52 protein-coding genes, 3 tRNA genes and 2 rRNA genes (1 of these 57 running past the window's edge) are annotated in these 57671 nt (G+C 57.9%); 36 read left to right on the forward strand and 21 right to left on the reverse strand.

The window, feature by feature from the left end:
- Nucleotides 1-41 precede the first annotated feature (41 nt).
- From recF to rrf (HXO69_RS00070), 14 genes are all read left to right on the forward strand, one after another.
- Nucleotides 42-1271 carry a DNA replication/repair protein RecF gene (recF, locus tag HXO69_RS00005; RefSeq protein ID WP_311448647.1) on the forward strand — a complete coding sequence of 410 codons (1230 nt, stop codon included), beginning with the start codon at nt 42-44 and terminating at the stop codon, nt 1269-1271.
- An 82-nt stretch (nt 1272-1353) separates the two neighbouring features.
- Entirely contained in the window at nt 1354-1944 is a 591-nt protein-coding gene (locus HXO69_RS00010; RefSeq protein WP_369825420.1) for a DUF721 domain-containing protein, read from the forward strand.
- Nucleotides 1945-2387: 443 nt separating this feature from the next.
- Nucleotides 2388-4418, forward strand: a complete 2031-nt coding sequence (gene gyrB / locus HXO69_RS00015) for a DNA topoisomerase (ATP-hydrolyzing) subunit B (protein WP_296544567.1) — start codon at nt 2388-2390, stop codon at nt 4416-4418.
- 79 nt (nt 4419-4497) lie between these two features.
- Complete coding sequence (gyrA, locus tag HXO69_RS00020; RefSeq protein ID WP_296544569.1) at nt 4498-7128, forward strand: DNA gyrase subunit A; 2631 nt, start codon at nt 4498-4500, stop codon at nt 7126-7128.
- Nucleotides 7128-7724, forward strand: coding sequence for a DUF3566 domain-containing protein (locus tag HXO69_RS00025; protein ID WP_005508012.1), 597 nt, complete (start codon nt 7128-7130; stop codon nt 7722-7724). Before gyrA ends, HXO69_RS00025 begins: the two co-directional genes overlap by 1 nt.
- Nucleotides 7725-7909: 185 nt before the next feature.
- Nucleotides 7910-7983: transfer RNA gene (locus HXO69_RS00030), tRNA-Ile, on the forward strand.
- A gap of 144 nt (nt 7984-8127) precedes the next feature.
- A tRNA-Ala gene (locus HXO69_RS00035) sits at nt 8128-8200 on the forward strand.
- Nucleotides 8201-8203: 3 nt separating this feature from the next.
- Nucleotides 8204-8320 (forward strand): 5S ribosomal RNA (gene rrf, locus HXO69_RS00040).
- 525 nt (nt 8321-8845) lie between these two features.
- On the forward strand, nt 8846-10072 hold the full coding sequence (locus HXO69_RS00045) for an inorganic phosphate transporter (protein WP_070604199.1): 1227 nt from the start codon (nt 8846-8848) through the stop codon (nt 10070-10072).
- A 14-nt stretch (nt 10073-10086) separates the two neighbouring features.
- Entirely contained in the window at nt 10087-10380 is a 294-nt protein-coding gene (locus tag HXO69_RS00050) for a hypothetical protein (protein ID WP_065423854.1), read from the forward strand.
- Between the two features lie 50 nt (nt 10381-10430).
- Entirely contained in the window at nt 10431-10883 is a 453-nt protein-coding gene (locus tag HXO69_RS00055) for a DUF3349 domain-containing protein (protein ID WP_070737427.1), read from the forward strand.
- A gap of 204 nt (nt 10884-11087) precedes the next feature.
- Entirely contained in the window at nt 11088-12281 is a 1194-nt protein-coding gene (locus HXO69_RS00060; protein WP_296544571.1) for an acetamidase, read from the forward strand.
- A 90-nt stretch (nt 12282-12371) separates the two neighbouring features.
- Nucleotides 12372-12444, forward strand: a tRNA-Ala gene (locus HXO69_RS00065).
- Between the two features lie 3 nt (nt 12445-12447).
- Nucleotides 12448-12564 (forward strand): 5S ribosomal RNA (gene rrf, locus HXO69_RS00070).
- 255 nt (nt 12565-12819) lie between these two features.
- On the opposite strand, the gene HXO69_RS00075 is transcribed toward rrf (HXO69_RS00070), so the two are convergent.
- Complete coding sequence (locus HXO69_RS00075) at nt 12820-13155, reverse strand: hypothetical protein (protein ID WP_049345994.1); 336 nt, start codon at nt 13153-13155, stop codon at nt 12820-12822.
- A 173-nt stretch (nt 13156-13328) separates the two neighbouring features.
- Between HXO69_RS00075 and HXO69_RS00080 the strand changes: the two genes are divergently transcribed.
- The 3 genes from HXO69_RS00080 (at nt 13329) to HXO69_RS00090 (ending at nt 15734) form a co-directional block, all read left to right on the forward strand.
- The gene (locus HXO69_RS00080; protein WP_049352247.1) at nt 13329-13856 is read left to right on the forward strand and encodes a peptidylprolyl isomerase; all 528 of its coding nucleotides are present in this window, start codon (nt 13329-13331) and stop codon (nt 13854-13856) included.
- 172 nt (nt 13857-14028) lie between these two features.
- The gene (locus HXO69_RS00085; RefSeq protein ID WP_296544573.1) at nt 14029-14856 is read left to right on the forward strand and encodes a rhomboid family intramembrane serine protease; all 828 of its coding nucleotides are present in this window, start codon (nt 14029-14031) and stop codon (nt 14854-14856) included.
- A 56-nt stretch (nt 14857-14912) separates the two neighbouring features.
- Complete coding sequence (locus tag HXO69_RS00090) at nt 14913-15734, forward strand: rhomboid family intramembrane serine protease (protein ID WP_296544574.1); 822 nt, start codon at nt 14913-14915, stop codon at nt 15732-15734.
- A gap of 343 nt (nt 15735-16077) precedes the next feature.
- On the opposite strand, the gene HXO69_RS00095 is transcribed toward HXO69_RS00090, so the two are convergent.
- The 5 genes from HXO69_RS00095 to HXO69_RS00115 all read right to left on the reverse strand — a co-directional run bounded on the left by HXO69_RS00095 (nt 16078) and on the right by HXO69_RS00115 (nt 20586).
- Nucleotides 16078-16896 carry a shikimate 5-dehydrogenase gene (locus HXO69_RS00095; protein ID WP_049326840.1) on the reverse strand — a complete coding sequence of 273 codons (819 nt, stop codon included), beginning with the start codon at nt 16894-16896 and terminating at the stop codon, nt 16078-16080.
- A 1-nt stretch (nt 16897) separates the two neighbouring features.
- Nucleotides 16898-17218 (reverse strand): glutaredoxin domain-containing protein, encoded by a 321-nt coding sequence (locus HXO69_RS00100; RefSeq protein WP_005508005.1) that lies wholly within the window; start codon nt 17216-17218, stop codon nt 16898-16900.
- A gap of 480 nt (nt 17219-17698) precedes the next feature.
- Entirely contained in the window at nt 17699-17863 is a 165-nt protein-coding gene (locus tag HXO69_RS00105; protein WP_294627303.1) for a ribosome recycling factor, read from the reverse strand.
- 433 nt (nt 17864-18296) lie between these two features.
- A complete protein-coding gene (locus HXO69_RS00110; protein WP_296544579.1) occupies nt 18297-19694 on the reverse strand; it encodes a galactokinase family protein in 1398 nt (465 codons plus the stop codon).
- Between the two features lie 289 nt (nt 19695-19983).
- Complete coding sequence (locus HXO69_RS00115) at nt 19984-20586, reverse strand: TetR/AcrR family transcriptional regulator (RefSeq protein ID WP_049350255.1); 603 nt, start codon at nt 20584-20586, stop codon at nt 19984-19986.
- Between the two features lie 292 nt (nt 20587-20878).
- Here HXO69_RS00115 and HXO69_RS00120 point away from each other — a divergent pair, with 292 nt between their 5' ends.
- From HXO69_RS00120 to HXO69_RS00135, 4 genes are all read left to right on the forward strand, one after another.
- Complete coding sequence (locus HXO69_RS00120) at nt 20879-21829, forward strand: biotin synthase (RefSeq protein ID WP_296544582.1); 951 nt, start codon at nt 20879-20881, stop codon at nt 21827-21829.
- A 249-nt stretch (nt 21830-22078) separates the two neighbouring features.
- Nucleotides 22079-23821, forward strand: a complete 1743-nt coding sequence (locus HXO69_RS00125; RefSeq protein ID WP_296544584.1) for a sodium:proton antiporter — start codon at nt 22079-22081, stop codon at nt 23819-23821.
- Nucleotides 23822-24007: 186 nt separating this feature from the next.
- On the forward strand, nt 24008-24520 hold the full coding sequence (locus HXO69_RS00130; protein ID WP_049350253.1) for a hypothetical protein: 513 nt from the start codon (nt 24008-24010) through the stop codon (nt 24518-24520).
- A gap of 11 nt (nt 24521-24531) precedes the next feature.
- Nucleotides 24532-24879: a hypothetical protein gene (locus tag HXO69_RS00135; protein WP_005507997.1), complete on the forward strand. Its 348-nt coding sequence runs from the start codon at nt 24532-24534 to the stop codon at nt 24877-24879.
- A gap of 182 nt (nt 24880-25061) precedes the next feature.
- Here HXO69_RS00135 and HXO69_RS00140 read toward each other — a convergent pair whose 3' ends face one another.
- From HXO69_RS00140 to HXO69_RS00165, 6 genes are all read right to left on the reverse strand, one after another.
- On the reverse strand, nt 25062-25586 hold the full coding sequence (locus tag HXO69_RS00140) for a hypothetical protein (protein ID WP_193389885.1): 525 nt from the start codon (nt 25584-25586) through the stop codon (nt 25062-25064).
- Between the two features lie 134 nt (nt 25587-25720).
- A complete protein-coding gene (locus HXO69_RS00145; protein WP_049352261.1) occupies nt 25721-26494 on the reverse strand; it encodes an HAD family hydrolase in 774 nt (257 codons plus the stop codon).
- Nucleotides 26495-26666: 172 nt separating this feature from the next.
- Entirely contained in the window at nt 26667-27521 is an 855-nt protein-coding gene (locus tag HXO69_RS00150) for a PTS system mannose/fructose/sorbose family transporter subunit IID (protein ID WP_296544589.1), read from the reverse strand.
- 11 nt (nt 27522-27532) lie between these two features.
- Complete coding sequence (locus HXO69_RS00155; protein WP_049360185.1) at nt 27533-28402, reverse strand: PTS mannose/fructose/sorbose transporter subunit IIC; 870 nt, start codon at nt 28400-28402, stop codon at nt 27533-27535.
- Entirely contained in the window at nt 28399-29379 is a 981-nt protein-coding gene (locus tag HXO69_RS00160; RefSeq protein WP_049345982.1) for a mannose/fructose/sorbose PTS transporter subunit IIA, read from the reverse strand. Before HXO69_RS00160 ends, HXO69_RS00155 begins: the two co-directional genes overlap by 4 nt.
- Nucleotides 29380-30155: 776 nt before the next feature.
- Complete coding sequence (locus HXO69_RS00165; protein WP_296544590.1) at nt 30156-31025, reverse strand: PRD domain-containing protein; 870 nt, start codon at nt 31023-31025, stop codon at nt 30156-30158.
- Between the two features lie 259 nt (nt 31026-31284).
- On the opposite strand from HXO69_RS00165, the gene HXO69_RS00170 reads away from it, so the two are divergent.
- The 9 genes from HXO69_RS00170 to HXO69_RS00210 all read left to right on the forward strand — a co-directional run bounded on the left by HXO69_RS00170 (nt 31285) and on the right by HXO69_RS00210 (nt 40761).
- Nucleotides 31285-32028: a response regulator transcription factor gene (locus tag HXO69_RS00170; protein WP_005504149.1), complete on the forward strand. Its 744-nt coding sequence runs from the start codon at nt 31285-31287 to the stop codon at nt 32026-32028.
- Nucleotides 32029-32121: 93 nt separating this feature from the next.
- The gene (locus tag HXO69_RS00175; protein ID WP_296544591.1) at nt 32122-33786 is read left to right on the forward strand and encodes a cell wall metabolism sensor histidine kinase WalK; all 1665 of its coding nucleotides are present in this window, start codon (nt 32122-32124) and stop codon (nt 33784-33786) included.
- Between the two features lie 282 nt (nt 33787-34068).
- Nucleotides 34069-34770, forward strand: a complete 702-nt coding sequence (locus HXO69_RS00180) for a TetR/AcrR family transcriptional regulator (RefSeq protein WP_049357527.1) — start codon at nt 34069-34071, stop codon at nt 34768-34770.
- A gap of 190 nt (nt 34771-34960) precedes the next feature.
- Nucleotides 34961-37759 carry an MMPL family transporter gene (locus HXO69_RS00185; protein ID WP_296544592.1) on the forward strand — a complete coding sequence of 933 codons (2799 nt, stop codon included), beginning with the start codon at nt 34961-34963 and terminating at the stop codon, nt 37757-37759.
- Nucleotides 37760-37904: 145 nt separating this feature from the next.
- Nucleotides 37905-38309 carry a CrcB family protein gene (locus HXO69_RS00190; RefSeq protein WP_296544593.1) on the forward strand — a complete coding sequence of 135 codons (405 nt, stop codon included), beginning with the start codon at nt 37905-37907 and terminating at the stop codon, nt 38307-38309.
- Entirely contained in the window at nt 38309-38761 is a 453-nt protein-coding gene (locus HXO69_RS00195) for a CrcB family protein (RefSeq protein ID WP_296544594.1), read from the forward strand. Before HXO69_RS00190 ends, HXO69_RS00195 begins: the two co-directional genes overlap by 1 nt.
- 224 nt (nt 38762-38985) lie before the next feature.
- Entirely contained in the window at nt 38986-39627 is a 642-nt protein-coding gene (locus HXO69_RS00200; RefSeq protein WP_296544596.1) for a VanZ family protein, read from the forward strand.
- 113 nt (nt 39628-39740) lie between these two features.
- The gene (locus HXO69_RS00205) at nt 39741-40286 is read left to right on the forward strand and encodes an ArsR family transcriptional regulator (RefSeq protein ID WP_161799639.1); all 546 of its coding nucleotides are present in this window, start codon (nt 39741-39743) and stop codon (nt 40284-40286) included.
- 40 nt (nt 40287-40326) lie between these two features.
- Nucleotides 40327-40761 (forward strand): HEPN domain-containing protein, encoded by a 435-nt coding sequence (locus tag HXO69_RS00210; RefSeq protein WP_296544599.1) that lies wholly within the window; start codon nt 40327-40329, stop codon nt 40759-40761.
- Between the two features lie 167 nt (nt 40762-40928).
- On the opposite strand, the gene HXO69_RS00215 is transcribed toward HXO69_RS00210, so the two are convergent.
- The 3 genes from HXO69_RS00215 to HXO69_RS00225 form a co-directional block, all read right to left on the reverse strand.
- Nucleotides 40929-41936, reverse strand: coding sequence for an MIP/aquaporin family protein (locus HXO69_RS00215; RefSeq protein WP_296544600.1), 1008 nt, complete (start codon nt 41934-41936; stop codon nt 40929-40931).
- 483 nt (nt 41937-42419) lie between these two features.
- Nucleotides 42420-43649, reverse strand: coding sequence for an acetylornithine deacetylase (gene argE / locus HXO69_RS00220; RefSeq protein WP_296544601.1), 1230 nt, complete (start codon nt 43647-43649; stop codon nt 42420-42422).
- A 132-nt stretch (nt 43650-43781) separates the two neighbouring features.
- Nucleotides 43782-44324 carry a flavin reductase family protein gene (locus tag HXO69_RS00225; RefSeq protein ID WP_049338626.1) on the reverse strand — a complete coding sequence of 181 codons (543 nt, stop codon included), beginning with the start codon at nt 44322-44324 and terminating at the stop codon, nt 43782-43784.
- Between the two features lie 393 nt (nt 44325-44717).
- On the opposite strand from HXO69_RS00225, the gene HXO69_RS00230 reads away from it, so the two are divergent.
- From HXO69_RS00230 to HXO69_RS00250, 5 genes are all read left to right on the forward strand, one after another.
- A complete protein-coding gene (locus tag HXO69_RS00230; protein WP_296544602.1) occupies nt 44718-46721 on the forward strand; it encodes a DUF6541 family protein in 2004 nt (667 codons plus the stop codon).
- A gap of 171 nt (nt 46722-46892) precedes the next feature.
- Nucleotides 46893-47630, forward strand: a complete 738-nt coding sequence (locus HXO69_RS00235) for a glycosyltransferase family 2 protein (protein WP_012902671.1) — start codon at nt 46893-46895, stop codon at nt 47628-47630.
- Nucleotides 47631-48008 carry a DUF2304 domain-containing protein gene (locus HXO69_RS00240; RefSeq protein ID WP_049350241.1) on the forward strand — a complete coding sequence of 126 codons (378 nt, stop codon included), beginning with the start codon at nt 47631-47633 and terminating at the stop codon, nt 48006-48008.
- A 51-nt stretch (nt 48009-48059) separates the two neighbouring features.
- Entirely contained in the window at nt 48060-48935 is an 876-nt protein-coding gene (locus tag HXO69_RS00245; protein WP_105361161.1) for a glycosyltransferase family 2 protein, read from the forward strand.
- A 117-nt stretch (nt 48936-49052) separates the two neighbouring features.
- Nucleotides 49053-50420, forward strand: coding sequence for a hypothetical protein (locus HXO69_RS00250; RefSeq protein ID WP_296544605.1), 1368 nt, complete (start codon nt 49053-49055; stop codon nt 50418-50420).
- A 60-nt stretch (nt 50421-50480) separates the two neighbouring features.
- Here HXO69_RS00250 and HXO69_RS00255 read toward each other — a convergent pair whose 3' ends face one another.
- The 6 genes from HXO69_RS00255 to HXO69_RS00280 form a co-directional block, all read right to left on the reverse strand.
- Entirely contained in the window at nt 50481-51623 is a 1143-nt protein-coding gene (locus HXO69_RS00255) for an acyltransferase (RefSeq protein ID WP_296544607.1), read from the reverse strand.
- A gap of 139 nt (nt 51624-51762) precedes the next feature.
- The gene (locus HXO69_RS00260) at nt 51763-52767 is read right to left on the reverse strand and encodes a glycosyltransferase family 2 protein (RefSeq protein WP_296544609.1); all 1005 of its coding nucleotides are present in this window, start codon (nt 52765-52767) and stop codon (nt 51763-51765) included.
- A 35-nt stretch (nt 52768-52802) separates the two neighbouring features.
- Nucleotides 52803-53783 carry a glycosyltransferase family 2 protein gene (locus tag HXO69_RS00265; RefSeq protein WP_296544611.1) on the reverse strand — a complete coding sequence of 327 codons (981 nt, stop codon included), beginning with the start codon at nt 53781-53783 and terminating at the stop codon, nt 52803-52805.
- A gap of 311 nt (nt 53784-54094) precedes the next feature.
- The gene (locus HXO69_RS00270) at nt 54095-54319 is read right to left on the reverse strand and encodes a hypothetical protein (protein ID WP_005507970.1); all 225 of its coding nucleotides are present in this window, start codon (nt 54317-54319) and stop codon (nt 54095-54097) included.
- Between the two features lie 194 nt (nt 54320-54513).
- Nucleotides 54514-55113, reverse strand: a complete 600-nt coding sequence (locus HXO69_RS00275) for a hypothetical protein (RefSeq protein WP_141744460.1) — start codon at nt 55111-55113, stop codon at nt 54514-54516.
- Between the two features lie 1030 nt (nt 55114-56143).
- On the reverse strand, nt 56144-56794 hold the full coding sequence (locus HXO69_RS00280; RefSeq protein WP_296544614.1) for a peptidoglycan amidohydrolase family protein: 651 nt from the start codon (nt 56792-56794) through the stop codon (nt 56144-56146).
- Between the two features lie 396 nt (nt 56795-57190).
- Between HXO69_RS00280 and HXO69_RS00285 the strand changes: the two genes are divergently transcribed.
- On the forward strand, nt 57191-57671 hold the beginning of the coding sequence (locus tag HXO69_RS00285; protein WP_070846644.1) for an MFS transporter. The gene runs 812 nt beyond the window's last position; the window shows 481 of its 1293 coding nt (coding positions 1-481); its start codon is at nt 57191-57193; its stop codon lies beyond the right edge, outside the window.

The following is a 57671-nucleotide window of genomic DNA, read 5'->3' on the forward strand; positions in this document are numbered from 1 at the left end:
CACCCATCCCCCAACCGAACCGCACGAAAGGAGCTGCACCGGTGTATATCGACCATATTTCGTTGTTGGATTACCGCACCTACGCTCTGCTGAGCTTGCCTCTTTCGGCGGGAGTCACGGTTTTTCTGGGCTCTAACGGTGTGGGTAAAACCAATATTGTTGAGGCGATTGACTATGCGGCGTCTCTGTCTTCGCACCGCGTGAGCCATGACGGGCCGCTGGTGCGGATGGGGGCTTCGCGCGCCTATATTCGCACCCGTACGGTGCGCGGTTCGCAGCAGACGGTGACGGAGTTTGAGATTGCTCCGGGGCAGAGTAACCGCGTGCGCATTAATCGTGCCGCGCCGGTGCGTGCCAAGGAGGCGCTGGGTATTGCCCGCACGGTGCTGTTCTCTCCGGAGGATTTGCAGCTGGTGAAGGGCGATCCGGCGGGTCGTCGCCGTTTTGTGGATGAGCTGGCGACCTCTTTGCGTCCGGTGGTTGCCGGCTACCGTAGCGAGTATGAGCGGATTTTGCGTCAGCGTAATTCGCTGCTGAAGTCCATGCAGCGTAAGGCGCGGGACGAGAACGCTTTGAGTACCCTGTCGGTGTGGGATGAGCAGCTATCGACCCTGGGTGCCCAGCTGCTTTCTGCGCGTTTTCGTCTGCTGCAGCGCTTTCTGCCGCAGCTTCGCCGCGCCTATGCGGGGTTGACGGACGGCTCAAAGGAAGTCGGTTTCAACTACGAGTCGACTGTTTTTTCGAGCATGGGCGAGCGCTCAATCGAGCACGCGGCACTGATGCGCATTGAGGACCTCAAGGAGGCTTTGATGCGTGGTTTTGCGGAGCGTCGGAGCGATGAGATTGAGCGCGGCGTGACTCTGGTGGGTCCGCATCGTGAGGATATTACTCTGCTGCTGGGCGGCATGCCGGTGAAGCATTTCGCGTCGCACGGCGAGAGCTGGTCTTTTGCTCTGGCGCTGAAGCTGGCGTCCTGGTTTGTGCATGTCGAGGATGATTCCTCAGCGGGTTCTTCGCCGATTCTGATTCTTGATGATGTGTTTGCGGAGCTGGATTCTGCGCGCCGCCACCGCCTGGGCGCGATGGTTGCTGATGCGGAGCAGGTGCTCATTACCTGCGCGGTGCTGAGTGATATTCCGGAGGAGCTAGGTGACTACCGCCTGGTGTCGGTGACGGCGGGTCATGCCGAGTATGTGCAGCCTGCCGTTGCTACTGCAGATAGCGAGGGGTCGACTGCATCGGCGCTCGCGGAGGGTGGCGGCGATGAGTAACCCCGCCCGCCCTCAAAACCATGTTTCACGTGAAACATTCGACGAGTTTGCGGAACCGCAAAACCCGCGCGAGGTTGATAGCGTGGGCGAGTTCTATCGCGACGAGGTGGACGCCCCCTCCGCCCTACTGACCCGTATGCGCGTGGCGGCTCAGGAACGTGGCGAAGCGCCTCTCAACGCCTTCTCTGCGAATAAAATCATGCGCGATTTCGGTGCGGTCATGTCCGGCACCGCCTCGAAGAAGAAATCACGGCGAGCGCAGGGCTGGGACCCCCGCGTGATGGGTGGCTATAGTGGCCCCGGAGAGAGCTCTCGCGACCCTAAACCCCTCGGTGGCATCGTTAGTGCCCTGATTCGCTCTCGCGGCTGGAAAGAGCCCGTGGCGGTCTCTAGCGTGCTGGCGCGTTGGGCTGAGCTTGTGGGCCCCGAAATCGCCGCGCATACCCGCCCGATCAGCTTCGAAAACTCCATCGTTGAAGTCCAGTGCGACTCTACCGCCTGGACCACGCAGCTGCGTCTGATGCATGGGCACCTTATCGAACTTTTCCGCAGGGAACTGGGCGAGGGTGTCGTAGCTCAGGTCCGCGTGTTGGGCCCGAATAACGGTCGCTGGAGTCAGCGAGGCTATCGGCGCGCCACCGGCATGCGCGGTGTGCGCGATACCTACGGGTAGGCGCATCGCGTCGCTGCGTCGCATTGCCACGGCGGGAAACTGAGACATTGGGGGCGTTGTATGAAACGTGCCCCTTTTCTGCACCTCATGATTTTCTGCACGCTATGAAAGCTTTAGAATCGCCGGCAACCTCCACGAAGTGGTGAACCGTACCCCCTATCTCAAAAGGGGGTTGAAACACTCTAAACCGCCTTTGCGGGCTTTTGAGCGGGTGGTGGCGCCCAAAAAAGCTCAATATGTGACGTATGTAGATGGTTTTATGCTCTCTTGCTCGGTAAAATAAAAGAGACAATGCGTAAAGTGTGCCCACCTATGGGCACCACCGGCAACGCGGGTTGTGCAGGCGCTATCTGGTGCCCTTCGTGAGGCGTTCTAGGCTCCCCTCTGGGCTGCCCGCAGTTCTTCTTCGCCGGTTGCATCATCTACTCAAGGAGTTCTGCCTCGTGGCATCTGAACAGAATGCATCTGAACAGCAGCATGAATACGGTGCATCCGATATTACCGTGCTGGAAGGTCTGGAAGCGGTTCGCAAGCGCCCCGGCATGTACATTGGCTCGACCACTGAGCGCGGTCTGCACCACCTGGTCTACGAGGTTGTAGATAACTCGGTCGATGAGGCGCTCGCCGGCTACGCCTCCGAAATTGACGTGACCATTCAGGCTGACGGCTCCGTCCGCGTGAAGGACGACGGCCGCGGTATCCCCGTGGATGAGCACCCCACCGAGCACAAGTCCACCGTTGAGGTTGTCATGACCGTGCTGCACGCTGGCGGTAAGTTCGGCGGCGGCGGCTACTCGGTCTCCGGTGGTCTGCACGGCGTGGGTATCTCCGTGGTGAACGCGCTGTCTACCCGCGTGATTACCGAGGTGCACCGCCAGGGCTACGCATGGCATATTTCCTTCTCGAACGGTGGCGTGCCGGACGGCCCTCTGCGTCGCGGCGAGCCCTCCGATAAGACCGGCACGATTCAGACGTTCTACCCGGACCCGGAGATTTTTGAGACCGTCGAGTTCGACTTTGAGACTCTGCGCGCTCGCTTCCAGCAGATGGCGTTCCTGAACAAGGGCCTGACCATCACCCTGACCGATGAGCGCGAGAAGTTCACCGGTGACGAGGTTGCTGAAGAGGAGAAGGAAAACGTCCTCAACCGCGTGCGTGCGAACGCTGACGGTTTCACGACCGTTACTTACCGTTACGACAACGGCCTGTTTGACTACGTACACTTCCTCAACGCTGGCGCGAAGACCATCGTGAACGAGGAGATCGTCTCCTTTGAGTCCGAAGACACTGAGCGCAACATGAGCCTGGAAGTGGCGATGCAGTGGACCGGCGCCTATAAGGAGTCCGTCTACTCCTACGCGAACACGATTAACACCCACGAGGGCGGTACTCACGAAGAGGGTTTCCGTGCCGCTCTGACCTCGCTGGTGAACCGTTACGCGCGTGAGAACAAGCTGTTGCGCGATAAGGACGATAACCTCACCGGCGAAGACGTGCGTGAGGGTCTGACCGCGGTGATTTCGATTAAGATTTCCGAGCCTCAGTTCGAGGGTCAGACCAAGACCAAGCTGGGTAACTCGGAGGCTAAGTCCTTCACCCAGCGTGAGGTGAACGATCACCTCGGCGACTGGTTCGGTCGTAACCCCGCGGTGGCGAAGGACATTGTGCGTCGCGCAATCACCGCCGCTCAGGCGCGTATTGCAGCCCGTAAGGCACGCGAGACGACCCGCCGTAAGGGCCTGCTGGAGACCAGCTCGATGCCCGGTAAGCTCAAGGACTGCTCCTCGAAGGATCCGTCGATCTCTGAGATTTACCTGGTGGAGGGTGACTCCGCGGGTGGTTCGGCTGTTCAGGGTCGTGACCCGAATACTCAGGCTATTCTGCCGCTGCGCGGTAAGATCCTGAACGTTGAGCGCGCTCGTCTGGACCGTGCCCTGTCCAACGCTGAAATTCAGGCGATGATTACCGCTTTTGGTACCGGCATTGGTGATGACTTCGATATTGAGAAGGCACGCTACCACAAGATTGTTCTGATGGCGGATGCGGACGTCGACGGCCAGCACATTACGACTCTGCTGCTGACTCTGCTCTTCCGCTTTATGCGTCCGCTGATTGAGGCGGGTTATGTGTACCTGGCTCAGCCGCCGCTGTACCGCATCAAGTGGTCGAACGCTCCGCACGACTACGTGTACTCGGATGCTGAGCGTGACGAGGCTCTGGCTCGTGGCGCGGCAAAGAACCTGCGCCTGCCCAAGGACAACGGTATTCAGCGTTACAAGGGTCTGGGCGAGATGGACTACACCGAGCTGTGGGATACCACCATGGACCCGGCTCGCCGCACCCTGCTGCAGGTGAAGATGGAAGACGCAGCGGCGGCTGACCAGATCTTCTCTGTTCTGATGGGCGAGGACGTTGAGGCTCGCCGTGAGTTTATCCAGCAGAACGCAAAGGACATTCGATTCCTCGATATCTAGCCCGAAGCGGCATATATCCCGTATGGAATATGCCAAATGAGCTATATAGCCGAGCGAGTCATTGAGGAATGAGAAAGTAATGAGCGAAGAACAGCAGAATAAATCCACTGAGGTTGACGTCGTCAGCAACGGTGGCACTGAAAGCGTAGACCACCACGGTCACATTGAACAGGTGGACCTGCAGACCGAAATGCAGCGTTCCTACCTGGACTACGCAATGGCGGTTATTATTGGCCGCGCCCTGCCGGATGTGCGTGACGGCCTCAAGCCCGTGCACCGCCGCGTGATCTACGCGATGTACGACGGCGGCTACCGCCCGGACCGATCCTTCAATAAGTGTGCCCGCGTGGTTGGCGACGTGATGGGTCAGTTCCACCCCCACGGCGATAGCGCTATCTACGACACTCTGGTGCGTCTGATTCAGAGCTGGATTATGCGTTACCCGCTGGCTCTGGGTCAGGGTAACTTCGGCTCCCCCGGTAACGACGGTGCCGCAGCGCCTCGATACACCGAGACCAAGATGGCTCCCATTGCCCTTGAGATGGTGCGTGACATCAACGAAGACACCGTTGATTTCCAGCCCAACTACGACGGCAAGTCCCTGGAGCCTACCGTTTTGCCCGCGCGCATCCCGAACCTGTTGGTCAACGGTTCTTCGGGTATTGCTGTGGGTATGGCGACCAATATTCCGCCGCATAACCTGCGTGAGGTTGCCGAGGGCGTGGAGTGGTTCCTGAAGAATCCGCACGCCACCAATGAGGAGCTGCTGAGCGCGCTGATGGCGCGCATTAAGGGCCCCGATTTCCCGACCGGTGCACAGATTCTGGGCACCAAGGGCATTGAGGACGCGTACCGTACTGGCCGTGGCTCTATCACCATGCGCGCGGTGGTCAACGTGGAGGAAATCCACGGTCGTACCTGCCTGGTGGTTACCGAGCTGCCGTACCAGGCGAACCCGGATAACCTGGCGATTAAGATTGCTGAGCTCATCAAGGACGGTAAGGTCACCGGCATTGCGGATTTGCGCGATGAGACTTCGGGTCGTACCGGTCAGCGTCTGGTGATTGTGCTCAAGCGTGATGCTTCCCCGAAGGTTGTGCTGAACAACCTGTACAAGCACACCCAGCTGCAGGAGAACTTCTCCGCGAATATGCTCGCCATTGTGGATGGCGTGCCGCGTACCCTGTCCCTGGATGCGTTTGTGCGTCACTGGGTGGACCACCAGATGGACGTTATCGTTCGTCGTACCCGTTACCGTCTGCGTCAGGCGGAGGAAGAGGCGCACATCCTGCGCGGCCTGCTGAAGGCTCTGGATGCTCTGGATGAGGTTATTGCCCTGATCCGCCGCTCCCCCACCGCTGATGAGGCGCGTAGCGGCCTGATGGAGTTCCTGCAGATTGATGAGGCTCAGGCTCAGGCAATTCTGAACATGCAGCTGCGTCGTCTGGCCGCTCTGGAGCGTCAGAAGATTCAGGATCGCCACGATGAGCTGATGCGTATGATCGCTGAGTACAACGCGATTATTGCTTCGGAGACTCGCCAGCGCGAGATTATCTCTGAGGAGCTGGGCGAGATTGTGAACCGCTACGGTGATGAGCGTCGCACCCAGATCATGTACGGCTACAACGGCGATATGTCGATGGAAGACCTCATCCCCGAGGAGGAGGTCGTGGTTACGATTACTCGCGGCGGCTACATTAAGCGCACCCGTAGCGATCAGTACCGTAGCCAGCACCGTGGCGGTAAGGGCATTAAGGGTGCCTCGCTGCGCGGTGATGACGTGGTGGAGCATTTCTTTGTGACCACTACGCACAGCTGGATTCTGTTCTTCACGAACCTGGGCCGTGTGTACCGTGCGAAGGGTTACGAGCTGCAGGAAGCTGGCCGCGATGCGAAGGGCCAGCATATTGCGAACCTGCTGGAGTTCCAGGGCGGTGAGCATATTGCTCAGGTCATGGAGCTGAAGAGCTATGAGGATGCTGAGTACCTGGTGCTTGCTACTCGCGGCGGTATGGTGAAGAAGAGCCGCCTGAGCGATTACGATACGAACCGTACTGCCGGCCTGATTGCGATTAACCTGCGTGAGGGCGATGAGGTTGTTTCGGCGTTCACCGTTTCGGCGAAGGACGACATTCTGCTGGTGTCGCGTAACGGTATGTCGTTGCGTTTCCACGCTGATGATGCGTCGCTGCGCCCGATGGGTCGTTCGACCTCGGGTGTGACCGGTATGAAGTTCCGTGACGGCGATGAGCTGATTTCTGCGAATGTGGTTACTGAGGGCTCCTTCGTCTTCGTGGTCACTGAGGGCGGTTACGCGAAGCGTACGAGCGTGGATGAGTACCGCGTGCAGGGCCGTAACGGTTTCGGCATTAAGGTTGCTAAGCTAGTTGAGGATCGTGGCGCCCTGGTGGGTGGCCTCATTGTGGATGAAGAGGACGAGGTGCTGGTGGTTATGGCCAGCGGCAAGGTCGTTCGTTCGAATGTGAATGAGGTTCCTGCGAAGGGACGCGATACTATGGGTGTTATCTTTGCAAAGCCCGGTAAGGGCGATTCTATTATTGGTGTTGCACGCAACCAGGATCGTCAGCTGGATGATAGCGACGATGAAACCACTGAGAACACCGAGGCTTCGGAGTCTTCTGAGGCGCCCGGTTCGGACAACGAGGGTGAAGCGGCGGCTGCCGATCTCACCGCTACTGGAGGTAACTAATGAGCAGCACTCCCGCGAGCTCCTCTCCTGCGTCGGCACAGCGTTCGGCGTCGGCTGGTGCATCTAAGTCTTCGGGTGCGGCTAAGGCTGGCGCGCGTCGCCCGGCTCAGGCACGTTCGGGCCAGGCCCGTCCTGGCGGTACCGCTAAGCGTCCTGCCGGTAAGCGCCCTGTGAATGCTAAGCGTCCTACTGGTTCGCGCCGTCAGCTGGTGCGTCCTGCGCCGCGTTCGAAGATTCGTCGTGCGCGTTTGGTGGTTCAGAAGGTTGATACATGGTCGGTGGCTAAGCTGATCTTCTTGCTGTCTATTGCCCTGGGTATTGTGACCGTCGTGGCGTCGGTGATTCTGTGGCTGTTCCTGCAGGCTTCTGGCGCGTTTACCGGTGTGAACCAGTTGATTAGCTCGCTGGGTACCGGTTCGACCACTGTGGATATTTCGCAGATGATTTCGCTGGGTCAGGTTGCTTTGGTGACTACTATTTTTGCTGTGGTCAACACTGTGGTCTTTACTCTGCTGGGTATGATTGGCGCGATTCTGTACAACCTGGCTGCGAAGCTGGTTGGTGGCGTGACCTTGACTCTGAGCGATGAGTCCTAGTTTGTAGCTTTTTGAGCTTTGTGTGCGGGCGGTGCCCCTCTGGATGGAGGTGGTGCCGCCCGTTCTGTATGCCTAGGAACCTCGCAACAGTAAATGTGATGCAGAACATGCTTTTTCGATTTGGTGTTACCCTCAAACACCTGTATAGTTATATCTCGTTCTACGGAAGAAATTCCGCAGAAGGAGGGCGTATAGCTCAGACGGTTAGAGCGCTTCGCTGATAACGAAGAGGTCCCAAGTTCGATTCTTGGTACGCCCACTCCACACTATGAAAGGCAATAATGAAGAAATTATTGATTCTTGCTGTTCTTTCGTGTGTCACTGTGATGGTTCTGAAAAAGTACCAGAGCAATGAAGTCGTAAAGGCTTGGAAAAATAACTAAACAGTGGTTTCCGCTGAGACGGGGGCGTGGCGCAATTGGTAGCGCATCTGCTTTGCAAGCAGAGGGTTAGGGGTTCGAGTCCCCTCGCCTCCACTTTCCGGTGATTATAGCAAGAGGGAAACGCCTGGCTCCATTCCGAACCCAGAAGCTAAGACTCTTCGCGCCGATGGTACTGCACTTTTGTGGGTGTGGGAGAGTAGGTCGTTGCCGGTTTATTTTTGAAAAAGACCCCGTATCGAAAGATACGGGGTCTTTTGTTGTATTCGCTGAAGTGATGCGGAAGGATCGGCGTGAATACCTCGCGTAGCCAGTGCGCTGCGTGCGCTGTGGATTTAGATGTGGTCCTTCGTGATACTCGAACGCATGCAGCTGTAGAAAACCCACAGGGACATCCTGCACGGGTAGTTTGGTGGCTCAAATGAGGTCTGAATAATAAAGGTGTGTCACAAAAAGAAAGCTGGGAGGTTCCTGAAAGTGAACACTTGGTGAACACACTTTAGCCTCTTGATGGATATAATCGCCCCTCTCCCCCGCACTCTCATATAAGCCACATAAACCAACTTAAGCATTCTGATAGGTGCACCCTTTTTGCCGCGGAATATCGGGATTATTGCCCCTAGAATATGGTCTCTGCGGCAAAACCCTCACGGAAACCCGCTCAATACTGTGGGTTTATCTGTTATTTCGTGTTAATTCGGAATACTTTAGATTTCGCGAAAACCGACAGATAATTTTCTTGTGACTACAGAACTCATTATTCTCGTGATCGTGGTGCTTACCGCGCTCGCCTTCGACTTTACGAATGGCTTCCACGACACCGGTAACGCGATGGCAACCTCCATTGCGACCGGTGCGCTGAAGCCTAAGACCGCCGTGGCGTTGTCTGCGTCCCTGAACCTCGTTGGCGCGTTCCTCTCTGTTGAGGTGGCGCGTTCGGTCGGTAGCGGCATCGTGAACCTGGACCGTATCGATGTAACAACGGACGGCCCGGCGCTGATGCTTATCGTCTTTACCGGTCTGGTGGGCGGCATCCTCTGGAACGTTTTGACCTGGCTTCTGGGTCTGCCCTCCTCCTCGTCGCACGCTCTGTTTGGCGGCCTGATTGGTTCGGCTATTGTCGCTATCGGCTTCGACGGCGTGCAGTGGATGGGCGTTCTGTCCAAGATTATTGTTCCCGCGGTCCTCTCCCCGGTCATTGCGGCTATTGTGGCGGCAACCGGCACCTGGCTGGTCTACCGTATTGCTGCTCCGGTGGCTGACGATCGTAAGCACGGCGGCTTCCGTAAGGGACAGGTTGCAACCGCGTCCCTGATGTCTCTGGCGCACGGTACCAACGATGCGCAGAAGACCATGGGCGTGATCTTCCTGGCTCTGGTTGCTTCGGGCACCCTGAGCAACGATGACGCAATCCCCTTCTGGGTGAAGGCTAGCTGTGCGCTCGCGATTGCTCTGGGTACTTACCTGGGCGGTTGGCGCATTATCCGCACCCTCGGTAAGGGCATCGTTGAGGTGGACACCCCGCAGGGTGTTGCTGCTGATGGTGCATCCGCCGCGATTATTCTGACCTCCTCCCACTTCGGTATGGCACTGTCCACCACTCACGTGGCATCCGGTTCGATTCTGGGTAGTGGTCTGGGCCGTAAGGGTGCTGAGGTTCGCTGGTCTGTTGCTGGCCGCATGGTGGTTGCTTGGCTGATTACCCTGCCGGCTGCCGCGATTGTGGGTGCTCTGACCTGGCTGATTGGTCACGGCCTGAACGCTCTGACCGGCACCCAGTTTGTCGGCGAAATGACCGTGTTCGCTCTGCTGGTGATCTTCTGCTTCCTGATGTGGCGTCATTCCCAGAAGGACAACATTGACGCTTCGAACGTGACTGGCGACTGGGATGAAAAGGAAGGCGCTGCAGTCACCAGCGCTGACGCATCCGCAGATCAGACTCTTGCTACTGAGAAGGCAGGTTCGTAGCCGTGGAATATCTGATGGACATTGTGAACAAGGTTATTCCGGTGCTGATTGCCGGTTTGTTCTTCGGTGCGGGCCTTCCGGCGCTGTATGCGCTGGGTCTGCGTCTGCTGGCCGGTCGTACCGAGTACACTGCGGACGGCAAGCTCGTTGAAATTGAGCCTCCGGGAACGGTGGCGAAGATTGCCGCGTCCTGCATTTTTGCTATTATCGTAGCAATCGTAATCATCGGTATTCTCTGGGTCGCTAAGGACTTTATCGACCACACTTTCGGCTGGAATATCTTCGGCGTAACCGGTGGAGGCCACTAATCCCGTGAACACTAAATTGCATATGATGACTGCTTCGAAGGAGGGGCTCGATGCCTGATAAGAGCATAATCTCTCGAGTAATCGACTGGCTGAGCGTCGGGTATCCCAAGGATGTTCCGGTGCAGGACCGCGCGGCAGTGATGGCTATTTTGAAGATGCGTCTGACCGATGAGCAGCTGCAGGAAGTTGTTCGCCAGCTCATGCAGTCTCGCGCTGCTCGTGGTGAGGCGTACGTGAGTGACCAGCGCATTAACGAGTACATTCGTCGAGTGGTGGATCATACCCCGACCCCGCAGGATATTGACCGCGTCGCTAAGATTCTTGGCGCGCACGGCTTCCTGATTGCGGAGAACCACGTGAACGAGGATGCCGAGCCTACGGCTGGCGGTACCGAGTACGTGACCTACGATGATCCGACGACCGGCGAGATTCGCATCGCTGAGTTGGCTGCTGAGTCGGCTAATATTCCGGCTCCGAACGCTACTGCTGCGCAGGACGACTAAATAGCCTGCGGTGAGAGTTGAGAACTCTCATGAATCTTGTGACCTATGGGGTGGACTGAAGTCCACCCCATAGGTTTTCTTTATGCCCTCCGATGGATGTGCCGCGGGTTGCCACCCCGCGCATAGGTGCGGGCGGTATTCTAGAGGGACTCACTCCCTCAAACTAATGGCGGGCTTTGTGCTCGCCCTAAAACTGGAGAATCTGTGTCTTCTTCACCTACTCCTGAACCCGAAAACTCTCACCTTACGTCCACTCAAGAACCCTCTCAGGGCGTTTCTGAGGCGGCACCCGTCGCCGCTGAGGAATCCTCCGCTAAGGGCTCTTCAACCCGTGTAGATGCCGCTAAAGAGGCTATTGCCGAGCAGGCGCGCCGCCTCGTGGTTCCTCGCCGTTCCCTGCTTCTGACCGGTGGCGTGATTGCTGCCGCCGGGGTGCTTGCCGCGATGCCGCAGATTGCCGCCACCGGTGTGCTGGGTGAGGACGCCGCGGTGGTGGTTTCAAACGAGAAGCTGCTGGCGCGCCGTGAGCGTCTGGTTCGCGAAAACATCGATACCCGCTACCTGAAGATTGAGTCGCTGGGGCGCATCTATGTGGGTCAGGGGCGTACTGAACAGGATCTGCGTCTGGTGGGTTCTTTCTCCCTCACGGAGGCTGCACAAGCCGATTTGACGGCGGCAGCTACGGCTCTGACGAACCTGTCTGTCTACGGTTCTTTGCACCGGCTGAGCGTCACCTATGGCGGCGTGGACTCGGCGAATGACCCGCAGAACGTTGCTAACACCGCTACGGATGCGCCGGTGGGCCCGCTGCGCGTCAATGATTCGGCAACTCTGAAGGAAGAGCAGTGGCTGAAGGTGCTGACCGCTAACGCGGCGCTGGGTACTAATGCGAGCTACGCTCAGGTGAGTCTGCTGGCGGATGAGCTGCGCCTGAACGCCGTTGTGATTGATGAGAACTATGAGTCCCTGCTGAAGCGCTTCCGTGCGCTGGCTGAGCTGGATCTGAAGAATGAGCAGGTGCAGCAGATTCACCTGAATATTCAGTTGGCTCCGAATAAGGCGCTGACCCTGCCCTCGGGTGCGCAGTCGAAGATCTCGGTGAGTGTTGCGGAGTCTTCGCGCGTGGCAACGGTTGCTGATGTGCTGTCGAAGGCCGCCACGAGAAAGGAACTGAATACCCTGGCGTCGTTCTCGCTGGTGTGGAATGCCCGTGAGGAATATCCCTCGGCGAGCCAGTGGGACGCATTCAAACTGGGCTTCAAGGCGCCGGAATCGAAGGAAGAGTCCGCGAAGGAGGCGCAACGCACCGCGGTTCGTAAGTATCTGCAGGAAGTGAACGGTCCGCTGCAGGCTCTGACGAAGCGTGAGGCGACGGTGCCGGGCGAGGTTATTTCCTAACCCTCTCGGGGTGTGATGGGTCTAACTAAAAAAATGTGCGCGAGGATTTGGTAAAGCTACAAAAGGTGTTATAGACTAGTAAAGCACCGCGGGGGCGTGGCGCAATTGGTAGCGCATCTGCTTTGCAAGCAGAGGGTTAGGGGTTCGAGTCCCCTCGCCTCCACTTTCCGGTGATTATAGCAAGAGGGAAACGCCTGGCTCCATTCCGAACCCAGAAGCTAAGACTCTTCGCGCCGATGGTACTGCACTTTTGTGGGTGTGGGAGAGTAGGTCATCGCCGGTTTATTTTTAAACCGAGAACCCCATTTCGAAAGACATGGGGTTCTTTGTGTATCCGGGAAATATCAAGGGGATACCCGGGGAAGGTTAGCGCTCTAGCTACAGCCACCTCCCCCCTCCAAAACCAAGAAAAACCCAAAACAATAGCCGCCCGCCAGAGCATTACACTCTAGCGGGCGGCTATCTTTCATAAAGCGCTCCCTCACGCCGCCAGCGGCGCCTCAGAAAGCCTTAGAGAAAAAGATACGGGGAAACACGCTTATGCGTTCTTCCAGGGATCCTCCACGGGACGAGCTGCGTTGTAAGCTGCTGCGCCTGCAACACCCAGAGCAACCAGCAGGCCCAGGAATGCCAGGCCCTTACGGGGGCGCTTGCCGCCGTTACGCTCAATACGAGCCAGTTCCTTCTCAGCGGCGCGAACGGTCTTCGCGGTAGCCTTACGAGCCTTCTTCAGAGCCTTCTTGTTGCCGGTCAGCTTCTCAGCGAACATCTCAGCGGTCTTGCCTTCCAGCGCGGACTCAACAGCAGCCAGGGAAGAGACAACAGCCTGAGCCTTAGCAGCCTTGCGTGCCTTGCGCTTCTTGCAGCAGAACATGGGGTGACCTCCATCGGTTGAAATGCGCCAGCGGCCAGAAAACGCCGCAGCGCGCGTAGTGTTCACCTCTCAGGATATTCAATTCCCGCCCAAAAAGCCCGCCCAACGGTGCGCCCGGGGCGAAAAAACATGTTAGATGGCGAATGAGCGCCGCCCCGTGCCACAATAGAGCCATGACTAATGCAACTGCTAAGGCAACTATCCACACCAACTACGGTGACATCGTCGTCGAGCTCTTCGGCAACCACGCACCGCTGACTGTTGAGAACTTCATCGGCCTCGCTGACGGCTCCCGTCAGTGGAAGCACCCCCGCACCGGTGAAATCATGAACACCCCCCTGTACAAGGACGTCGTGTTCCACCGCATCATCAAGGACTTCATGATTCAGGGTGGCGACCCCCTGGGCATGGGCGTTGGCGGCCCCGGCTACCAGTTCAAGGACGAGATTCACCCCGAGCTCTCCTTCTCCAAGCCCTACCTGCTGGCAATGGCTAACGCAGGCCCCGGCACCAACGGTTCTCAGTTCTTCATCACCACCGTTGAGACCCCCTGGCTGAACGGTCGCCACACCATCTTCGGTGAGGTTACCGACGAGGCATCCAAGAAGGTTGTTGACGCTATTGAGAGCGTTGAGACCGGCTTCCAGGACCGCCCGGTCAAGGACGTTGTCATCTCCTCGATCGACATCGAAAAGCTCTAATAAACCCCATCGGAAGGCTCATACGAGCATTCTGCTGAAGGTGTTGAGAAAACACGTATAGTTCAGGGGCCCGCCAGGATTCTTCCGGTGGGTCCCTGCGCTTATATGCCCACGCGCGCCATCCCCCGCACACCACCTTCGGATAATCCTGTACACAACCCCTGGAGGTTCAGTGGAGAACTTTCCCAACTACGCAGGCTACGGGCAGACTCCCACCGTCTGCGTCAACCACCCCAACCGCGTTAGCTACGCCCAGTGCAAGCGCTGCAACCGCACCGTCTGCGGCGAATGCCAGGTAGCGCTGGATGTGGGCATGGTCTGCCCCGACTGCTACCGCGACCTCACGGGCGGCAGCTCGAAGGCACGGGGTTCGAAAGCACAGGGCTCATTCCTGGCGCGCCACTGGCACATTACGTACACGCTCATTCTGCTGAACGTCGCGATGTACGGTCTGCAGCAGATTATCCCGAATAGGTGGATGGTCAACCACGGCATGATGTGGTGGCCCTATGTTCAGCACGGTGAATATTACCGCCTCATCAGCTACGGTTTTCTGCACTCACAAAACGACCCGATGCACCTGGTGTGGAACATGATTTACCTCTTCATCTTCGGTGTATCTCTCGAACGTATGATGGGGCGCTGGAAGTTCCTTGTGGTGTACCTGGGCTCAATCGTCTTTGGTGCCTTCGGCGTGCACGTGCTGACTCCTTCAACGAGCGTGGCGGGCGCATCAGGCGGCGTGTACGGCCTCTATGGTGCCTTCCTCGTGATCCTGCTTCTTAGGAAGCAAAAGGACACGGCGCGCCTCTTTATGCTGCTTATCGGCATTGGTGTGGTTCAGAGCTTCTTCAACCCGAATATTTCCCACGCATGCCACGCGGGTGGCTTTATCGGCGGTGTACTGCTGACCCTGCTGTTCGTCCCGTTTGTGAAGAAGCCCGAGTCCTCGGATCCGCCGCAGCAGAGCCCGCAGCAATGGCAAAACGGCAGGTACTAGCCTGAAAATCCGCAGAAAATCTTCGGAAAATCCGGCACAAAATCCTTGGAGAGGCAGTGGAGAACTTCCCCAACTATATGAACTACGGGCAGAGTCCAACGGTCTGCGTTAACCACCCCGACCGCGTCAGCTACGCCCAGTGTGGGCGCTGCAACCGCGCCGTCTGCGGCGAATGCCAGACGGCACAGGGCGCGGGTGTAGTCTGCCCCGATTGCTACCGTGACCTCAAAGGCGGTAGCTCAAAGGCGAAAGGCTCGTTCCTGGCGCGCCACTGGCATATTACGTACACGCTCATTCTGATTAACGTCGTGGTGTACGGTCTGCAACAGATTATTCCATTCCGTTGGGTGTATAACCTCGGCATGATGTCGGGTCCCCGTGTTCACAGCGGTGAGTACTACCGCCTGATTACGCACGGGTTTGTGCACTCGCAGAATGACCCGATGCACATGGTGTGGAACATGATTTATCTCTTCATCTTCGGTGTATCTCTCGAGCGCATGATGGGGCGGTGGAAGTTCCTCTTCGTATATATGGCTGCTACCTTGGGCGCTGGCCTCAGTGTGTACATCTTCGCCTACTACCGCGGCGCCGTGGGCGCATCAGGCGGCGTGTACGGCCTCTACGGTGCCTTCTTCGTCATCCTGATTCTTAGGAGGCAGAAGGACACCGCCCGCCTCTTTATTCTGCTTATCGGCATTGGTATGGTGCAGAACCTCTTCACCCCGCATATTTCCCACGCGGGACACATCGGCGGCCTTATCAGTGGCGCGCTCGCGACCTTCCTGATTCTCCCGTTCGTCAAGAAGCCCGAGTCATCTGAGTCTTCGGAACCGCCGCAGCAGGGCCTGCAGCGGTGGTTCAAGGGCAGGTATTGACCCTGAAAACCCGCGGAGATCCGCCACGGAGGCGGGTTATCCACAGCAGTTTTCCACACTGTGTATAACTACATTCGTGTAATTCCACGAGTGTGAGTACATGTTAAAAACCTGTGGATACAGGCTAAAACGACCGAATCACACGGTGTGAATTACACGGGTGTAAGAGTTTTCCCCAGATTTCTCCACAGATGTGGAAAACCTTAAGTACCAGGGTGTGTGTAATTACAAAAAATTCCGGCGCTAAGCGCCGGATAGAACAAAAAGTGCCCGGAAGGATCAACCTTCCGGGCACTTTTACGTATTGAGCCCCTCACGAGGCGAAGAAGCAGCGGGTGCGAACCTAGTTCGCCTGAGCCTCCGCCTCCTCAACCTCCTCGGGAGTGAGCTCCACACCGGTGTACAGGCGGAACTGCTCAGCAGCTTGCAGAGCAATCACCTCACCGCCGTGAATAACTTCCTTACCCGCTGCGCGAGCCGCACGAATCAGTGGAGTCTCAACGGGCATAGCCACCACGTCAAAGACCACCTGAGCCTCAGCAATAGCCTCTTCGGGGTAGGACAGCTCCTCGCTCTCCTCACCGCCAGCCATGCCAATCGGGGTCACGTTCACCAGAATCGGCGCTCGCAGGTTGCCCACCTCCGGCGCCCAAGCGTACTCGTAACGCTCCGCCAGCGCGCGACCGGTCTCCTCATTGCGGGCAATAATCATGCCCTGCGAGAAGCCCGCGTCAAAGAACGCGCCAGCCACCGCAGCCGCCATGCCGCCCGAACCGCGCAACAGGAACGGCAGAGACGGATCCACATTATGCGAACGCAGCAGCGAAGCCACCGCAATCACATCCGTGTTGTACGCCTTCAAGAAGCCGTCAGTGTTCACAATCGTGTTCACCGCACCAATGACCGCCGCCGAGTGGTCCATATCGTCCATCAGTGGGATAACAGCCTGCTTGAACGGCATCGACACCGAGCAACCGCGAATACCCAGCGCACGCACGCCGGCGATAGCGCCCTCAATATCGGTAGTGGTCATTGCCTTGTACAGGTAATCCAGACCGTGCTTCTCGTACAGGTAATTGTGGAACTTGATGCCGTGGTTCGACGGGCGACCGGACAGAGAGATGCAGACCGTCGTATCGCGGTTCAGCGCCGGGCGAGCCATCTTAAGCCTCGCCGCCAGCGTTGAGAGTGTTCTCAATCAGCTTCTTCACCTTGTTGCGGCTCACCAGGTCAGCCACCACAAAGTGGGTGTCGCCGGTGTCCACGGTGGGGACGGTCGCGTTACCGTCGTTGAGGGACTTCACGTGTGCCTCAGCCTGCGGATCCTCCCAAATGTTCACCCAGGTAGCGTGGTCGCCCAGCTCGCCCAGCTTAGAATCCAGAGCCTCGCAGTAAGGGCAGCCGGGGCGCCAGTAAATGACGACACCGCCATCCTTCATAACCTCGCGTGCCTTCTGCTGATCGGACTGCTGACGTTCAAACATAGTTCCTCCATAAACAGGGTGCTCCGCGGTCTCCAGGAGGCGCTAAAACCTGCCTGAGGGCGCAGCTCAATAAGTTGACATATCAAGCATAGCCTGAGGGTGCAGGCGCAGGGGAGAGGTCCTCATACGGCGAACGTCCGCGGCGCACTCGCCCAGAAGTCTTTACAACGGCGCTTTAACGGCATACGCCCCACACCAAGGTTGCCGGACCAATGATGCGGGGCGTATACAGTTCGCGAGAAAGCGCGAGCACTTGTGCTGAGTAAGAGTAAAAGAAGAGTGAAAACAGGCTACCCGGCGGTAGCAGAAGCTGAGCAATATGCCGAGTGAGTCAGTGAGTGAAAGAACCCAGGCGGGGCAGAACGCCCCATATATTCGAGAGAGATGTTGAGTGAAAGCCTGTAATGCAAACCCAGGGGATTGGCGCCCTACCCCATGAGGAGGCGAGGTAGGGCGCCAATCCAAAGGGAGGCAACCGCCTTACTTGCCGAACTTCTCGGTCAGCTTGGAGACGTTGTCAGTCACGACCTCTTCAACCTTGGCAATGTGCTCGTCGGTGACGACCTCCTTGCCAGCCTTCTCGTTGATGACTTCCTGAGCCTTGTCGAGGCCCTGCTCAACGGTGCCCTTGATATCGAAGCCCACGGGGGCCTCCTTTCTGCGCTGACGCGCTCTAAAGCCTCACTCTGGGTGAGGGGGTCTGCCCGGACGGGCAGAAAACTGGAGTGTGATGCTTTGGTGGACGAAACCTGCAAGCTGGGCTTGTATGTGACGGTCGAACCCAGTGTAGATGCTATCCATATGCCGGACTATGCGCATCGAAACTTTACAGCTCACGGATTGCGTCCGTCGATAAGTGTACATACCCGCGAAGGCAAGAAAAACCACCCTCGGGAAACGTGGCGAAGCTTTTAATCAACGACCAAAGAATCGTGGCTTATCAGCGCGTTATTTGAGGTGCTCAACGGAGGATTTTTGCAGAAACTCGCAGGAAACTTCCAGCTATGAATATTGTTCAAAACCCAAAAACACGCCCGTATGACACCCCGACGCTTTATGACGACCCTAGGGGACGCCCCTAAAAGACCGGAATATCCGTAGGATCCGCGCCCGCAGCCCAATCATGAGACGCCGCAAAACCAGCAACCATCGGCAAAAAACGAGGCGCCGCATAGCCGCGCACAGCATACGCAGTCGCCACCGCATCCGCGGCGGCCTCCAGCTGAGAGGTCGGAATCAGCGCCATCACCGCGCCACCAAAACCGCCACCCACAATACGGGCACCCAACGCGCCCCGATCCAGGCACACCTGCACCGCATCATCAATCTCAGGGCGAGAAACACGCAACTCATCACGCATCGACACAAACGACTCCGTGAAAATACGGCCCGCCTCCTCAAATGCCGCGAAACCAAGCTCATCAGCATGCTGCAACAGATAGCTCGCACGACCCACCAGAGTCATATCGTGGAACGCATGACGCACCCAACCACGCGGGAACGAACACGGACGACCCGCGTCCTCCAGAGCGTCCAAGGCACGATTCACCGAAGAATCCACCAAATCAGCACGCCACGCCTTCGCAGCACGCGCATCCATACCCGCACACGACAGGTCCTCCGGTAGGGCATCACGCAAAAAACGCAGACCCAAAGCATCAGCGCACGCCTCAGACGCCGCACGACGAGCCGCAAAACCACCATCCGTCAGCTCATGCGGAGTGTTCGTATCAATCACCAAAAAACTCAGGCCATGCTGAGCAATATCCACCGCAACCGGCTCAATCGAAAAATCACGAAAATCAACCACCAGAGCCTGCTCCGGATACGAACGCAACGACGCCGTCTGATCCAGGCCACCCGTATGCGCGCCAGCCATCTTATTCTCAGCCGTAATACACACCTGAGCCAGACGCGCACGCAACGCATCACTATCAGCCGGGGTAGCATCCGCCTGTGGGCACTCCTCACGCACCGGACACGAGAGCTCCAACAATGCCAACGCCGTCGAACACTCCAAAGCCGCCGAAGACGACAAACCGCCACCCACCGGAACACGAGAATTAATCAGCAGGTCAGCACCAAACTCATCGGGCAGCATAATGTCCCTGCCGCCCTCCTGATTCATCGCCCACGCAACACCCGCCACATAGGTGAACCAGCCCTTCAAATGACCCGGCTGAATATCGCGAATCACGACCGTGCGCTCATCGCCGGGCATCTGTAAAGAAGCCGCGCGCAACACACCATCACGACGCAACGCACCCGCCACATAGGTGCGGTACGGCAACGGCATCGGCAGACACGAGCCGCCCAGAAAATCAATGTACTCGCCCAAAAGATTTAGGCGCCCAGGCGCCGACCACACACCATCAGGCTCATACCCATACGCGGTAATAAACTCCTCACGCACACGCGCAATCTCCGCGCTATGGTCCGGAAGAGCCGCCCACTGGGCGGTAGCGGTCATCGACATGGAACACCTCTGATCAAGCCCCGAAAAGGGCACTAGGACGTAAACGACACCCCACCCACACCCGATACCCAACGGGCATCAGCGCAAGCACGTGTCCCCTCTAGACTAAAGCAGAGCACCAACGAACATCGACTCAGTCGCCAAACCGCACCAATTTCAGTGCGCGGCAGGGGAGAGTGGCAGTCAACGCACGGGTCGAGGTACGGGGTCGAGGCGCATGCAAAAGCCCCGCACCCCCACAAAGGGGGCACGGGGCACCATACATAACTAATAAACCAAAAGAAGGTGATTACGCATCCTGCGTATAGGGCTCCTGCACCACCATCATTGAATCAATCGCAGAGAGCAGATCCTGGCGGTAACGGTTAAACGCATTCTCAATCAGAGGAACATCGCCACTCGCCACAGCCTCCTGCGGAGAAATCAGCGGCAGAGTCTGATACTCCTCCACCAGGCTCAACGCAATATGAGTCAACAAACGAGCACGACGAAGAGCCTCCGCATGACCCAAACCAAGCGCCTGGAACTCATGAGCCATAGCCACCACCGGCTTCAACTCACGCGGGTGCAGAGTCAAACTCAAACGCACCACCTCAGGGCACTCACGAATCGGGTAGAGCAGGGAGAACAGAAGATCACCGCGGCGAATCATCGAAGCGCGAATAGCCTCCGGATTCGGCTCGGCCTCCTCAGACATCGACTTCGGGGCACGAGCCAGAATGTAATCTGCCAACAGAATCAGAAGCTGCTGCTTATTCTTCACGTGGTAGTACAGGGCGCCGGGAGCCACGTGAAGCTCCTGAGCGAGTCGGCGCATGGAAAGGTCCGCCAAACCGTAGGTCGCCAAGACCTCGTAGGCGGTATCTAGAATCTTTTCACGGGAAAGTACCACCCTTTCATTTTAGGGTGTTCAAATCTGTAACGTGAGCAAGATGCACCCCACGGCAAACAAAAACCCCACAAATACGCGGCACAAACCCAAAAACCAATGTTGATTCTCACGCGCCCGGAGCGAACGTTTCGCGTTTCATCAGCGCTTCTACCACCAAAAACACCCCAAAACACGCAGAAGCAGGGTGCCGCCCACGCTCTCGGCATAAAATCACGTCTTAAACCGCCCAAAACCGCCAAGACAGGCAAACCTCGCGGGCGCCCACCCCAAAATCAGGTGTTTAATATTCGGTATGAGCAATGCATTTTCTGAACTAATCGAGCGCGCCACCGCAGGCGAAGGCCTCAACCGCGAAGAAATCCACACCCTCCTCGTGGACGGTGAAGGCCAGGACTTCGCCCTTATTGAGGCAGCCTCCGTCGTGCGCCGCAACGAATTCCGCAACATGATTGCAATCCACACCGAAGATGAAGCACTCGCCGATGCACTCGGCACCCGCTCCATCGCCGTAGACTCCTATGAGGTGCTGGACATCTCCCGCGACATCGACTCTGAAGAGCTCGCGGCAACCATCGAACGTATTGCTGAATCCTCCGCTATCGGCGTGACCGTACTGCTGCCCGAAAACGCAGTACCCATGATGCTGATGCGCGTGCTGTCCATCCTACGCCTGGCGGCACCCGCCAAGGTCATTCACCTGCCCGAAGGCTACGAGCAGTCCCTGCGCTCGCTGACCTCCCTCGCAATGCACGTGGTCAGCGCCATCACCATTACCGACGACATTGAGCAGTGGCCCATGGTCAACGAGGTGCTCAAGGCTCTGCGCCACGGCGGCATCGTCATCTCCGGCACTGCTGGACGCGACGCCCTCGCAGGCTACCTGCGCTACCTCTCCGACCTTGGCGTGGACCTCATGGGTCACCGCGATGCACGCGGCTCCGCTTGCGGTTCGGTTGACGGTGGCGGTTGCGGCTGCGGTTCGGGTGGCTGCGGTAGCCACGAGGAGCCGGCACCTTCCGCTGGTGGTTGTGGCTGCGGCTCGGGCGGATGCGGTTCCTCCGCTGAAGCTCCCGCTGAGCCTCACGGCCACTCCCACGGCGGCGGTGGCTGTTGTGGTGGCCACGACGAGCCGAAGGAAGAAAAGGGCGGCTGTTGCGGTGGCCACGACGAGCCCGAACCGGTAGCGGAGGAAGCTCCCGCCGGTGGTTGCGGCTGCGGTGCTGGCGGTTGCGGCTCCAAGTAACCCGATAGAGGCTCTTACCCCAAGCCATATATTCCAAATATAGAATTTTCCCCTGAATACCTTGCTGAATAGCAGGGTTATTCAGGGGAAAACTCTATATTCCACACAAAGCATTAGGCTCAGAGGTAAACAATTCCAGAATAAACGCTACAGAACCCCCATATCCAAAAAACGGAATGAACCCCTCCGGTAGAGTAGAAAGACGTAGCCGACTAATCCTAGCCGCGCGAAAGGAACAACACCGGACCAATGTTTTACCTCTCCGTTATTGTCATCATCCTGATTGCGACCGTGTTCATGGTCAGCGTCGGTGATCGACTCAACCTCCCCTGGCCGGTCATGATGACACTGCTCGGCACCGCCGCGCTCTTCATCCCCAACCGACCGGACATCACCATCGACAGTGACATCATCCTGCCAATCTTCCTTCCGCCGCTACTGTGGGCCATCGGCGTTAAATTCTCCTGGGGCACCCTGCGCCGCCGCTGGAGATCCGTACTGCTCTACTCGGTCCTTCTCACCACCGTCTCCGCCCTGGCAATTGCCAGCGCAGCCATGTGGTGGGTCCCCGGCATGACCATCGCCGTCGCCCTTGCCGTCGGTGCCGCCGTCTCCCCGCCCGACCCCGTCGCCGTGGAAGCAGTCGCTGAGCCCGTCGGCATTCCCCGCCGCCTCATCGGCACCCTGCAGACCGAAGGTAGCTTCAACGACGCTATCGCAATCGTTCTCTTCCACGCCGCAATCCACTCCATGACCAGCGGCCACCACATCGAGCCGCTCTCGGTCGCCAAGGACTTCGTGCTCGGCTCGATCCTCGCGGTCATTATTGGTTATATCTTCGGATGGCTCGGCGGCTACGTTCGCCAGCGCGCCCACGACGTGGTCACCAGCAACGCCGTGACCCTCGTGATCCCCTTCGGCGCCTACCTCGCTGCTGAAAGCGTGCACGCCTCCGGCGTTATTGCCGTGGTCATCGGCGCTATCCAGTTCACCAGCACCAAATACATGGCGGCACTCGAAGCGGAAGAACGCCTCTCCTCCACCTCCTTCTGGCAGATTATTGAGCTGCTCATGACCGGTGTCGCTTTCGGCCTCATCGGCCTGCAGGCAAGTAGTATCATCGCCACCGCCGACCCCTCCCGTATCGCAAGCCTCTTCGCTGACGGTGCCCTGGTCGCACTGGTCGCCATCCTGGTGCGCCTCATCTGGTTCACCATCGTCTGGCTGGCAGGACGCAAGAACCCCATCCACGAGGGTGCACCCGAAAGCTTTGCTGAAGTTATCGTTATGACCTGGTCCGGCATGCGAGGCCTCGTGACCCTGATTCTTGCCCTGTCCATCCCCGTGGTCAACGGCACCGAACAGGTACGCCAGGACGCCATCGTCATGATGCTCTCCGTACTCTTCTTCACCCTCGTGCTGCCCGGCCTGACCCTGCCCCTGCTCGTGAAGGTCCTTGGCGTGCAGGCTAACCATGAAGAAGAAACCGCCGTACCCGAGCTGCTCAAGATTGCGCAGGTCGCAGCCCTCGAGGCGCTGCAGGCTGAAGCGAAGGCAACCACCGACCCGGAAACCTACGCTCGCGTGAAGGAAATGTGCTCCGCCATTACCCGCCGAGACGAAATCAGCGAGGCACTGCCCGAAGAATACAAGCAGCACATGGAGAAGCTTAAGGACAAGAGGAACGACTTCGTGCGCCTGCGCGACGCCGCCCTCGTCGCCGCGCAGAACGAGGTTATTTCTGCTCAGGACCGCTACGACTCCCACGACGTGACTCGCGTGGTGCGTAAGCTGGACATCCTGGCGCAGGCAGAAAGCATCCGTTCCTCAGGCATGTTTATTCTTCCCGCAATGACCGCCGGCGCGGTTGCCATGGAACGCTACAACCTCTGGAAGAAGCACCAGGGCACCCTGAGCACCCGCGCAATCCCCGTGGTGGAAAACGCGCCCGCCTCGCCCCTGGTCACCAACGAGGTAACCCCCACGTCCTAGCCGGTACCTCTGCACCGCGTGCATGAACGTTACGTTTCTGCCCCTGCCTACGCCACCGAGATAAGCCCGTTGGTCTTTAGCTCACAGGCGATAGACAGGGGCAGAAGCAGATTAAGCCTCAACTATCACCTAAAATGAGAACCGAACGTTAGCTCTCTCAAACTCACGAACACTTTGAAAGTAGACATGGATTTCAAGACTCTCTCGCCTGCGTACCTGACCTCCCTCTGCGTAATTTTTTGCGGCGCGCTCTTGATTGGAACCTCCAACCCCTGGCTCCTGTGGCTCGGCTGGATCCTTCTCATCCTTGCGTTGGGCCTGAACGTCCTCGCCTTTGTGCTGTCCGTGGGTAAGGCGAAGGGTGACCCGACCCCCGCACTGGTGACCAACCTGGACGGTTTCGAATCCTCCGTGGAGAACCGTATCCGCGAGCGCGCAGAGCACCGCCGCGAAGAACGAGAAGCCGCTGAGCATGAGGCAGTTGAGCACGATGCTGCGGCGCAGGTTGATCAGGAAGTAGCTCCCGCTGAGGCAGCTGAGACCGTTGAGGCGACCGCGCCCGCTGAAACTGCAGAGGTCCGCGAGGAAGAGCCCACCGAGTCTCAGCCGATTGTTGATCGTGCCCCCGGCCGTATGAGCGTTCTGCCCTCGCGTCCCCGTTCGGGTCGTACCCCCAAGCCCCGCTCCAACGCACGCTAGGTAGGTCGGTAGTGAATACGAAGTTTTTGCTTTCCCCGGCGTACCTGGTTTCTGTTGCCCTGATGCTTTCCGGCGCGGTGCTTTCCGGTGGTCGGTTCATGCTGATCGGCTGGATTCTGTGCATTGTGGGTGTCTGCCTGAACGCCATGACCCTGGTGGTGCTGACGAATCGCGAGCAGCTGTACACCATGGAGGCGAAGGCTGCCCGAGGCACCCGCCGCGGCTTTGATGACCGCCCCGCTGTGGTGCAGCGATTGGACGAGGCTCCGGCTACTGACAGCGCAGACGAAGGATCTGCGGAGTCCGTCGAGGAAGCCGCAGAAGAGCCCGTTGAAGCACCCGCGCAGAAGACCAACTAGGGTGTAACCCCCTAAGACGTAAAAGACCCCCGCAGAGGGTATCTGACGTGAATAAAAGACCGTAACCGCCCCCGTACAGGGGAGTGGTTACGGTCTTTTGTTGCGCCTGAATGCTCACCTCGACTAACGCTCGTCGAATACTTTTGTTTTTGGAGGAGGGGTGAGTGAGCGCAGTGGGGTCTTTAGCGCTGAGTACCCAGCTTCTGTGCCGCGAAATCCGCGTACTCTTGCACGTGCGCGCGAGCCTGCTTGGTCAGCGCCTTATTCTCATCCAGGATGCGCGTCGACTGCGCCGCCATCAGCTCCAGGTACTGGCGGTCGCGGGTCTTCTTCCATGCGGTGCGTGCCGCCTCCAGCTCGGCGAAATCGTTGAGAGCCTGACGCTGCATCGTGTACCGCACCCACATGAGCACCAGAATCAGCACCAGCGGAATGAGGCACGCCCAGCTCTGCCACAGCCCGTACAGTGCCGCCGCAATGGCGCCCAAAACAATCAGCACCGGGGAAATCGAGACGATGGGGGAGTCCGGGCGGTTCTTCTGGTTCTTCACGAGTGATTCACGCGCCATAGCGCGGAAGGTGTCAGAGAAGCTGGACGGGTCGTAAGACTGGGCAGGCTCCGGTTGCTGGCTCTTCTGGGACTGGCTCTTGGGAAACTGATCCTTGCCGGGCTGGTTCTTACGGGGCTGAGAAGCGGAAGGGCACATAGAAACCTCACGGGGGTACACGGGGAGTAACGGGAAAGCGGGTGTTTCACGTGAAACGGGGGAGTAGGCGGCGAGTACGCGGAAGCGGCTGGCAGACGGGCGCTCGCCGCACCTAAACGCCACCTCGGCAGCTTCTACAGGGAAGCCTCAATAAACTCGTACGCCTTATCCACACAATCGGTGGTGACAGCCTTAACCTCATCGGGGGAGTAGCAGAACGACGCCGAACGGTCAGCGTAGCGGTGCATGTCGATATCGTTCCACGAATCTCCAATCGTATGCACCTCATAGGAGCTACCCGGATGCTCCGACTGCAGGTACTCCACCAGATGCTGCAGACCGGTGCCCTTTGTGCAGGCGGGCGGCACAATATCCAGGAAATCCTGGTTCTTGTGGCAGTCCACCGAATCACCAAAACGCTCCAGAATCCAGGTGTACGCCGCCTCGCGAACCTGAGCATCCGGAATCCACAGGGGCACACCCACGTACTCGTGGTTCTGCAGGTCGTCAGCCGGCAGGGGAGTGAACTCCGGCAGGATATTCGTCGAGGAGCCCACCCGGTCGCAGAGGCTGTAATCGTTATCCAGAGTCGTCGCGAACAGAGCCACGCCGTCCACGGTGCTGAAATGCTCGTAGCACGCCTGCACAACACTCACCGGAAGAGGCTGATGGTAAATCACCCGGTACTGCCGGTCAGTAATCACCGCACCCGTGTACAGCACGTGGTAATCAAAACGGATGGCGGTCGGGTTCAACGCCAGTTGCGTGGCAAAAATGCTCTTGCCCGTGCACGAGACCGCCAGGTTACCCTCCGCCTGCCAGCGGGCAATCGCCTGCTCAGTGGCAGGCTCCACGGCACGGTTAAACAGGATCGTGCCGTCAAGATCGAAAGCCATCAATTTGGTCATAGAAACTCCTTCGCGGGAGGGCTGCATTGCCGCGAATTGTGCGCCGCAACCCATAAAAAACGGGGGTGCCGCCGGTACTTTTAAGTGTACCGACCGCACCCCCACCACTTGAGATATAGCCCCTGAATCTCACGCCTTCACTGAAGGGTGAAAGGGCTCATTCCTCATATTTTTAGAGAGCCAGGAATCCCAGGTAGGAACCGAGGATGCCCACGCCAAAGAGGGCGAAAATCAACCAGATGGCGTTAATCTTCTTCTTCAGAAGCCACATGCACAGGAAGCACAGACCCAGCGAGGCCAGGCCCGGCAGCAGATCGTTCAGCACGGACTGGACGGTCACATTTACCGTCTCGCCCGCCTGGTTTGTGTAGCTAGTCAGTGGCAACGGAATGTTCACGCTCGTCCAGCGGTACACCAGAGCACCCATCACGAACAGACCCATCACGGACGCACCCTGAGTAATCTTCTGCAGGGTGTTGCCGCCCGCCTCGGTCACAATCTGGGTACCCTTCTCGTAACCGTACTTGAAGCCGTACCAGCGGGTCGCCCAGCGAATCGCGGACAGACCGAAGAAGAACAGCAGCGGGCCCAGAATATTGCCGGTCACCGCCAGGGATGCGCCCAGAGCCGCCAGCACGATACGTGCGGTACCCCAGAAAATCGGGTCGCCCACGCCGGCCAGTGGGCCCATCAGGCCCACCTTAACGTTGGTGATGGCGGCTTCGTCAATGTCCTTACCGGCTGCCTTCTCACGCTCCATCGCAGCGGTCACGCCCATAATCGAGGATGCAACCCACGGCTGGGTGTTGAAGAACTCCAGGTGGCGGGTCAGCGCCTCCGCCTGGTCTTCTTTCTTGGTGTAGAAGCGCTTAATCGCCGGAATCATAGAAACCGCGAAACCGATGGACTGCATACGCTCAAAGTTGAACGAACCAAGCAGGAAAGTGGAACGGAAGTAGGTTTCGACCTTATCGCGCTGGGTGAGCTCGGGAACTTCAACGAGCTCGACGTTCTTGTTCTCAGTCATGATGATGCTCCTTACTCGAGCTCGTTATCGAGGTCGTTTGCTGCGGTTGCCGGTGCTACGGCGGGTGCCTCACTCTTATGGAAGAGCGGGTTCAGCTGCGTGTACAGCAGGCCCAGGCAGGCGCCGACCAGGCCGATAGCAACCAGGTTGAACTGTGCCGGGGTGGACAGTGCCACGAGGACGTCCTTTGAGCTTCCGCCGGGTAGCGGCACAATCGACTGGGTTGCCGGGATAGCGGCGGCGGCGATGAAGCCGAGGAAGAAGAAGGGCATGAGGGCCTTCGAACGCATCATGTTGATGACCATTGCGAAACCGACCACGGTGATCATGCCGCCGGCGATGCGCAGGCCGGTGGTCACCTCGGCAGGAATCATGTTCAGCAGGCGGGTCAGCTCGTCGGAGCTAATCAGCGCCACAATAGCGGTCGGGATAGCCACGCGCAGACCCTGCAGAGCCATACCGCTAATGTGCATCAACTCAATACCGCGGAAGTTCGCGGTCTTCGCGAAATTATCAGCCTGATGCTGGAAGAACACCGTAATGGTACGAACGAAAATGGTCAGAACCTGACCTGCCGCAGCCAGCGGCACAGCAATAGCAATACCGGTGGTGATGTCCTGGTGACCCTGAATCACAACAACAGCGGAGATGGTGGATGCCAGGGCCGAGTCGGGAGCCATAGCCGCACCGACGTTCATCCAGCCCAGGGCGATGAGCTCCAGTGCGCCACCGAGCATAATGCCGGTAGTCGGGTCACCCAGCGCAAAACCCATCAGGGTACAAGCGACCAGGGGGCGGTGGAACTGACGCTCGTCCACCACGGATGCGACGCCCGCAATGAACGCCACGAGAACAACGAGAATAAACGTCAGGGCGCTCATGCGTCCAGGCCTTTCTGCTTGAGGATCTTTTCCAAATCAACCGGGGAGTGGTTGGGCAGCTGCTGCACCGTCAGCTTCACACCGCGCTTAATGAGTTCGCGGTAGGCTTCCAGGTGCTCCTCGGAGGCGTACACTGCGTCCGAGAGCTGAACCATGCCGGTCTTGAAGGTGACGCCACCAACGTTCACTTCGTTGATCTTGACGCCTTCGTCGAGCAGTCGCACCACGTCAACGGGGGATTCTACGACGAACATGGTCTTCATGCCGGTGTACTTGGGGTTGTTGTACACGCGACCAGCCTTAGCGATGTCCAGGACGTTGGTCTTCACACTGGTCGGCGCGACCTGCAGCAGCAGGGACTTGCGCAGCTGATCGTGTGCCGCATTATCGGATGCCGCGATGAAGGTCTGCGGTGCGATGTGCGGAACCCAGGTGCCTGCCACCTGACCGTGAATCAGACGGGAGTCGATGCGGGTGAAGATAGCGTCCATGGTGCCGCCGGGAACCTGCTGAGCAGCCGGAACCTCGACCGTCTTGGTCTCTGTGGGCTTCGCCTCGGCGGGCTTGGCGGCTGCGGGCTGGTTCGCCTCCTGGAAGGAGCGAATACCCTTGGTGCCAGCCTTGTGCGCCTTAGCGACCAGGGACTTGAGGGTTGCGTTCTTACGGCCTGCGCCGGAGATGACCTCAATAAGCATCGGTACGTTGACACCGGAGACGACGTCGACGCCCTCGCGGGTGGCTGCGAACTGCGCACCGGCGTTGTAGGGGCTACCGCCGAAGAGGTCGACCAGCAGCAGGGTCTCTTCTGCTTCAGACGCCTCAACGATGCGGGTGTACTCTTCGACGAGATCTTCGGGGCCCTGACCCGGCAGGAACGTGACCGGGTGGACGTTCTCGAAGTTACCGAGGATCATGCCGGCGGTCTTCAGCAGAGCCGGAGCCGACTCGCCGTGTGCCGCCACAATGATAGTGACCATAGTGGTCCTCTCGTGTTCGTGACATGGTGTGTAGTGGCCCCGTGAAGGGCCTCATAATTCTCAGATAGTAACACGTTGTTTTTGTGTTTTGTGGGTTTTTTCTGGCTTTGCACACTTTAGGTTCTTGTGACACTTTTTCGCGTGTTGGAATATGGGTTTTTGATGTCAAAACACGTATTTATTGCCAGGGCGTAAAAAATTTAAACAGAACACCGAAAAATGCTTGTTCACGCGAAGGGGAAGGCGCTATTCTCGCGAAAATTCGGGAATGTTGGCGCCTTGCTGGTGGACTGACGAGGTGTTTGACGCGAAATATATGGATCGCGCGAGTGTGAGAAAATAATTTACAAAGAAAATATCGAGCAAAAAATGAATGCATTGATCAAAAGATGTGGGATTTATGAAAAACCCACATTTGTCTGAGGTTTGTCCACAGAATGGTATTTCTGGAATACGCCGCTATAAACCGTCATTTCAAAATTTAAATCGACGCGCTAACGCGCGAAAGAACACCCGGGAAAACGACATTTTAGTGACAGGTTGTATATATAAATAGCAACCCACCTTTAACGGCCATGTTCCGCCCGGCATCACCCCTCTAGAATCCTCACTCCCAGATTCCCCACCCGAACCCCTCGCCGGGATTCCGAAGTATAGAATTCGAGATATAGGTTCCAGGGCATAGATTCCGGGGTATATATTTCAGGGCATAGAAAATCCGGGGGCATAGAAAAAGCGACCGAGAACCCTCCCGGTCGCTTTCTATCGAACATGCGCTACGCGTTAATGCCCCACATATCCCGCGCCAGACGCGCAATATGAATCGTCAAATACGTCAACTCATCACGAGTCAGGCTCTGCTTCAGCTGCATCTGCAGTACCAGCAAAACCTTCTGCGCACACGCGTAGGCGCGCGGTACATCCGCACGAAGAGCCGCCAACAAACTCGGCTGCGACACCTCATCAGCATCCTCCGTGCGATTCGCGGAGGCGCGGCTCGCCCGCACAAACAGGTACCTCAGATGCGTCACAAAACGTGCCGCACTCATTGAGTCCGGGTCGATCTTCCGCTCGTAGCTCGCCTCAATAATTTCAAAAACCTGCGCGAAAACCTCAGTCATGCGGAATGCCTGAGACATATCCGCCGTCGCAAATTGCGCGTTGACTAGGTGCAACGCCAAAGGAATAGCCTCATTCGGGTCCAGCTCAACCTGCAGGCGCTCGCGAACCATTTCCAAAACCGTGCGGCCGTACTCCACCTCGCGCGGGTAGAGAACAGTCACCTCCGGGGCGAGCGGATACTGCACCCGCACCCCGTCACGCGCACGAACCACCGCATAGTGCAAGTGATCAGCCAGCGGAAGAATAAACGAGTTCGACAGCTCCAATGCACCCTCGGCGCGCACCTTCGACTCCAGCTGCGTAGCAATCGACAGAATCTCCGCCGGAATCTCAGACAGCGTCATGCTCAAACGCTCACCCGACATGCCCTTCTCAGGCACAAAGGTCTGCTCCACCGCAGACGGGTCAATCAGCTGACCCTTACGCTTACCAAAGGCAATGCCGCGACCAATCATCACGGACTCCTTGCCCAAATGATCCACCGTGAGGACAACATTATTGTTATAAATACGGCTAATGCGCATGTGTCCTCCTCTGCGGGTGTCGGGGCGCCTGTGTCGGGGTGGCACACTGAAACGATAAAAGGCGATTGAGTATCACCTAAGCTACTACAAATTTTACCGAAAGATTGAACCCGTATTGAAGGGTTAACGCGCGTGGTTGGGATAATGGGCGGCGCGAAACTGTGCCCCAGCTGTGACGCGGGCAAGCATTCCATAAGTTTGCGGCTGAAAACCGGATCCCGCCCCACCGTGAACCCTAAATCGCGATACTCTTAACCACATGAGCAGTAAAGCAACCGAAATCGCCAAGAACCTTCCCGCACTCGAGCACCCGGACGGCAGCCCCATCCGCGCCCTCGTCGTTGACGACGAGGAAATGCTCAAGGAACTCGTCAGCATGGGCCTGAAAATGATCGGCTGGGATGTGCAGTCCGCCGGTGACGGCCCCTCCGCGCTCGCGATTGCCCGCGATTGGCGACCCGACGTGCTCGTGCTGGACATCATGATGCCCGGCTTCGATGGCCTGGAACTGCTCACCCGTATCCGTAAGTTCTACCCCGAGGTTCCCTGCCTCTTCCTGACCGCTAAGGACTCGGTCGACAACCGTATCGAGGGCCTTGCCGCCGGTGCGGACGACTACGTGACCAAGCCCTTCTCCATGGAAGAGGTCATGATCCGTCTGCACCGCCTGGTTCAGCGCTCCGGTGTCGCCGCCATTGACGATGCCGAGCTCGTTGTGGGTGACCTGGTGCTGAACCAGGACACCCGCGAGGTGACTCGCGGTGGAGAGCAAATCAACCTCACCGCAACCCAGTTCGACCTGCTGCGCTACCTCATGGAGAACGCGAAGCGCGTGGTCTCCAAGAGCCAGATTCTCGACAATGTCTGGAACTACGATTTTGGTGGTCAGGCAAATATTGTGGAGCTGTACATCTCGTACCTGCGTAAGAAGATTGATGTGGGTCGCGAACCGATGATTCACACCGTGCGCGGTGCCGGTTACGTTCTGCGTCCCGCTGTCTAAGTTTATTCTCTGCTCTTCATATGGCGCGGTATAACACTCGGTTATACCGCGCCATATCAGTTATATTCCGTATTTCGAATGTAGAAAGAAAGGATGCTTGTGGGCTCCTACTCACCCGGTGAACCCGCCGCCTCGGATAACGAAGCAACCCGCCCCCTGCGCGCGGGTACTTCCGCGCGCGATGGCTCCGTTCCCTCCCGCGGAAACTTCTTCGTGCGCCTACGCGCCGCTTGGAAGAGCATGAGGAACCCCGAAGCATCCCCCGAAGAACTGGGCTACGTACCCCACCTCCGTTCGCGCCTTATTGCCATCCTCGTGGCGGCACTCGGCATTGCCTGCCTCATTATCGGCCTGTCCACCTACGTGACCCTGCAGAACTCCCTCTACCAGCAGGCGCAAAGCGACCTCAAGGAAACCAGCCACCGCGTCGTGCAGCCGACCTCCCGAGACGGCAAACGAGAAGAAGTGGACTGTAGTGACCTGCAGAAGAGCAACTCGCTCTTCGCACCCGGTCAGGCGTCCGGAACCATCATCACCTGTGTCGAATCCGAAGGTGCCGTAGAAATCGCCAGTAAGCTCGCCAAGGATGGCACCGTACAAACCCTCTCCGCCAATGACCAGGTAACCCTCGGAACCATGGCACTGAATGCCACCAAAGAAGAAGAGCGCGAGGTCAAACTGGAATCCGGTCTGTACCTCGTGAAAATCACCCCGAAGGCTAATAGCAGTGCTGACGCCCAGGTAGTCGGTATTCCGCTCGCCAACGTACAGCAGACCCTCACCATCTTCGTAATCGTGGTGTCCCTCGGATCCATCGCCGTAATGGTCGGCGCCGGTGTGGCGGGTTCCTACATTATTCGCGGCACCATGAAACCGCTGGAACGAGTCTCCGCCGTGGCAACCGATGTGGCGCACCTTGACCTGGAGGAACACACCATCTCCTCGGCGGTGCGAGTGGAGCCGCGTGACTCTGATCCGCGTACCGAAGTGGGCGCGGTGGGCTATGCACTCAATCAGCTGCTTGATAACGTGAACTCAGCCCTCGAAGTGCGTGAACGCACCGAGCATCAGATTCGCGCCTTCATTGCGGACGCATCCCACGAGCTGCGCACGCCCCTCGCCGCCATTAAGGGCTACTCCGATATGCTCCGCTGGACCGAACCGCTCAGTGAGTCCGGCCAGTCCTCCCTGGCGCGCATCGACTCGCAGACTGAGCGTATGTCCCGCCTCGTGGAAGACCTGCTGACCCTCGCCCGTCTTGATGAGGGCCGCGAACCCAAGCTGGAGCAGGTTGACCTGACCGAGCTGGTGCTTGAGTGCACCTCCGACATGCAGGCGGCAGCCCGCACCCACGAATGGCACCTGAACCTGCCCGATGAGCCCGTCGAAGTGGTGGCGGATCGCTCCCAGATTCAGCGCGTGATTCTGAACCTGCTCTCGAACGCCCGCAAACACACCGATGAGGGCACGCGCGTGACCGCGGGCCTGTCGGTGGACGCGGCACGCCGCGAGGCCGTGGTTACCGTGACCGATAACGGCCCGGGCATTGCACCCGAATTCCTGCCGAAGATTTTTGACCGCTTCACCCGCGCGGATAAGGCGCGCTCCGGCTCGGATGGAACCACCGGCCTGGGCTTGGCGATTGTGCAGGCGATTGTGCAGGCACACGGCGGTTCGATTCAGGTGCAGAGCCAGCCGGGCCATACGGTCTTTACGGTGCGCCTGCCGCTGGATGCGCGTCTTCAGTCGGCTGCCTAGTCCGGCGTCTGATCAGCCGGTCTGGTTTGCTACCTGGTCCGCGTGCGTCCACTCTGTGAATGGCTGCTTGAGGGGGGAGTGGAGTGTGCTGTGTGTGCACCCTGCTCCCCTTTTGTTGTGCTTTTGCGATTTTATATTGGTTTGACATGCCAAAACGCTAAATTACTTGTTGAGTAAACATTAAATCTGCACTTCAAGTTTATTACCTGGAGTGCAAATATGTGGTCAATCTAACCCCAAAATAGTTACCCTCGGTGAAACAATGCGCGTATTGTAAAAAACATGGCTAATCTTGTTGAATCCCCCGCAAACATCACGGACAAGCGTTCCGCCCGCAAGGCAGAGAACCGCATCGCAATCGTTGAGGCAGCAGAATCCCTCATCCTCGAGGGCGGCTACGGCGCCCTCAACGCAGAAGCACTCGCAGAGCGCGCCGGCGTTTCCCGCCGCACCATCTTCAACCACTTCGCCTCCGTAGACGACGTGCTGGTCACCCGCATGAACCAGTACTTCAACCGCATCTTCGAAGAATGCGACTTCAGCATCTCCGGCGAAAACGCAAGCATGGAAGCCGAAATGCTCTCCATCGCCCGCAACGTCTTCATGAGCAACACCCTCGAAGAGTACATCGCACCCTTCGCGCACCTGCTCTACGCCCTCGAAATGGACAGCCCCGCAAAGTTCGAAGAATACTCGCACGTCATCCTCGAGCGCACCTACGACATCTTCCTCGAACAGTACCTCGAGGCATACCCCGACCTGCCCTACCTGCGCGTGGCTGTCTTCGCCTCCAACCTCTCCGAAACCATCGGTGAAGGCGTCTACTACTACCTCACCCGCGCCGAAGAAGTAACCGCCAAGGTCGCAGCGGAAGCCCCCGAAGGCACCCACCCCGAAGCGCTCGCCATCGAAGCGATGCGCCAGTGCGTACTCGAGGCACTCGACTACCTGGGTCGCCTGGTCCAGGGCGAATTCGCAAGCTAAGCCCCATAGCGTTCACGCTCAAACACTCTCGCTTCGGATACCTCACCTGCAGGTGCCCGAAGCGGGGTGTTTTTTGCCTAAAAACAGGGGCGTCACCTCAGCATGCGGGTGGCAAAACAGGGTAACCACCGTATTCACACGCACCCAACGCACCAAACTCTTCACTCACTCAACTTCAAAGGAATAATTCATGGCTACATGGCTCTACCGCATCGGTGAAGCCGCCGCCCGCCGTGCCTGGGCTGTCATCCTTGCCTGGGTACTCATCATTGCAGGTGTAGCGGGTGCCTACACCGCGTTCCACGGCAAGCTCAGCAACACCTTCACCATGCCCGGAACGCAGACCCAGCAGCTCTCCGACGAGCTCGCCCAGCGCTTCCCGAGCGCCAACCGCGGCTCCGGCCAGATCATTCTCACCACTGGTGACGGCACGGCCCTCACCGAAGAGCAGAAGCAGGCATTCTCCGCCGCGCTGAACAAGCTCACCACCGAGGTGCCCTCCGTGGACGCGGTCACCGACCCGTTCACCACCACCTCCAAGCTTGTAGAGGCGAAAGCCCAGCTCGACGAGGCACACACCAAGATTGGTGCTGCCCCCTCCCAGATTGAGGACGGTAAAAAGCAGCTGAATGCCGCCGCCTCGCAGATTGAGGACGGCACCAAGCAGATTGCCGACAGCGAGAAGAAGCTCGACGACTCGCAAGCGCAGATTACCGCAGGTCGAAAGCAGCTGGACGAGGCGCAGAAGCAGGTCGACGACGCCCAGGCACAGCTGAAGGATGGCTACGCCCAGGCGGAGGCGGCAGGCTCACCCGCCGAGATGATGGATCAGCTCAACGCCCAGCAGACGCAGCTGACCGAACAGCAGAACGCCCTCAACCAGCAGCGCGACACCCTCGCCGAGAGCCAGAAGCAGGTCGATGCGGGCCGCGCAGAGATTGCTTCCAAGAAGGACGAACTGGCTGAAGGCAAGAAGAAGCTGGACGAGCAGCGCAACCAGCTGCAGAAGACCGAAAGTGAGCTGCCCGCACAGCGTGAGCAGCTGGAGCGTCAGCAGAAGCTGTACGACTTCACCGCAGGCTACCGTATGGTCTCTGAGGATCAGTCCACGGCGATTGCGACCGTGTCGTTCAAGAAGAAGATTTTTGAGGTTCCCTCCGCCGACCTGCAGAAGGTCATGTCCGATATCGAGTTGGCGAACCTGCACGGGGCGACCGTCCAGTTCGACGCGAACCTGAGCGAATCTGCGCTCGGCGGCGGCTCGCACACCGGTGAGGTTGCAGGTATGGTCATCGCCTTCATCGTGCTGATGGTCATGCTCGGCACCCTCGTAGCTGCCGGCCTGCCGATTCTCATGTCCCTGGTGGGCGTGGTGGTGGGTGTGCTCGGCACGCTCTCGCTGTCTTCCATCATTCAGATGAGCTCCACTGCCTACACCTTGGGCCTGATGCTCGGCTTGGCGGTCGGTATCGACTATTCGCTGTTCATCCTGAACCGCTACCGCACGAACCTGCTTGACGGCATGCCGAAGATCCAGGCGATTGCCCTGGCGAACGGTACGAGTGGTAATGCCGTGATTTTTGCGGCAAGCACCGTGATTATTGCGCTGGTTGCGCTGAACGTGACCGGTATTCCCTTCCTGGGCGTGATGGGTAACGCCGCCGCGTTCTGCGTGGTCGTTGCCGCCCTGATTGCGGTCACTCTCACCCCGGCGGTGCTATCCCTGGCGGGCACCAAGATTATGTCGAAGAAGCTGTGGGCTTCCATCGATACCCCGCAGAAGATTGAGGAGCGCCGCGCTCAGGATGCCGAACGCACCGAGAAGCCGAACGGCTGGTTGCGCCTCGTGCTGGCGCGTCCGCTACTGACCCTGGTGGTGGGTACGCTGGCACTGCTGGCGGTTGCCGCCCCCATGTCTCAGATGCGCATGGGCCTGCCGGATGCCTCGAACTACCCCTCCGATAGCGCCGCGTATAAGTCGTACGCGCTGGTCAAGGATAAGTTCGGTGAGGGCATGAGTGCCCCGCTGGTCGCGGTCGCGCACACCCCCGCGAACATGAGCGAGGAGCAGGCTCAGCAGGCGCAGATTGATATTGCTTCCGCGGTGAAGGAGCACGGCGGCGCGAACGTGCAGGCTGTGGTTCCCGGCGGTATGACCGATGACCGTACCCTCATGATTTTCCAGGTGATTCCTGCCCACAGTGCAAGCTCCGTGGAGACTGAAGAGCTCGTCCACGAGTTGCGCGCCGTAACCGTTCCGGTTCAGGGCTCCGAGGCGTCTCTCGGCATTGCGGGTCAGACCAGCGGCAACATTGACGTCTCCGAGGTGCTCGCGCAGAAGCTGCCCCTGTACCTGGGTGTGGTGATGGGCCTGTCCTTCCTGGTGCTGATCCTGGTGTTCCGCTCGATCATGGTTCCGCTGGTTGCCTCGGTGGGCTTCCTCTTCGCGGTGTTGGCGAGCTTCGGTGCCGTGGTGTCGATTTACCAGTTGGGCTTCATGAGTTCCCTCTTCGGTGTGGACCACCCGGGTCCGGTGCTGTCGTTCTTGCCGACCCTGCTCATCGGTATTCTTTTTGGTCTTGCCATGGATTATCAGATGTTCCTGGTGACCGGTATGCGTGAAGCGTACGTGCACGGCAAGGACGCGGCGACCGCCATTGTGAGTGGTTACAACCATGCGGTGCGTGTGGTGGTGGCTGCCGCGATCATCATGATTTCGGTGTTTGGTGGCTTCATCTTTGCCGATTCGACCATGATTCGCCCGATGGGCTTTGGTCTGGCATTCGGCGTGCTCGTGGATGCGTTCATTGTCCGCATGACACTGACCCCGGCGATTATGGCTCTGCTGGGCGATAAGGCGTGGTGGATGCCAAAGTGGCTGGATCGCCTCACCCCGAATATGGATGTTGAGGGCGCCGCACTGAGCGAGAAGATGAGTGAGAAGATTCAGCACGAGCGTGAGTCTGCCGCCGATTCGGGTAACAGCTAAAGCCTGGGTAACCGCTAAAGTATTAGTGTGCGTTTGTGTGCTGTTGTAGCGCACTTTGAAGACTAATACGAGACGAAAGGGCAGGTGCACGGTGATGAAGAACCGCGCGAGTATCCGGCAGAGGATAGAAGGCGTTCTGAACCGTGTGCCTGCCCCTTTTCTTGTCTTTTTGGGTGGCGGTACGGGTGCGCTGTGCCGCGTGTACACCCCCGGCGGCGTGCTGGTGGCGAACCTGCTGGGCTCGTTCACGCTGGGCCTGCTGACGATGGTGTGGAACGCCTACGCGCGCCGTGACGGTGAGGAGCGGATTCACTCGTTCCGCTTGCTCTTTGGCGCGGGCATGATGGGTGGCTACACGACCTATTCGTCGATTGCTGCGGTACTGGCGCAGACGATTTTCCTGCCGTACACGGTGCACGCTCAATATATGGTGCTGGCGATTCTGGTGCTGCTCGTGGGTGGTTTGGTTGCCGCCGCAGTCGGCATGCTGACCGGCCGTTTTTTGGCGTCCCGTCTGGTGCCCGCCCGTGATGCCGAGGAGGGTCGCTAATGTTTTTCGCTCTGATGGTGTTCCTCTGCGGTGGTCTGGGTGCGATGACCCGCTTCTTCCTCGATAAGGCGATGTCGCCTCGCCTGCGCACGGAGTCGTCGATTATTAGCCCGGTGTTCGTCATTAACCTGGTGGGTTCGTTCCTGTACGGTCTGCTGATTTTGCCGGTGTCGAATCCTCGCGCGCTGGGCGTGCACTATAACGCCACGGATCAGGTGGCGTTCTGGTGCACGGTGATTACGACCGGCCTGCTGGGTGGTTTTACGACCTTCTCGACCGCCATGGTGGAGGCGCTGACCGCCCGCGCTGAGGGCAAGATGGTGAGGTTCCTGATGCTCTGGCTGGTGCAGGTTGTGGGTGCGATGGTGGCTGCGATTGCGGGCGCCTTCTTGTTCGTGCTGCTGTTTGGTCGGTATATTGCGCCGGTGTTCCCGCCGGATGTTCTGTACTGATGGCACCGACTGGGGTGGTTTTCATGGCATGCCGGGTGCGTGTACAGCTTTTTCACAGTTTCGCCTAGGGTGAGCCATAGAGCTGTCTTTTACACTGGTGGTGAACAATATGCGGCGGGCGTGAACAGGAACCCGCTATACGCCACCAAGAATATATGTTAGAACGGGCATATATACAGGTGGAGTGCATATAACTCGCTCTCACGACCTAAGGAACACACAGCATGCAGGAACTACTGAATAAACACATGATTGGCACTTTCGCCATTGAGATTGCGGCGCTCACTATCGTGCTCTCCATCATTGGTTTTATTGGTATGCGCCTGCGCGCTAGGAAGACCGGCCGAGCGCACAGCATCCGCCAGTACCTGCTGACCGCCTCCTTCGCGTTGTTCCTCGCCTCGATTCTTTCTTTGACGCTGACCCCGATTGGTAGCGCAAATAGCGTCACGAACCCTGAGCTGTACTACCCGCGTTTCTATGTGGGTTGGAGTTGGCAGCAGGCGTGGAATCTGACTAACGGCATGGGTCTGCGCCGCTTCGCAACCACCGTGTATGCGCAGCTCTTCTTCAATATTGCGATGTTCATCCCCCTGGGTTTCTTCACTGCGGGCTGCCTGCGTTGGGGTCTGCGCGCCACGGCGCTGAGTGGCTTCGCGCTTTCGAGCTTTATTGAGTTGAGTCAGCTGACCGGTAACTGGGGTCTGGCGGGCTTCACTTACCGCACCTTTGATGTGGATGACATTATGAATAACACTGCCGGCGCGGTTCTCGGTGCGGTCTGCATCTGGGTGGTGCGCACGATTCAGAAGCGCCGCCTCGCTAAGCATGACCGGGTGCTGGCAATGGCATCCACTGCGGCCTAGTACCCCTCCAAATCATCAGACGTTTTCATAACATGATTGATATAATTCATGTTATGAAAACGTCTGCTCCCAGCCTCCTTCCCATCTTGCGTAGTGACCTGCAGGGTGAAGTGATGGCATTGCTGTTCTCTCACCCTGAGCAGCAGTACACGGTGTCTCAGATTGCTGATGCGACACGTGCATCGTTACCGACTGTCTCCCGAGAGGTGAATCGTCTGGAACAGTCCGGTCTGGTGACTGTCCAGAATGTTGGTAGGACCCGTATGGTGCAAGCCAAGGTTGATAATCCGGTGGGCCAGGCGATGCGTCAGTTGATCCTGGTAACTTATGGCCCCGTTCCGGTGCTCCGGGATACTTTGCAGGGTGTTTCCAATATTGAGGGTGCCGCTATTTATGGCTCGTGGGCTAGCCGTCGTTCTGGGGTGGCTGGGCACGTGCCGAATGATATTGATGTGTTGGTTGTTGGTTCCCCTTCACGTCAGAAGCTGTATGAGGCTATTGATGATGCTGAGCAGAAGCTTGGCTATGAGGTGAACGTAAAGCGGCTATCTCATGAGGCATGGAACTCGCAGGATGGTTTCGTGCAGACTGTGCGCTCGCGCCCGATGGAGGTTCTCTTTGGGCAGCTGGAGGTGAATGATGTCGACGCTGAAGCCTAATGCCCCGACTCCTGGTCCTTGGACTGTTGGCCGGGAGCGCATGCTTGAGCTGATTAATGCCGGTGAGTTGGAACGGGTTACTGTAAATCGTGAGCATGCTCAAGGTCTGTTGTTGCGTGCTCGTCGGCATCTAAAGACGGCGCATCGTTTGGTAGTTGATGATCCGGAAGGTGCCTATACGCTCCTCTATGATGCTTCGAGGTTGGCGATGACTGCCGCGTTGGCGGTGCAGGGTCTGCGGCCGACTACTCGGGGAGGTCATATTGTGGTGGGTGATGCGTTGCGTGCTCAGCGAGGCCCTCATGATGTGGTGGGTAAGCTGTATTCTCGCTTGCGTCGAACTCGCCATGAGGTTGAGTATCCCGGTTTGGATTATGAGCCTATAGCTGTGGAAGAAGCTGAAGAGGCTTTGGAAGATGCAGAGTATATCGTTCAGGAGATGACTCTTTTTATTCCTAAGCTAGGACCTTTCTAGACGGTATTTTTCGGCACCCCTGAATGAATCTCCTTCCGTGAGGTAGACGCAACGAACCCCTCATTTTCATAACCTGAACAACATAAGTCAGGTTATGAAAATGAGGGGTTCGCCGTTTTTAGATGAAACCCTAGACAGGGAAGTTTAGGGGGCGGGAGTCGGAAAGGCTATTCCTCGTCGGTCACACGGTTCACGACGCGGGTGCTACGGTTTGCCTTCACCTCTTCGGGCAGCAGAATCGGCATGGAACCGGTCGGGGTGTAGGTTGCTGCGCGTGCCGCTGCGGTAGCGTGGGTGTCCTCAAATTCGGGGACGACCTCGGAGCTGGGTGCACGGTACAGGTGGCTGTTAGCCCACCACGCGAAGAGCAGAACCACAACCGCCAGAGCACTGGAAACGAACAGCCACGGGCTGACCTGACCCTCGTAGTAGAGCTTGAAGAACGCGCCACCCATGAAACCACCGGCAATGGGGCCGCAAATCGGAACCCACGCGTAGAACCAGCGCGAGGAACCCTTATCGTGGATGGGCAGCAGGGCGTGCATGAGGCGCGGACCGAAGTCACGGGCGGGGTTCAACGCGTAGCCAGTCTGACCACCCAGACCGATGACGAGCACGGCGACCATGAAGCCGAAGGCGAGGGGCTTGAGTACGTCGTTGAGGTTGAGGGAGAGTTCCACACCGCCGCTGATGGACGGCTTGAAGTTCACGCCGGTGTACAGTGCCGAGAAGACCAGCATGAACGTGCCAATCATTTCGGATAGGGCGTTGGTGAAGTAGTTGTGAATGGCGGGGACGGTACCGAAGATGCCGAGCTTAATCTTCTTGTCGGCGGTTGCCTTCCAGTGCGGCAGGTAGTTGAGGTAGACCAGTCCGGCACCGACCATTGCGCCGAGGACCTGGGCAATGATGTAGCCGGGGACCTTCTCCCAGGGGAACTCGCCGTAGGCTGCCAGGCCGATAGACACGGCGGGGTTGAGGTGGCCGCCGGAGTAGGCGTGGGAGGCGTAGACGCCGAAGGTGACGGCGAAGCCCCAGCCGAAGGCGATGGTGAAGAAGTTGTCGCCGTGGCCTTTGGAGCGGCGGAGTTCGACGTTGGCGATGACGCCGCAGCCGATGGTGCACATGATGAGCGTGCCGAGGAATTCGGCGAGGTAGGGGCTGATGGTGTACACGGGGTGTCCTTCAGGTAGTGAACTGCGGGTGGTGAACCGGGGTTCGACCGGGTGTGCAGTGCCGAGCGTGAGGGAGGTGTGGTTTTGTGTGGGGTTATGCCGCCCGAGTGGCGTGTTTAACCTTTGGCATCTATGGAACCTTGAATACCCCTGGAAGACAATACTTTTGTGTTATTTCACCCTTAGACATAAGCGGTTTTTCGGGTTTTTCGTTTAAAAATAAATGTGGCGAATGAGGGGAAAATCGGGCATAGTCCACACCTTGGACTCGCTCTGTGAACCCGCAGTTGAACCCATAGACAAACTCACGAATAAACCCGCAGTTAAACCAACACTTGAACCCCGCCAACACCACCCGCCATCAGCACAAAAAATGCCCGGGCACCTTCTTGAGGTACCCGGGCATTTTCTGCGATTTTCGCGCGGCTCTTATGAGCCGTCGTGGTCTGGGTTCTACGCCGCTACACGGTTGCTATGTGGCCGCTACTTGGCGCTCGCCCAGTCGAGAATCGCCTCGAAGAAGCGCTCGCATTCGCTCAGCTGCTCCAGCTCAATCCACTCGTTCGGGGAGTGCGCCTGGGCAATATCGCCGGGACCGCAAATGATGCTCTGCACGCCGGCGCGCTGGAACTGGCCCGCCTCGGTGCCGTAGGTGACCTTCTGCGGTGCGTCATTGGTGCCCAGACACTCGTGGGCGAGGTGCACGATGGGTGCGTCGTCCTCGGTACCCAGGCCCGGCACGGCTGCGAGCAGTTCGTGCTTCACACCCACGCGGGAGGTGAGGCTACCGGGCTCTGCACCGGTCAGCTTTTCGGCGCGTGCGGCGCGCGCCTGCAGGTCGGGCAGTATGACCTCCGAAAGTTCGCGGTCAATGCGCTCCACGAAGGATTCGGTGGTCACCTGCGGCAGAGTGCGCACATCGTACTCCACCACAGCCTGCTCGGCGACGATGTTGTACTGCAGGCCGCCGGTTGCCAGGTTCACGCTACCGGTGGAGTGGGGAATGATGAACGACTCGTCGAACGGGCCTTCTTCTTCCCACTGGTCCGCCATGTCGGTGAAGAAGGTGATGAACTCGCCTGCTGCGGCAACCGCGTTCACGCCATGGGTGGCGAGGGAGCCGTGCTTGGGCACGCCGGTGAAGGTGACGCGGCCGCGGTGTGCGCCCTTGTGCGCGTCGATAATGCGCATGCTGGAGGGCTCACCAACAATCGCGTAGTCGGGGGCGAGGTCGCGCGCCACGAACTCCTCGATAAGGGAGGGTGCACCAATGCAACCGATTTCCTCATCGTAGGAGAACGCGAAGTGCAGGGGAGTGCGCAGCTTCGCCTCCGCAACGCGCGGCAACAGCCAAAGCGCCACGGCGAGGAAGCCCTTCATGTCGCACACGCCGCGACCGTAGGCGCGGGTACCCTCCACACGCAGGGTGAAGGGGTCGGCGTCCCAGTCCTGACCGGCGACGGGTACGACGTCCGTGTGGCCGGAGAGAATAACACCGCCGCGGGTGGTGCCGTCCGCTGCGGGGATGGTGACGAGCAGGTTAGCGCGGGTGCCGTCCTCGTTGTAGGTGCGCACGCCGCTGTAGCCGTAGCGGGCGAACTCGGTTTCGAGCAGTTCAATGAGTTCGAGGTTGGAGTTGCCGGAGATGGTGGGAATCGCGATGAGCTTTTCGAGCCAGGGGAGGGATGCGGGCTGGGTAGTCTGAGCCGTCATAACTATTCCTTCTGCGTTGTAATGCTGTGCGCTGTCATGTGCCGCGTGCGCTTGTTATGTTCAGGGTACGCCGCGGGGCGGTATTCGTCGCCTCATGGTCGTCGAATACCGCCCCGTGACCCCTGCGCGGGGTTAGATGCTGTAGTTGTTCACGTTGGAGTGGTCACCCAGCGCGTGGAAGTTGCGCGAGTGGTAGACCAGCGGGGTGCCTTCGCAGTCGTTGCGGATGAACTCTTCAACCTGTGCGGTGAAGACGAGTGCGGGGCCTGCCTCAACGCGGCTGAGCGGGGTTGCGCGCAGTACGCGGCGTACGCCGTGGACGAGGGGCTCGCCGGTGTGGACGAATTCCCAGGTGCTGGGGTCGTCGAAGCGGGGGTAGTCGTGGGTTGCGAAGTTCTTCGCGAGGGTCACATTCTCAGCGTCGAGCATGTGCACGAGGAAGGAGGACGCAGCCGCGATCTTTGCTGCGGAGCCGCTGTTTGCCTTGAGGGAGAAGGCGATAATCGGCGGTTCTGCGGCGACGGAGGTCAGCGAGGAGGCGGTGAAGCCTGCGGGTTCGCCGTTTTCGTCGGTGGCGGTGATGATGGCGACGCCGGCGGGCTGGTGGCCGAAGGCGAGCTTGAACTGCTCGGAGGTGTCGGCGATGGGTGCCTGTGCTGCAATGGTTTCGGTCATGATCGACCCTTTCTTCTGCGGCTGCGTTTAGGGTTCGTCCAGATGTGTATGCGTTGGGCGACCCTTTGTTAAGGGGAGATATGTTTCAGGGTAAAGCTAATGGGTGCTGAACACCTTATTTATTGCCCTATGTTTCTTAGGTGTACCTTTCATGACGCGGGGCGCGAAATATTACGTCATATTCTTCGCCGTTTGGGGGCTTCCGGGAGGTGTTCCACTGGGCACCCCGTGACAGGTTCGGAACGCTTGGTTTTGGGTGCTGTCCCTCTCTCTTCTGCGGGGTTTCGCGGGGGTGAAGAGGCCTCTGGGGTATCCTTGCTAGGTACTCAAAAGCGCTCCGCGCCCCGTATTTGAGGGGTTTTCGGTGCGTGAACTGTGGGGAGACGAGGGTTAATGAGCTGGTTGGCAACTATTCCGCTGCTGCTTTTTGCGGTCGTGTTGGCTTTTGGCCCGGGCTATGCGATGGGCTGGGCGTTGCGTGTTCCTGCACGTCTGCGCGTTTTTTATGCGCCGCTGCTGACTTTTGCCCTGGTGGCTGTCTCTGCGATTGTGTTGGGTAAGACCGGCATTCCGTGGAGCCTGATTTCTTTTGTGCCGGTCGCCGCCGTGATGGTGGCTGCCGCCGCGGGTGTGATGCACCTGGTCGGTCGCCGCTGGCCCGCTCTGACCTCCGTAGAGTGGCCGGTTAACGATGTTCCGGTGGCGTGGCCCGTAGTGGGTGCCGTGTTGGGTGGCTTCTTGGTGACGCATATGACCGAGGATATGGTGTATGGCCCGGAGGCTTTCTCACAGAGCCTGGATAACTCCTTCCACATGAATGCGATTCGCTGGATCCAGGAGCATGGTGACGCGTCGAGCCTGACCCTGGGCGCGGTATCTGCGGCAGACCAGCAACCGGCATTTTACCCGGCGGGTTGGCATGATTTTGTGTCCCTGATTTATAGCACTACGGGTACGAGCATTGCGACTGCCACCATCGTGACCGTGTTACTGGCCTCCGGCATTTTGTGGCCCTGCTCGCTGGTGGCTCTAAGCCTGAGCATCCCGAAGCTGCGTCGCCTGCAGGCGTTGGCAATCCCTGCGCTGACCTGTGGTTTTGCCGCCTTCCCCGGTCTGTTGTTGCGCTGGGGTGTGCTCTTCCCGAACCTGCTGGGCTATGCCCTGCTACCTTCATTTGTGGCACTCATGGTATGCCTGGTGCAGGTGATGGTGCGCGGCGAGTACGCAGCTCTGCTTTCCCTGTGTCTTGCCGCCCTGGTGGGTGTCGCGGGTCTAGCGCTTGTGCATCCGAACGCGGTGGTGTCTGCTGTGGTCTTTGCTCTGCCGCTGGTGCTGGCCGGGGTGGCGTGGGTAGTGCGCTCGCGCGAGCTGACCTCTCGCCAGAAGTGGGTGGGATCCGCTCTGCTCGGGCTGGTAATTCTTGGGTGTGTGGGTGCCTGGTGGTTCCTGCGTCCCGGCGCATCTGCCAGCAACACGTGGGAGCCTATGCTCACCGAGGGTGAGGCGCTCTACCAGTTCCTCTTCCTGGGCTTGGAGAACGCCAATCAGTTGAGAGATACATTCAACCCCTCGTATCTGGCCGGTTTCCTGGCTCTGTGGGGCGCGGGGTACCTACTGTACAAGCGCCGTAACCTGTGGCTGATTGCCAGCTGGGTGCTGATTGGTTACCTATGGATTGTATCCGCCTCGGTGCCGCGCGGCGAGTTCCGTCTGCTGATGGTGGGCCCCTGGTACACCGACCACTTCCGCCTGGCGGCGCTGGTGGTATTCCCCTCGGTGATTATGGCGGGTATCGGCCTGGGCGGCTTTGTCGAGGGTCTACTCACCTGGGTGGTGCGTCGGGTTCCGCGCGCAGCGCGCCTGAAGGTGGCGACGGCCGGTATAGGCGTTGCCACGGTGCTCGTGCTGGTGATTGCGGGCCTATCCTCGCGTGTACCCTCGGTACAGGAGACAACTCTGGCGGTATCGCAGGAATACCGAGTGACCCCGACCTCTGTGGTTCTGAATCAGGATGAGATGAACGTTATTAATGAAATCCCGAAGATTGTGCCGAAGGGCGATGTGATCGTGAACAACCCCTGGGACGGTAGCGCCTATATTTACGCGCTGGCAGATCGTCACCTGACGGGATACCACTTCGAGTTTGAGACCTCACCCAAGTACTCGGCGATTATGCATAACCTCAAGGACGCTCGTACAAATCCGGAGGTGTGCCGCGAAGTGAACGAGTACAAGGCCCACTGGTATGTTCACCTGGAGAACCAGTTGAACTTCGGCCCAGACGCACAGAAAAACTACGACGGCCTTGTGGCTGCTATCGACACGGACGTGCTGACCCCGGTGTACTCCTCGGGTCCGATGACGCTGTATCGCATTAGCGCTTGCGATAATAACTAGTATCTGGCACTTTTGGGTTGCCTGAAGTATCGCGGGGGTGGCGTGGAGACTAGGCCACCCCCGCGGTGCTACTTCGAGCGTCGTTAAGAGAGTGCTGATAAGATGTAAAACCGGTATGCCTTTGTGCGCATACTAGCTTCCGTATGCCATATACACAAGAGATAGCACCGCATGGAATCAGAGACTTTTAAGCAGACCCCTCGACCCCTCATCATTATGCCCGCGTGGAATGAAGAGGAAGTTATTGGGGGCACAATTGAAGAACTTTTCCGCATGATGCCTGAGGTCGATCTGGTGGTCGTCAATGATGGATCCACCGACCGCACCTCTGAGATTGCGCGCGCTACCGGCGCTTTCGTGATTGATCTTCCCTACAACATGGGTATCGGTGGCGCTTTGCGCACCGGTTACAAGTATGCTCGCCAAGCCGGATATGATTGCGCGATTCAGGTTGATGCTGATGGCCAGCATGACCCGAAGGGTATCCGCACTGTGCTTGCTGGCCTGGAGGATGTCAACATCTCGATCGGTTCCCGCTTTGCTGAGGCGACGAACTATAAGGTGTCTGGTCCGCGCAAGTGGGCGATGGTGGTTCTGGCCCGTATGTTTACGATGATTTCAGGCGAGAAGTTCACCGACGCCACCTCCGGCTTCCGTGCGGCAGACCGCAAGGCGATTGAGCAGTATTGCGAGCATCTACCTGCTGAGTATCTGGGTGACTGTATCGACGCCTGCGTGATGGCGATTCGTTCTGGCTTGACTGTAAAACAGGTGCCGGTTGAGATGCGTGAGCGTCAGGGCGGTACTCCTTCTTCAAGCCCGTGGAAGTCTGCGGTGTACCTGGTTCGTTCTTTCTTCTCGTTTGGCATGTCGATGACTCGCCAGAAAACGAATGTGGGGTCTAAGTAAATGAGCGCAAATATTTTCTTCCTTCTCATCGTTGTGGTGATGGAGGTTCTCGTTCTGGCGCAGGTACGCAACCAGAAGATGAAGGAAAAGTACGCCGCACTGTGGCTTATTGTTGGCGTCATCATGATTGTGCTAGCGCTTTTCCCGAAGCTTTTGGATTCCCTCTCGCGTCTGGTGGGTATTGAGACCCCGGTCAACCTGCTGTTCCTACTGGCGATTATTATGCTGATGGGTATTAGCTTGCACTTGACCCTGGCTATCTCGAAGATTACGGATGATATGCGTACCCTCGCTGAAGAAGTGGCGATTATGAAGGCTCTTCAGCGTCAGCCACAGGGCGCTTCCCGCGCTACGGAGCGAGAGCAGAAGAAGCCCTAAAGCCCCTGATTTTTATACGTTTCTACACGTTTGAGCTTGGAGTAATACCTCATGACCGTTGATATTCTGTTCCCCTACTACGGCGACGTTGCCATGATGAAGCAGGCTGTGCTGTCTGTGGTCGGTCAGACCAACCCGGACTGGCGCATGATTGTTGTTGATGACGGCTACCCGGATGATTCGATTCCCGGCTGGTTCGAGTCGTTGAAGGATGAGCGCATCACCTACATGCGTAACGAGAAGAACTTGGGCGCGAACGGTAATTACCGTAAGTGCTTGACCTTCGTAGAGAATGACCTGGTCACCGTCATGGGTGCTGATGATGTCATGCTCCCCAACTATGTGCAGTGGCTGGTGGATTCGGCGGCGAAGCACCCTGAGGCATCCATTTTCCAGCCCGGCGTGGTCGTGATTGATGAGAACAACGGCCTGTCGAACACTCTGGTGGAGCAGACTAAGGCGTTCTACCGTCCCAAGGGTGAGGCTGTTCTGCAGGGTGAGGAGCTGGCTACCTCCCTGCTGCGCGGCGCGTGGTTCTACTTCCCGTCCTTGGGTTGGCGTAAGGACGCCATCGTGGGCACCGGCTTCCGTGAGGGCCTGAACGTTGTGCAGGACATGGCGCTGATTCTGGACATTACGATGCGTGGCGGCTCCCTGTACTACGATCCGCAGGTTGCGTTCATGTACCGTCGTCACGGTGGTTCTGACTCGTCCTGGCGTGCCCTGGAGGGTACCCGCTTTGATGAGGAGCGCCGCTACATGAACACTATTGCTGATGAGATGGCGGCTCTGGGCTGGTCGAAGGCTGCCCGCGTGGCCCGTATCCGTTTCTCCTCGCGTGCTCACGCGCTGACTCTGCTGCCGAAGGCAGCCCTGGCGAAGAAGTGGCAGGGTGTTAAGAACCTTGCCGAGCATGTGGTGAAGTAAACCTATATTTGTGTGCGGTGCGTCGTACATCCTGCGGTGGATGTGCGGCGCATCTGCGTATGTAATGATGGTCTGTGTTAGCGGCTAGTGTTGGCGGCTAGGAACGAGGAGGACACCGTGGAAGCCCAAGATACTGTAGGAGCCCAGGACGCCGTTGAGGCTCAGCCTTCGGGCACGGTCACCCGCTACCAGTCCCTGGCGCTTTTGGGTTCGTCCCTGTTGGCGGCGGTCTCCACGCTGGTGGTGACGATGATTGCTCAGCGTGCCCTGAATGGTTCGGAGCTGACGGAGTTCCTGCTGTTCTGGGCGGCGCTTTTCACTGTGACGGGTATTATCACGGGTATTCAGCCGGAGATTACGCGCGCGGTGGGTACGGCACGCACCCGTGCTGTAGCTGACAGGGCTTTAGCTAACAGGGCTGCATCCGGCGGGGCTGCATCTGCTGAGGGTTCCGCGCCGCAGGGCGCCCGCGTGGTTACGGTGACCGCGGCTCTGGGTGCTATCGCCGGTGCGTTGGTGTTGGTGAGCTCCCCTCTGTGGGCGGGCCAGCAGATTCCGTATTCGGCGGCGGTGGGCGTGACCGTCATGGCGGTGGGTGTGTTCCTCTACGCCCTGCAGGCGACCATGAGCGGTGTGACCGCCGGTGAGGACCGCTGGTACCTTTTCGCGGCGGTGGGCGGTCTGGAATCTGCCGGGCGCCTCATCCTCATGCTTGCGGCTGCGCTCATGATTCCTTCCCTTGCCGGTCTTGAGGTGGCAACCGTCGTGCCGATGGGCCTGTGGCTCATCCTGGCGTTCGTGACCGTTTCGGGTCGCCGCCTGTGGGTTGCCCGCGCCGATGTGCCCGCGGGTCGCCTGACGACCAATATCCTCTGGTCGTTCCTGTCCTCTGCCGCCGCGGCGGTGCTGATGATGGGCTTCCCGAACGTGCTGAAGGCAAGCGGCGCCGCGGAGAGCGAACCGGTCGTGCTGGGCACCCTGATCCTGGCGATTTCCATTACCCGTTCGCCGATTATGATTCCCCTGCAGGCGTTCCAGGGTGTGGCGGTTTCTGCCTTCTTGAAGCAGCGTCACCGCCCCGTGGCGGCGTTCATTAAGCCTGCCGCCGCAGTGGTGGCTGTGGGTGCTGTGGGCGCGTTGGCGGCGTACCTGGTGGGCCCGCTGCTCTTCCGCCTGATTTACCCGCCCGCCGCAGGCGCAGAGTCCGCGTACGAGGCGGCAGCCTCCGGTATCACTCTGGGTGCGCTGGTGTTCGCCTCCGCGCTACTGGCGCTCATGACCCTCTCGGGCAATATGGCGCTCGCGGTGAACCAGCACCGCATCTACCTTGCCGGTTGGGTGGTTGCCGCGGCGGTGACCTTGAGCTTGGCGTTCCTGGTCCCCGCGTCGCTGGTACCGCGCGCTATCGTGGCGCTGGCGGTTGGCCCGGTCTGCGGCTTCGTGGTGCACATGGTGGGTGTATCTGTCACCGCCCCCAAAGGATAATCCTGCATTAAGAATGCCCCTCGGCTGACATTCAGCGGAGGGGCATTCTCTGCGTAGCGGCTAGGTTGCAGACTGGACTGTAGGCTTCTTACCCGAAACCAAAGGGTTACGGCCGAGAGCCATGGCCCGCTTCTCAACAAAGGTCCAAGAAAGCCATGCTAGGCCGAAGGTGATGATGGCGTCGAGGATGATATTAACCGAGATTCCGAGGGAAACGCTTCCCAGGAGTACAAGAATCTGTTGTACCGGCCAGGCGTAGATATACACGCCGTAAGAGATATCGTTGGTTTGCCCCAGAGGAACGTTAAGACAGGTGCCCAGGGCAATAATTCCGAAGGCCAAAACAATCTGAGTCCACTGCATAATGTTGGCGTGAGGAACGAGCCAGGTGAAGTAGAACCCGGCGAGAGTACAAATTGTAGCCAGGAGCGGAGTGATTACCGGACGGAGCGTGATACGGTGGCTCACGAGGTAGAGTAGAGCCCCGGCAAAAAAGAAGGGGTAGAGGCGTGCTGAAGCCTTGAGGTTTCTAGGATCAAGGCCCAGCGCCCAGGTCATCCAATCGTAGCCAAGTACCTGAATGAGTACGTAGTAGCTGAGGCTCACAAGGTAAGCGAGAGGAATAAAAACCTTTAGGTGCCGGCGAATGAACGGAAGATAGAAGATGGGGAGAAGTAAAAGGTAGCAGAAGAACTCGTATTCTAGCGTCCATGCTGAACCGTTCCATGAAGGGGAGGTAAACGGCACGTCGGCCGGTCCGTTAAAGAGTCCGTACTGCAATTGGGAGAGATCCCAATTGTTGCGGAAGTATAAGATGGCGTTGGGGATGTCCCAACCCATGGGGGCGTGGCCTGTGAGGACGGAGAGCGTTCCACCAATGAAAATTACGAAAAGGATGGAGACCCAGTAACCGGGGAAAATACGCAAGATACGCTTCACCAGATATGATCCCGCGGAGCTCCGGTAGGCGCTGTGCGCAATTAAAAATCCCGAGATGGCGAAGAATGCATTGACTGCAAAATCGCCAAAGACATAGAACTCTTTCCACAGGGGGTTTTCATCAACCTTTACACCCGCCACAATGTAGGGCGTGTGGGAGAAAATCACAAAGGTCGCGAGGACTAGGCGAATGAAGTTAAGAGAATTTGGCCGCTCAAAAACGGCGGAATAGAGGGACGGATACTCCGGTGCTGTATGTGCCATAAGTTTCTAGGGGATATGTGGATGAATATGCAATGTGAGTGCAGCGTTGGGTTAGCGCAGAGATAAAACCGAGAGTGAGAATCCCCGTGCTTTGTTCCAGCAGATATATGACTAACGCTTAACGTCAAAGTGTCTGGGATTAGAGGTTGTAAACCCGTTTAATGTAAGCGCCGTAGAGCCTGCGGTAGAGCGCCGGGCTGACCTTGAGGAGCAGGCCCGCAGCGCCAAAGACGGGGCGGCGGCGCAGGGCGAGGAGCGTATCGCCGAAGCTGAAACCGGCACGGCAACCCGCCAGCACAGCCGGCGCGCTTTCACCGCCCACAATCAGCGCCTGCTGCGCGTTATTCAGGTACGCAATAACCCGGGCAATCGTCAGCGCCTCCTGACCGGCAGACAGATGATACGTACTCGTACGCTGAAGGGATTTCGCGAAGTAGTCAAGAAGGCGACGGGTCTCAGACAAAGGAGTAATACGGCTCCAGGTCAGGCTTCCCGCACTCACAGCGTAAGCGTACAGCGGCTCATTGATGACGGTCACGCTCTGCGCTCGCAGGTAGCAGTCCAACAGCGCGCACTCATCCTCTGCTCGTTCAATCTGGGGGTATCGGACGTCCTCAAATAGTTCACGGCGAATGATCTTATCCCAGGCGTAAGGAGACAGCTGGTCCTTAAGCAGGGCGAACGCCGCTTCCTGGCCGGTCAGCGTGCCGGGGGCGCCCTTGAGGCGCTGGGTGGTTGAACCGTCGGTCGCCACCATGTTGTGGGCGCAATTGACCACCTGCGCACCAGTACGCTCGGCGTGGTAGTGCAGGCGCTCCAGGAAGGTCGGGTAGAGAGTATCGTCAGAATCGGGGAAAGTCACCCACTCGCCGCGTGCCTCATCCAGGCCCTGGTTACGCATCGCGGACAGGCCCTGATTCTTGGGGTTATTGAACACGCGCACGCGCTCATCCGGGTTCTGCTGCAGATACTCGGCAATCAGTTGCGCCGAATTATCTGGGGAGCCGTCAATCATAATGAGTAGCTCAAAATCAGGATCCGACTGATTAAGAACCGACTCGATGGCTTTAACCACGGTGTTTGCGGTCTTGTAGACCGGCATAATGATGCTGGTACGGGGGACAGTTTGAGAGGTAGGAGGCATGGGGGCTTAACCTTCGTAGAAGTGATGGGAACGGGCTACATGCCGTAGGTGCGCTTAATATATGCCCGATAGATGGGGTAGTAGATTGCGGGGGAATACTTAAAGAGCGCACCCGCAAATCCGTAGACGGAACCAGAGGACATTGCAAGGTATAGGGTACGGGGTGTAATTTCTTGGCGGCAACGATGTAAGAATTCTTTACCCCCGGGAGGGTTCTGTCGCAGGATGCTGTTACCGCTGTTCACAAAATTGATGATGCGCGAGATGGCAAGCGCGGTCCGGACCTTCTTGCTGGCGTGGGGGGCATCTACCGTTACATCCACGTAATCCATGAAGGCGACTAGATCCTCGAAAGGAGGAGTTGAACCCCAGGTGATAGATTCGGGGTTAACGGAGTAGAGATTCAGGGAATCGGGGATAACCTTCAGCGCGCGGGCTACGGTGCAAGTTGCGATGCTGTATCCGGCGTCTTCCACTCGGTTAAAGAGAGGGAATCGGATATCTTTGAGAGGGGCACGACGGAAAATTTTGTCCCATGCGAAGGGCGCGATACGGCTGCTAAGAACCCGTGCCAGCGCGTCATCACCGCTAAAGGTACCGGCCTCACCCATGAGGCGGTACTGGGTTGATCCGTCTGGGTAGTAGATGTCGTGGGCACAACCAACGATATCAACGTCATCGGTTGCGGCGGCGTGCATAGTTTCAAGGAAATTAGGTTTGTACGCATCATCAGAGTCGAGGTAGGCGAGCCATTCACCGTTTGCGTGGCTGATTCCGACATTGCGTGCGCCGGCCAGCCCAAGATTCTTTTCGTTGACGTGGTACGAGATGCGTGAGTCCTGGAGCTTCTGGAGGTACTCCTGAATTACCCGGTGAGAATCATCCGGGCTTTGATCGTTGATGATGATGAGTTCAAAGTCCGGGTCGGTTTGAGAGAGTACGGAGTCGATAGCCCGAACTACAGTGTTTGCGGTGTTATAGACCGGCATGATAATGCTGGTGCGGGGTGACGGCATAGTACCTCTTCGGAATGCGGCTGCTGGAACTTATACAGGTACATCATACGGTGGGGGCGGTGGGGAATCGAAATATGTTCCACCGCCCCCACGATATATGACGGACCTACTGGTGGGGAGGAATATGCGTAGTATTGTGGGGCTTGCGAGTATGGTCGGTGTTAGCCCAAGCCATCCACAAACCCCAGAGGGCTATCGCTAGACCAGCCCACACACTTGCCTGCTCCTGCGTAAGGATTCCGTAGGTCTGCAGGACGGCAGTGGTAGCCGGAATAACCGCGTATAGCTGCTTACGCCATCCTGGACGGTGTCTAAGCATGGCGCTTTGACTTTGCGAGCTTCTCGATATCTTCAATACGCTTAGCAATGAGAATCACCTGATGATCGAACCATTCCACAACGGTTCGAGTGTTGACAGTAGCGTTGCCAAATTTAGCAACCGCAAGATTACCTTCTCGAACAAAAGGCTCGTTGTACACATCGGTTAGGGCTCGATGCGCTGCGCGGTAGGCGGATGCTTCAGAAATAGGTGCCATGATAATCTCCTTGGCGGTTGGGCGGCTATGATAGCCGCGGTTTAACAGAAAACCCCGCCGGGATAAACCCGACGGGGTGAACTACAGCAGTGAAATAACAGCTTCATGCGGTAGTTTTATCTGCCCGGGAAAATGATGTAATCCTACTGGAACGGTTACCTATTTTCACAGGCAGAAGTTTAATGGGGACGATATTAGTCCTGGCTATGAAGTAGCAGGGCTAGGGCCTTCATGCTTTCTAGCCCTTCCCACACAGCAGAGCAAGAACGACAAGATGCCCTTTCAGTGGTGTAATACAGTGCGGATCGGCGTATTGATGTTGAACCGTCGCAGCTTGTTTTCATGACTTCCTGCTCCCCGCAGTTAGGACAAAATCCCTGCAAATCATGACTGGGATGGCGCAACGCAACAATGGCCCGAATCCAACTGGTCGTTGTTGCCAACGCCTCATCATGAAGCTCCTGATGTAGGTGATTGCGAATCCACGCAGAAACCTGATTTTTCAGTGGCGCACCTGGGAATGAGGGCATAACAACGGAACGAATAGACTCTTGAACTTCTAACGCATTAGCAGAAATAGGTATGCGACATCCAAAGCGGCTGGCGCTAGATGCTCCTCCGGTACGTGAACCACCGGCGACATAATCTGCCAACTCGTCCAATAATGCCTGGTGGCGTGGAATACGGAACTTTGCGCGGTGCAGACATTGACGGTCTGCGTCCTTCACTGGCGTGCCCACGGTTAGAGCGATTAGATGCTGCTGCAGTTGCTCGCCAGACGAAATGGTAGCCATATGATGTAGCCTCTCTGCTAAATGAGTGAATTATTGATATCCGCTACAGTGCGGAAGGTGTGTGAACCATAGTGTTGGCTCTACAAAGAGTTGCCCTGCTTCTGCTTCTTGGCAGCGAAGTTGAAGCATGTGACAGGCGTTTTCTCCGTGCGTGTAGGAATGATGCTAAACCAGCATCATGAACGGCCCATTCATCCTGTCCGCTCTTCTTGCCGATTGGAGCTTCAGTATCCTGGTGCGCATTCTGTCGCTTCAGTTGCCGGTAGTGCTTGCGGCACAAAGGATGCCCGGCATGTCGAGAATCCGCATCTATTGGCTTCTCGCAACGCGTGCAATGAGAAAGCGGAAGAAAAAGAACCGGATTTGCTCGCGAAGGGTAAATTCGCTGCTTTGAAGTTCGTCGAGCTCTAGGATTGACAGGAAGATAGACCCGCGGTGAATCAAGAGGAACGGTACCTTCTGGCGCGTGGATACATGCACGGCAGATGGAATAGATGGGATTCCACTGATTCTCTATTACGAGCGGTTGCCCGTAGTTCTCCGGGCGTACACTACTTGCCGGTAGAGAGAGACCTGCCGTACGCCAACACCGAGGGCATATTGAACGCCCCTGCATTAGATAGGGACTATCGTGCGTCTGTATAGCACGGCGCCGCGCCTGGCAGGTGCGGCAGTCCTCTCTATAGGAACTGGTTGGCTCCCTGCATCCTGCGCAGGGACGGGGTAGGTGTTTCATGGTTTCTCCTGAATACTATGACTAGTCAAAAGAGTAAACAGATACTTTTCAATGTTCTAAATCGCCCTTTAATATTTAGGTTAGGGGGGGGGGTGTACTTGAAGGTAGATGAGGCTATTTAATCCGTAAATCAACTTATATTGGTTTATTTATCGATAAATATTCATTAGGTGAAATTTTGTAATTTATTGAATGCGTTATATTTAAAGTTTTATAGGTGTTTGGGGTAGGGCCTAGAGACCCTACCTCAAACACCCTGATGGTTATCTCTTTTGTTCCAGTAGATAAATCTAACTAGAGCGCACGCACGGCTTTTTCTGCCTCGTCGAGACGCTGCTGAAGGTACAACATGGAGTTGTCGAACCAGTGAATCACGCCGCGCAGGCCAGTGAGGCGGTTGCCGAATGCCTTTTCTGCGAGCTCTCCCTTGCGGATGAAACCTTCATCATAGATTGCATTCATCGCATTCTTAGCTGCGCGATAGATAACCTCTTCTTCGTTCACTTCTGCAGGGGGACGATAAATCGTGATTGCAGGAGAACCGTTATACACCCAAATCGTGTCGTGCGGATTGATGGAAATGCCATTGTGGCCAGCGTTGCAATGGATAATCGTGTCGTGGTCATCATAGAAAATGCCGGTGTGACCAGCTGCGCCGTTGGTGTATCCACGGCGACCCCAAATAAACACGTCGCCACGTCGTGCCGGGTAATTACCCGATGCATCCGGTCGAACCTGAGTCCAGCCGTTACTCTCCAAATCGCGGAAAAGCGTTTCGGTATTACCAATAGCAATATTCTGCGGGAGCAGGCCAGCATCTCGCAGTGCAAAGTAAACCGCAGATGAGCAGTCATAAGAATGCGGGCCAGTTCGATAATTCATCGAATAGGTCACCTTGCCCTTACGCTGCTCCATCCATGCAATCGCCTGATCAATCTTGGACATAATAAAATCCTTTCGGAAAGGCAGTAGCCCCGCACTATGAACCTCCCGGGAAGTCCATAGTTCGGGGCTACCGCAAATGAATTGGACACTAAAAACGCCGACCAGCTTTGTCCTGGTCGGCGTGACTGCTCGGTAGGCACACTCCTGCCGAGGTGATATCCACTTTACGTGGGTTGGGGTGCGAAAGTCCTGTCGCGTATTTTTGAAATTAAAAATTTCTTTATTGTTCACTCGGTCTCCGTGTTTCTACCTACTTCAAACCCTGGGAACTTAGGTAACCCTATGGAAAACGGGCGGTGCGCTCCCTACACTGGAAGGGCACATTGACAGACCGCGCGGGCCGCCCACACCGCGGCCCCGCCCCTCCCAACGGGTACACCACCGAAGGAGCCACCCATGAGCCGACGCACCGACGCGCCCGCCCGATCACCACGACGAGCCGCCCTCGCCAGCTGGATAGGCTCCGCCCTCGAATACTACGACTTCGCCGTCTACGGCACCGCCGCGGCAATCGTACTCAACCGCATCTTCTTCCCCGAAGACACCGCCGCCATCGGCATCCTCAAGTCCATGGTGGTTGTGGGCGTCGCCTACGTTGTGCGACCCTTTGGCGCCATGATTGTTGGGCCCCTCGGTGACCGTTACGGCCGCCGATTCGTCCTGATGCTCACCCTCTTCCTGATGGGCTTTGCAACCTTCGCAATCGGTTGCCTGCCGACCTATAGCGAGGCGGGTATTATCGCGCCGATTCTGCTGGTCGCCTGCCGTATGCTTCAGGGCCTCTCCGCCGCCGGTGAGCAGGCAAGCTCCATCTCCATCTCCCTGGAGCACGCCCACGAACACCAGCGCGCCTTCACGACCAGCTGGACCCTGCAGG

This window comes from Rothia sp. (in: high G+C Gram-positive bacteria), from assembly GCF_015265375.1.
Taxonomy (GTDB): domain Bacteria; phylum Actinomycetota; class Actinomycetes; order Actinomycetales; family Micrococcaceae; genus Rothia.

What these genes read in the sequence shown, in the direction of transcription:
- argE (WP_296544601.1), bottom strand. Translation starts at nt 43,649, where the DNA reads ATGACGGCTCAGACTACCCAGCCCGCATCCCTCCCCTGGCTCGAAAAG.
- HXO69_RS00080 (WP_049352247.1), top strand. Translation starts at nt 13,329, where the DNA reads ATGACTAATGCAACTGCTAAGGCAACTATCCACACCAACTACGGTGAC.
- HXO69_RS00240 (WP_049350241.1), top strand. Translation starts at nt 47,631, where the DNA reads ATGAGCGCAAATATTTTCTTCCTTCTCATCGTTGTGGTGATGGAGGTT.
- HXO69_RS00195 (WP_296544594.1), top strand. Translation starts at nt 38,309, where the DNA reads ATGTTTTTCGCTCTGATGGTGTTCCTCTGCGGTGGTCTGGGTGCGATG.
- HXO69_RS00270 (WP_005507970.1), bottom strand. Translation starts at nt 54,319, where the DNA reads ATGGCACCTATTTCTGAAGCATCCGCCTACCGCGCAGCGCATCGAGCC.
- HXO69_RS00150 (WP_296544589.1), bottom strand. Translation starts at nt 27,521, where the DNA reads ATGACTGAGAACAAGAACGTCGAGCTCGTTGAAGTTCCCGAGCTCACC.
- HXO69_RS00100 (WP_005508005.1), bottom strand. Translation starts at nt 17,218, where the DNA reads ATGTTTGAACGTCAGCAGTCCGATCAGCAGAAGGCACGCGAGGTTATG.
- HXO69_RS00170 (WP_005504149.1), top strand. Translation starts at nt 31,285, where the DNA reads ATGAGCAGTAAAGCAACCGAAATCGCCAAGAACCTTCCCGCACTCGAG.
- HXO69_RS00055 (WP_070737427.1), top strand. Translation starts at nt 10,431, where the DNA reads ATGCCTGATAAGAGCATAATCTCTCGAGTAATCGACTGGCTGAGCGTC.
- HXO69_RS00255 (WP_296544607.1), bottom strand. Translation starts at nt 51,623, where the DNA reads ATGGCACATACAGCACCGGAGTATCCGTCCCTCTATTCCGCCGTTTTT.
- HXO69_RS00175 (WP_296544591.1), top strand. Translation starts at nt 32,122, where the DNA reads ATGCTTGTGGGCTCCTACTCACCCGGTGAACCCGCCGCCTCGGATAAC.
- HXO69_RS00265 (WP_296544611.1), bottom strand. Translation starts at nt 53,783, where the DNA reads ATGCCGTCACCCCGCACCAGCATTATCATGCCGGTCTATAACACCGCA.
- HXO69_RS00245 (WP_105361161.1), top strand. Translation starts at nt 48,060, where the DNA reads ATGACCGTTGATATTCTGTTCCCCTACTACGGCGACGTTGCCATGATG.
- HXO69_RS00200 (WP_296544596.1), top strand. Translation starts at nt 38,986, where the DNA reads ATGCAGGAACTACTGAATAAACACATGATTGGCACTTTCGCCATTGAG.
- HXO69_RS00225 (WP_049338626.1), bottom strand. Translation starts at nt 44,324, where the DNA reads ATGACCGAAACCATTGCAGCACAGGCACCCATCGCCGACACCTCCGAG.
- HXO69_RS00230 (WP_296544602.1), top strand. Translation starts at nt 44,718, where the DNA reads ATGAGCTGGTTGGCAACTATTCCGCTGCTGCTTTTTGCGGTCGTGTTG.
- HXO69_RS00235 (WP_012902671.1), top strand. Translation starts at nt 46,893, where the DNA reads ATGGAATCAGAGACTTTTAAGCAGACCCCTCGACCCCTCATCATTATG.
- HXO69_RS00145 (WP_049352261.1), bottom strand. Translation starts at nt 26,494, where the DNA reads ATGACCAAATTGATGGCTTTCGATCTTGACGGCACGATCCTGTTTAAC.
- HXO69_RS00095 (WP_049326840.1), bottom strand. Translation starts at nt 16,896, where the DNA reads ATGGCTCGCCCGGCGCTGAACCGCGATACGACGGTCTGCATCTCTCTG.
- HXO69_RS00050 (WP_065423854.1), top strand. Translation starts at nt 10,087, where the DNA reads ATGGACATTGTGAACAAGGTTATTCCGGTGCTGATTGCCGGTTTGTTC.
- HXO69_RS00180 (WP_049357527.1), top strand. Translation starts at nt 34,069, where the DNA reads ATGGCTAATCTTGTTGAATCCCCCGCAAACATCACGGACAAGCGTTCC.
- HXO69_RS00185 (WP_296544592.1), top strand. Translation starts at nt 34,961, where the DNA reads ATGGCTACATGGCTCTACCGCATCGGTGAAGCCGCCGCCCGCCGTGCC.
- HXO69_RS00075 (WP_049345994.1), bottom strand. Translation starts at nt 13,155, where the DNA reads ATGTTCTGCTGCAAGAAGCGCAAGGCACGCAAGGCTGCTAAGGCTCAG.
- HXO69_RS00165 (WP_296544590.1), bottom strand. Translation starts at nt 31,025, where the DNA reads ATGCGCATTAGCCGTATTTATAACAATAATGTTGTCCTCACGGTGGAT.
- gyrA (WP_296544569.1), top strand. Translation starts at nt 4,498, where the DNA reads ATGAGCGAAGAACAGCAGAATAAATCCACTGAGGTTGACGTCGTCAGC.
- HXO69_RS00140 (WP_193389885.1), bottom strand. Translation starts at nt 25,586, where the DNA reads ATGTGCCCTTCCGCTTCTCAGCCCCGTAAGAACCAGCCCGGCAAGGAT.
- HXO69_RS00210 (WP_296544599.1), top strand. Translation starts at nt 40,327, where the DNA reads ATGCTTGAGCTGATTAATGCCGGTGAGTTGGAACGGGTTACTGTAAAT.
- HXO69_RS00275 (WP_141744460.1), bottom strand. Translation starts at nt 55,113, where the DNA reads ATGGCTACCATTTCGTCTGGCGAGCAACTGCAGCAGCATCTAATCGCT.
- HXO69_RS00155 (WP_049360185.1), bottom strand. Translation starts at nt 28,402, where the DNA reads ATGAGCGCCCTGACGTTTATTCTCGTTGTTCTCGTGGCGTTCATTGCG.
- HXO69_RS00120 (WP_296544582.1), top strand. Translation starts at nt 20,879, where the DNA reads ATGAGCAATGCATTTTCTGAACTAATCGAGCGCGCCACCGCAGGCGAA.
- HXO69_RS00125 (WP_296544584.1), top strand. Translation starts at nt 22,079, where the DNA reads ATGTTTTACCTCTCCGTTATTGTCATCATCCTGATTGCGACCGTGTTC.
- HXO69_RS00130 (WP_049350253.1), top strand. Translation starts at nt 24,008, where the DNA reads ATGGATTTCAAGACTCTCTCGCCTGCGTACCTGACCTCCCTCTGCGTA.
- HXO69_RS00205 (WP_161799639.1), top strand. Translation starts at nt 39,741, where the DNA reads ATGGCATTGCTGTTCTCTCACCCTGAGCAGCAGTACACGGTGTCTCAG.
- HXO69_RS00025 (WP_005508012.1), top strand. Translation starts at nt 7,128, where the DNA reads ATGAGCAGCACTCCCGCGAGCTCCTCTCCTGCGTCGGCACAGCGTTCG.
- HXO69_RS00110 (WP_296544579.1), bottom strand. Translation starts at nt 19,694, where the DNA reads ATGTCGATGACCGCTACCGCCCAGTGGGCGGCTCTTCCGGACCATAGC.
- HXO69_RS00280 (WP_296544614.1), bottom strand. Translation starts at nt 56,794, where the DNA reads ATGTCCAAGATTGATCAGGCGATTGCATGGATGGAGCAGCGTAAGGGC.
- HXO69_RS00260 (WP_296544609.1), bottom strand. Translation starts at nt 52,767, where the DNA reads ATGCCTCCTACCTCTCAAACTGTCCCCCGTACCAGCATCATTATGCCG.
- HXO69_RS00160 (WP_049345982.1), bottom strand. Translation starts at nt 29,379, where the DNA reads ATGGTCACTATCATTGTGGCGGCACACGGCGAGTCGGCTCCGGCTCTG.